We start from the raw sequence: 57,671 nt of genomic DNA, 5'->3' as shown, positions 1-57,671 counted from the left end.
GTGAAAATCCTTTTGAAAATAATGCGTATTTTTCTTGTTGTTGCAGAACGACCAACGGAAGTTCCTGCAATAAGGTAGAAAAAAAGCAATTATTGAAAAAGATTTGAAACGAATAGCTGGAAAAAGCTCCTTATACCCAAATTCCGCATTAGAAATCTACGACACCCAAATTTTTCTTCAAAACCAAGTATTTACTCCTTTTTTTAAAATTGAAATACAATGTATTCCTTCTTTAACAAAAGTCCTTGCGCACTTGTTTTTATTGAATAATTCAGTTTCATAACGAAGTCTAATGCGGAATCTGGGTTAAAAACGTTGTAGATTTGCAAAACAGAAAATCATCTCATGTTAAAAACCGCGCTTCATCGCTATGTCAATAATTTCAGGGGTTTTAGACGTGAAATATGGATTCTTGCTCTAATCACATTTATCAATAGAGCGGGCACGATGGTTTTGCCTTTTTTATCAAAATATTTAAAAGAAAATTTGCATTTCTCCTATAGTCAAGTGGGCTGGATTATGGTTGCTTTTGGCATTGGATCGATGCTTGGTTCTTGGCTAGGAGGAAAATTATCCGATAAAATTGGGTTTTATAAAATAATGGTTTTCAGTCTTTTTACCAGTGGAATGTTATTTTTTATATTGCAATACATTACATCATTTTGGGGATTGTGTTTTGGAATATTTACCATTATGGCGGTTTCGGATATGTTTCGACCAGCTATATATGTTTCGCTGGGTGTTTATGCAAAACCCGAAAATAGGGTTCGAGCATTGTCACTTATTCGCTTGTCGGTGAATTTGGGATTTGCTACTGGACCAGTGCTTGGAGGTTTAATTATTCTGGGAGTTGGTTACCAAGGATTGTTTTGGATTGACGGCAGCACCTGCATATTGGCCATTATAATTTTTGCTTTGTCTGTGAAAGAAAAGAAAAAAGTAGCAGAAATCTCTAGGCTTTCCGAATTAGAAATCCAAACAAAATCGGTTTTCACAGACAAAACCTTTTGGGTTTTTCTATTTATAAGTTTCACTACGGCGATGTTGTTTTTTCAAATTTTCACCACTTTACCCCTATATCATAACGAAAAATTTGGCTTATCTGAATTTGAAACTGGACTGCTGATTTCCATAAACGGAATTTTAATTTTTATGTTCGAAATGCCAATTGTGAGTGCATTGGAACGCAAAAAAACGAATAGGGTTAAAATCATCTTTTGGGGAATTGTTCTTATGGCTAGCAGTTTTTTTATTTTATTGTTAAATACTTGGGTTGGTATATTAGTAATTGGAATGCTATTCATCACTTTTGGCGAAATATTTGCCTTTCCATTTTCGAATGCTTTTGCGATAGGAAGAGCACCAAAAGGACAAGAAGGGCGCTATATGGCTTTGTATGCTATGAGTTTTAGTTTGGCACATATCGTGAGTTCCAAGCTAGGACTTGAAATTATTGGCCATTTTGGTTATACCGCAAACTGGCTTTTAATGGGAACCTTAGGATGTGTCGCCTTATTATTTTGCGTTTGGTTGCAACGATTACTACAAGCAGAAATCAAATAAATTCCTATAAAAAACTTTCATTATTCTTCTGAAAACTTAATTTTAGTTAAATAACTACAAATATAGTTGTATAACTAGAATTATAGTTATAAGTTTGTTTATCGATTAAAACAGTATTACTAAACAAATTTGATATGCAAAAGCTGACTAACAAAGAAGAGGAAATTATGCAAATTATATGGAAGCTAAAAAAGGCTTTTGTAAAAGAAGTCATGGCAGAAATAACTGAAGATCAACCGCATTACAACACCCTATCAACAATTATTAGAAATCTGGAAGAGAAAGGTTTTGTATCTTACAATGCTTTTGGTAAAACCCACCAATACTTCCCCATTGTAAAAAAGGAGGAGTATCGAAAGCGGTTTATGAACTCTGCAATTGACACCTATTTTGATAGTTCCTATAAAAATATGGTTTCGTTTTTTGCTAAAGAAGAAAAAATTTCAGCCGAAGAATTACGTGAGATTTTAGCGATGATCGAAAAAAAATAATAGTATGGAAACACTACTTATTTATAGCCTCAAATCCAATGGATTAATTGGCATGTTTTTTTTAGCGTATTATATTTTATTGCGAAAAGAAACTTTTTTCAATAGCAATCGTTGGTTTTTATTATTGGGATTAATCACCTCGGTAGTATTGCCTTTGGTCGTTTTCACAAAAACGGTCTGGGTAAAGCCGATCCCAAATAATTTTGATTGGTCAAAAATTCCAGTGGCAACTCCAGTTGTAAATGAAACTTTAGAAATCAATTGGTATTTAATTTTAGCTATTCTTTATTTGATCGGAATTGTGCTTTTGACTCTAAAATTCGTTTTTGATTTTCGTAGTTTACATCAAGTTTTAAAAGGTAAAACAATCCAACATCAGGCCGACTATAAATTGCTTGACGTTACTAAAAACGTGGCTCCTTTCACTTATTTTAATTATATCGTGTATAATTCTTCACTGTACAGTGCAGCAGAATTAGCCAATATATTAGAACACGAAAAAGTACATAGCACACAAAATCATACTGTTGATGTTCTTATTTCTAGACTGTTTTGTATTGCATTTTGGTTCAATCCATTTATGTGGTTGTATAAAAAAGCGATAATTCAAAATCTGGAATTCATTGCAGACAGTGAAGCATCTAAAAACATTGCCGACAAAAAAGCGTACCAATTGACGCTTTTAAAAATAACAACGCAACAAAATTGTGTTGCCATTACCAATCATTTTTTTCAATCATTAATCAAAAAACGAATCGTTATGTTAAACAAAAATCAATCAAAAAAGAGGAATTATTGGAAGTACGTCGCAGTTTTACCTGCATTAATTGCCTTTGTTTTTTTATATCAAATTAGAATTGTGGCTCAAGAGAAAGAATCAACACCAATTGAAAAAAAACAACCAAACGATAAAATATCAGAAATTCTTATCACTAAAAACACAACGGATGAAGAATTAAAAAATTATTGTGAAAAACTAAAAAAATCATACAACATTGATTTATCATTTTTTAATATTAAAAGAAATACTAACGGTGAAATCATCAATATCGAAAGTAAAAACAAAAATAAAAACGGTAAAGGAAGTTGTATTCAATCTGGAAATCCAATAAAACCATTTAAATTCTTTTACGATATAGACAATCAAGTAATTGGATATGTTTCAATGGATGATGTTGCTAACTTATCAAAAGGAAAAGAAATTTATATTAATGGTAAAAAGTCTACTGAAGAAGAATTAGCAAAAATTAACCCCAATGCTATTAAATCTATAGCTGTCAATAAAGAGAAGAACAAGCCATCCATTGAAATCGATACAGAAAACAGCTTAAAACGTGTAAAAATTACTGACAAAGACATTTATATTGATGGTGTAAAATCGACTAATGATGAATTTTCGAAATTGGATAAAAATACCATTGACAAAGTGGATGTCAATACTTTTAAAAATACAGTCAGAATTACAACAAAAGACGAAAAACCAATTATTATTCTCAATGGCACTCAAACTGTTTCTAATTTTAAAATAGATGATATTCCTATAGATCAAATAGTAAGTGTAAATGTACTGAAAGATAAATTTGCTGAAGACAAATATGGAGATAAAGGAAAAAATGGTGTCATTGAAATTACAACAAAAGAAACAAATGATGATAACTCAAAAGAATTACAAGAAATCAAAGTTGTAGGATACGGAGCAAAACAAGGTAAGGAAGTAAATGGATGGAAAATTAGCGCAATGCCAAATAACAATCGAAATACGATTGAAATGATTAAAGAAGATAAAAATATTGACTATAAAAAGGCAATTATCATTATAGATGGAAAACTGAGCAATTTTACGGAAATTGATAAATTAAATCCAAAGGAAATAACTCGTGTACTTAATCATAAAATATCAGAAGGTTCGCAAAAAGAAAAAGATGCAGCTGTACAAAAATTTGGTAATAAGGCACTAAATGGAATCATTGAGATTGAAACAAAAGGTTTTTCAAAAAATTAAATTTAGATTGAAAACATCACAAAAGACGGTTCCTCATCAAGACCGTCTTTTTTTATATCTTTGAAAAAAACAGCTATGTTTAAAATTATTGCCCAAATAAACAAAGTATTCCTGCCAAGTTTCACCAAAAAAAGGTTGGATTTAGCCAAAGCCACAAAATGGCAATTGGCAATTATTGGCTATCGTTATTATATAACTACAAGAGCATTAGATTCTTAATTTCAGATTTGAGATTTGAGATTTGAGATTTGAAAAAAAATCGATATAATTTCGCGTTTAGGTTTGCACGATTGCAAAAATTACCTATATTTGCACCCGCAAACGCGTTCACTGAAAACCTATGAAAATAGAAATTAAGTGAAGTATAAAGGCCTTGTGGCGCAACTGAATAGCGCACTTGATTACGGCTCAAGAGGTTACTGGTTTGAATCCAGTCAAGGTCACAAAATAAAACCCTAAACACTTAAAAATGTTTAGGGTTTTGCTTTTTTATAGTTCTTCTGAAATAGATTATCTTTTGACATTAAATCGGATAATGTTTATAGTAGGCTTTCTTTTGGCTCGTCAATAGCTAATTCCCTTTGGGATCTTCCAATCAAAAAAATATTTCAAATTCTGGTTGTAATTCTTGTGATTGTTTGGCTAATAAAAGTGATTGGTCTTTTCGGTAATTTGATGAATGTACATCTTTAAAAAATCATGATAAAGTATTTAGATAAACTTTGTAAGTACTCAGTCTTTAAAAAACAATAATCCCATATTAAAATTGGTTTTTATATCAAAAAATCATACAGGAGAATCACTAATATTTGATTTATCATCAGTCAATAAAACGGCCCTGATTCTGTCAATATGCACCTGTGACATTTTAGCCCTTTCGTTGGCAGACGCAGCAACAGCTCCTTTTTGTTCCTTAGCGATAGTAGTCAGAAGATTTTTCCTTTCTTCAAACATTCGTAAGGCAGTCCACATAGTTTCTTCTATCTTCTTGGTTTGCTCCGCCAATAATACCTCCGCCGTATAGGCATGGCCCGTATGGCATCGATATCGCAAACCAGGCCCTTTGTTCATTTTCCATAAAACTCCACCACAGCCCGGGCAGTTGAACGGCACTTGCTCTCCGAGTGAGTTGACCGAAGGCAGATCGCTCAATACACGCTCGGCTATCTTAACCTCTTTTAATATATCCACAGGAATTGCCGGTTGCTTTTTCGGTTTTCTAGTCATCAGAGTTGAAAGAACACCTCCTATTTCTACTATCGGTATACAAAAATCAGGCTTCATTTGGTTCAATGCATTTTTAGGCATGTCGGGATAATCTGCATCTGATGGATCCTGAATTATGCTAGTACCGCCGCACTTTTGGATGGCAATCAGTCCTGCAGTTCCGTCATCAAGATTTCCGGATAAAAGTATTCCTACGGTCCTGTTCCCAAAACAAGCTGCTGCCGACCTGAATAAAGGGTCAATTGCAGGACGTGAACGGTTTTCCTGCGCACCCTTGGAGACAACCAAACGACCTTTCTTTTCAATCATCAGGTGATGATCGGAAGGTGCTAGATAAATATGACCGGCCTGAATAATTCCCCCCTGTTTGGCATGAATACATTTTAATTTCCCAATTTTATTTAATTTTTTCAGCAAAACTTCTCCTGTAGCATCGGCAGAGATATGTTGAACAATCAATAAAGGAGCAGGAAAATCTTCAGGAAGCTGCTCAACCAGCGCTACAAGCGATTTCATTCCGCCTGCGGACGTACCAACAACGACTATATACATATTTTTTTCGGAATTGATTTCATATTTTAAAATTACGCAAAAAAACCCAATTGCGATTAAAAACGAAATCTATATATTTAGATTTCCCAATCTTAATTTTATTGACAACAAGATCATTCATTATTTAATTGCTAAATTTAGTGTTAAATCCTCATAAAATGGTTTGTATGTGTCCTATAAAAGTAACGACAAATGCAGTTTTTTTTTACTTTTCATGCCTCTTATATCATAAATTGACTTTCGCCACTAAATGTGTGAATAATACAACTCCTTTTTAAAATTATGTAATGCTTTTTGAAATGAATGAAATACATTTGTTTAACTTCTAGATCATTTTTTAGGCGAGTGCTCAACGTTCAAAAAATATTTAAAGTAGAAAAATCATGAGTCGAAAAAATCACGAAATGCTATTGAAAAGCAAACTTCAAGCGCGGTATTAATTGCAGATTTCCACTCAAGACACAATAAATAAAATATTTGCGCATTTGTAACATATCAGCTTTTCTATTTTTTTTTTAAATTAACATCTGGAATCATATATCTATACTTCAGCAAAAAATGGGAAATGGCTTTTCAAATGGCTACTTTAATAAGTTTCTTTCTGATTTGACAGGTTGGCGAAATGGCATCAAGAACATAGAGGTTTTCCAACTTTCCGTCTATGACCAACGAAAAGGTACACGAGCTCGATACCCATTAATCAGAAGAAGCTATTTAAGGTTTACCAAAAAACAGGTCAAACTCATAAAAAACCATTTTTTTTTAGGGATTGCATAGAAAACATGTCGTCCTGAGAAGGTAACAAACCCAAACTCATGAATTGCTACAAACAATAGTAGTCCTATAGAGCATTATTTAGGTCCCAAAGGGACATTCTGTTAATAGAGAATTAAATATGCCAATTAATAAGCTCCAGCGGGACGACCTATTTGTAAAATTAACGTTATTAATTATTAGGCTTTTAATGCATTTGACTTGGGAAATGTATCAAAAGTGTTTAGTTTTGAACTAAATTTGTGACCAATATATTCTATGTTAACAAATTCAATCCACTTACTATGGTTACATCTATTAAAAATTTAAAAAGTACATCGCAGATTTGAATGTGCAAATCTAAAAAATAAAAAATGCCAGATTATTTCCTTCAAGTCGAATACAACAACCTCACTTACAGTGAACAGGAACTCAATTTACAAGAATTTGAAGGCTGTAATTTCAACCATTGTGATTTTTCGGAATGCAATTTTATTGGCGTAGTTTTTATTGATTGTACTTTTAATGATTGTATTTTTAGTGGCGCAAAAATCAATCATGTCGCTTTAAGAACTGTATTTTTTAATCATTGCAAAATAGAAGACGTCAATTTTTCGATGTGCGACAAGCTCATTTTTGAAATTCATTTCAAAGAATGCATCTTGGATTTCTCCAAATTTTACACCCTGAAAATTAAAGGAACAAGCTTTGTGGATTGTAGCATCATTGCTGTTGACTTTATGAGCACCGATTTAACTGAAGTGGTTTTCGATAATTGCGATTTGTACCGTTCTGAATTTGGCAAAGCCAATGCCAATAAAGCCAATTTTAAAACCAGTTACAACTACACCATCGACCCTACGAAAACCAAAATCAAAAAAGCTGTTTTCTCTCTTGGTGAAGTAAAAGGATTGTTATTCAAACATGATCTTGTTATTTCATAATTATATTTTCTTTTCCATCTTATAATCTTCCATTAAAAATCCGTTACCGATTTCTATATCTTCTTCTGCGATAATCTCAAATCCATTTTTTTTATAAAAAATAACTGCTTTGTTATATCTGTTTACATTTAACGAAAGTGAAGTGGATTTTTTTTCTTGCGCAAAATTCACAACAGCATCAACTAAGAGTTTTCCAACGCCTCTCCCTTGAATAGAAGGCAAAATGTATAACTTATGAATCCGAGTTGTCTCTTTATTTAAATAATGATGTTCGAATGACGCAAAGCCAAGACAAATATCATTTTCTTTGGCTAGTATAAAATGATGCTCTTTGTTAATTATACTTTCTTTCAATACAGAATCGGAATACATTTGGTTCAACATATAATCCAATTGTGTTTTGGATAAAATATCACGATAAGCAACAGGCCATGTTTCTTTTGCAATTGCCTGAATAGTTTCAATATCAACGACAGTAGCTTTATAAATTACTATCATACTTATTTTGTATATACCGTATTTTCCTGTTCTGAAACTCTAATAAAAGTAGTTCTTTTGGTCAATTCTTTTAATCGCGATGCACCTACATACGTACATGCACTGCGCAAACCGCCAAGAATATCTTTTAATGTAGCTGCAACTGAACCTCTATAAGGTACTTGCACAGTTTTACCTTCACTTGCTCTGTATTCAGCAACGCCACCCACGTGTTTATCCATTGCTGTTGTAGAACTCATTCCATAAAACTGTTTAAATTGCTTTCCTTGTATTTCGATTAATTCACCACCACTTTCAGTATGCCCAGCTAACATTCCACCTAACATCACAAAATCGGCTCCTGCACCAAAGGCTTTTGCTACATCGCCAGGAGTCGAACAGCCTCCATCACTAATAATATGTCCACCCAATCCATGAGCAGCATCAGCACATTCAATTATAGCAGACAGTTGAGGATAACCCACACCTGTTTTTATTCTAGTAGTACAAACAGAACCAGGTCCAATCCCTACCTTAATAATATCAGCTCCAGCTAATAATAATTCTTCGACCATTTCACCAGTAACCACATTGCCCGCTATTATGACTTTATCGGGATATTGCTTACGGGTTTCTTGTACAAAATTCACAAAATGCTCCGAATATCCGTTAGCGACATCAATACAAATGAATTTTAACAAAGGATTATTTTTGAATATTTCAGCTAATTTAATCGAATCGTTTTTTCCCGTTCCTGTACTAATCGCAATATAATCATACACTTCTGGGGAAATAGTAGCTAAAAAATCATTCCATTCTTGAACGGAATAATGTTTATGAATTGCTGTAAAAAGTTTCTCTTTAGCTAAAACTTCTGCCATAGAAAATGTTCCAACCGTATCCATGTTTGCCGCTATTATTGGCACTCCTTCCCAGACGGTATTGCTATGCAAAAATTTGAATTCTCTTTCTAATGACACCTGAGAACGACTTTTTAATATTGATCTTTTGGGCCGAATCATCACATCCTTGAACCCTAATTTCATTTCTGTTTCTATTCTCATCTTTAACTGATTTATAGTACATATGTACTATTCCAAAATTACGAAATAAAGCGGAATTATTATTTGAATTGAATAGGTATAAACAAAAATTTCACTAATCTGTATCATTTTATGATACAAACTAGTGAAATATAAATTTGAAATATTGTTTATTTTAGAAAACGAAAATAGCTCTTTCGCCCATCATTTCGTTAACTTCAGCAGCTACAGCTTCGATAACAGCTTCATTAGTATGATCTACCAATACTCTATCGATTAAAGCAACAATAGTTTCCATGTCTTCTTCAACAAGCCCACGTGTGGTTATTGCTGCAGTTCCAACACGAATTCCAGAAGTTACAAATGGTGATTTATCATCAAAAGGCACCATGTTTTTATTCACTGTAATTTCAGCTTTTACTAATGCATTTTCAGCTTCTTTACCAGAAATTCCTTTGTTTCGCAAATCAATCAACATCATGTGATTGTCTGTTCCTCCAGAAATGATATTGTATCCTCTTTTTACAAAAGCATCTGCCATAGCATTTGCATTTTTTTGCAATTGCATTGCATATGTGAAAAATTCATCTTGCAATGCTTCACCAAAAGCTACTGCTTTAGCAGCGATAATATGCATTAATGGACCTCCTTGATTACCAGGAAACACCGCTAAATCTAATAATGAAGACATCATTCTGATTTCACCTTTTGGAGTAGTTAATCCCATTGTGTTTGGGAAATCTTTACCCATCAAAATCAAACCACCGCGTGGTCCACGTAAAGTTTTGTGAGTTGTTGTAGTTACAATATGACAATGAGGAATTGGATCATTCATCAAACCTTTGGCGATAAGCCCAGCAGGATGAGAAATATCAGCTAATAAAATAGCTCCAACACTATCAGCAATTACTCTAAAACGCTCAAAATCCATATCACGAGAATAGGCCGAAGCTCCTGCAATGATTAGTTTAGGTTGTTCTTTTGTTGCAATTTCTTGAATTTTATCATAATTCAATCGTCCTGTTTCTTTATCAACTCCGTAAAAAGTTGGATTATAGATTCGTCCTGAAAAGTTCACTGGAGAACCGTGAGTCAAGTGACCACCATGCGATAAATCGAATCCTAAGATTTTATCTCCTGGTTTCAAACATGCATGAAAAACGGATGAGTTTGCTTGTGAACCAGAGTGTGGTTGCACATTAGCATAAGCAGCACCAAATAATTCTTTAGCTCTATCGATAGCAATTTGTTCCACAATATCAACTACTTCGCAACCGCCGTAGTATCTCTTGCCAGGGTAACCCTCGGCATATTTATTGGTTAAAACAGAACCAGCTGCTTCCATTACTTCATCACTTACAAAATTCTCAGAAGCTATAAGCTCTAATCCATGAATTTGTCTGTCTTGTTCCTCTATAATAAGGTCAAAAATTTGTTCGTCGCGTTGCATTTCTTTGATTTAAGTTAATTTGTGGCAAAAATACAAAAAAACGTTTGGTAAACAGTTAGATTATAATATATTTGATATATAATTTTCAACAAAAAAATTAACAGATTATGCTAATATCAGCAAACAATATAGACAGAAAATCCTGGATTAATGTCCCCGAAAACAGTGACTTCCCCATTCAGAATATACCATTTGGTGTTTTTATAACAAAAGATGATGTGATCACTATAGGGACCCGAATAGGTGATTGCGCTATAGATATGGGAGCTTTACAACAGTTAAATTACTTTGAAGGCATCGATTTGACTGATGATATTTTCATGCAAGACACCTTGAATGATTTTATTTCAGATGGAAAAAAAACTTGGAGATTAGTCAGAAATAGATTGGCTGAATTGTTTGATGAAACTAATGCAAAACTTAGAGATAATAAAATACACCGTGATCGAATTATATATGAACTAGAACATATTGAAATGCAATTACCTGTATTAATTGGTGATTACACTGATTTTTATTCCAGTAAAGAACATGCCACCAACCTAGGTAAAATATTTAATTTACCAGAAAATGTTATTCCGATTAATTGGTGTCACATGCCTGTAGGTTATCATGGAAGAAGTTCCTCTATAATTCCTTCCGGCATTGCCATTCACAGACCTATGGGACAAACTTTACCAGAGGATGAAATACCTCCTGTTTTTGGACCTTCAAGAATGGTTGATTTTGAATTAGAAACTGCATTTATTACAACTGATGTAAATGTTAGGGGAGAAAACATTCCTGTAAATGAAGCCGAAGACTATATTTTCGGTATGGTTTTATTGAATGATTGGAGCGCTCGCGATATTCAAAAATGGGAATCCTGGCCACTCGGTCCCTTTTTGGCTAAAAACTTTGCCTCCTCAATCTCGCCATGGATTGTAACCATGGATGCGTTGGAACCTTTTAGAACTAAAGGTCCAAATCAAAATCCTGCTCCACTTCCTTATTTACAATCCAAAGGAAAAAATAATTTTGACATTCACTTAGAAGTTGCCATACAACCTGAAAAAGGAGAAGCAACTATTGTATCTAAATCCAATTTTAAGCACATCTATTGGTCGATGAGCCAACAATTAGCACATCACACTTCAAATGGATGTCGCGTAAATTCAGGAGATATGATGGGTTCTGGGACGATTTCAGGCCCAACACCTGATAGTTATGGTTCCATGTTAGAATTAACCTGGGGAGGAAAAAAACCAATAAAATTACTAGATGGTTCCGAACGTAAATTTATTAACGATGGAGATATTGTAACCATCAAAGGCTTTTGTAAAAACAACGGTGTTAGAATTGGATTCGGCGAAGTCTCCACTAAATTGCTACCGCCTTTTGTAAGAAAATAATTATTTTACAACTATTAATGATCCGACATTTGATAAAAGTGTCGGATTTTTCTTTTGAAGAATAAATAGTGTAGTTTAATGATGAAAAATAGTTAATAAAAAAGCTATTTAAAAGCACTTCCAGTGTGTTTTTTTCAATAGCTGTTTTCCATAAAAATCCAACATTACTTTTTAATTTTGTTACAAAATAAAAACAATAAAAACATCATTATTTAATAAAAAAGTGTAATTTTGCACCAATGAATAACATAAGTTTACATATAACTTCTTTCTCACGGATAATCGGACCTGCTACTTCTCCCGAAGTACGGATGCTATAATTATAGTTTCCAAAAAATGTCTTTTTATTTTTATTCATTTTTCATTTTTCTCATTTTGAAATCATTAACATTTAACTTTGGATTTTTCAATCCTAAAAATAATAGTATTTTTAGCGGTTTCTTGTTTACTGCTTTTTGTGGAAAATTTAAAAATAAAAATGCCTTTTCAAATAGTAATAAAAGTATAATTAACAACAAAAATAGCAACTTTTAATATGAATATTTCTATCGTTGTAACTCAAGAAGAACACTATAAATACGCGCAAGAAATTTGCGATACCATAGAATCATCTGCCCTTTTGAGAGGTACAGGAATTGCCAAAAGAACTCCTGAATACATTCAAAAAAAGATGGAAAAAAAAGATGCAGTTATTGCATTAGACAAAGGAAAATTTGCTGGTTTTTGCTATATCGAAAGTTGGCAAGACAGCAACTATGTCGCACATTCAGGACTCATAGTACATCCCGATTATAGAAACTTAGGATTAGCAAAAAAAATAAAGTCCTTTGTTTTTGATTACTCTCTCAAAAAATACCCAAATGCAAAAGTATTTGGAATCACAACCGGTTTAGCGGTCATGAAAATAAATTCTGATTTAGGATATAAACCAGTCCCTTTTTCTGAATTAACCACCGACCCTAGTTTTTGGAATGGTTGTAAAACTTGCACTAATTACGAAATTCTAAAAAGCAAAGACAATAAAATGTGTTTGTGCACAGGAATGCTTTACGACCCTAAAGAAAAACCAAAAGACCCTCCAAAACACCCATTCAACGTGCGTATTTGGAACCGTCTAAAAGAAATTAAAGCAGCACTTTTCTTAGAAAAGAAATAATCCCCTCCCCAACCCTCCCAGAAGGGAAGGGTGTAAAGAGGAGAACAAATAATAAATTAATAAAAAACACAATAATTAAAAATCCCCTTTGCCTGTAACGGCTTCCCCTCTTTGGAGGGGTTGGGGGAGGAAAAAAAAACAATGATTATGAAAAAAGTTGTATTAGCTTATAGTGGAGGTTTAGACACCTCATATTGCCTTAAATATCTAAAAAATGAAAAAGGGTATGAAGTTCACACCGTTTTAATTAATACAGGAGGTTTTGACGACGAAGAATTAAAAGCCATCGAAGACAGAGCCTACGATTTAGGAAGCGCACAACACGCTAGCCTAACTATTCTTGATAAATATTACGACAAAGCCATCAAATATTTAATTTATGGTAACGTATTAAAAAATAACACTTACCCACTTTCTGTAAGTGCAGAAAGAGTTTTTCAAGCGATTGAAGCTATAAAATATGCTAAATCGGTTGGCGCAACAGCTATCGCACACGGAAGTACTGGTGCTGGAAACGATCAAATCCGTTTTGACTTAATTTTCCAAACTATCGCTCCTGAAATCGAAATCATCACTCCTATTCGTGACTTGAAATTATCTCGTCAAGAAGAAGTAGATTATTTGGCTAAAAATGGAGTGCATTATTCATGGGAAAAAGCGCAATATTCCATCAACAAAGGACTTTGGGGAACAAGTGTTGGAGGAAAAGAAACCTTAACATCAAGCAAACCATTGCCAAGTGAAGCGTACCCTTCGCAATTGACAAAAGAAGGTACGGAAAAAGTAACCTTAGAATTTAAAAAAGGGGAATTGATTGCTGTAAATGGAGCGGCCGACAAACCTTCCAACAATATTGTAGTTCTTGAAAAATTAGCCAGCGCATATGCAATTGGTAGAGACATTCACGTTGGGGATACCATTATCGGAATTAAAGGAAGAGTTGGATTTGAAGCTGCTGCTCCGCTAATTATTATCAAAGCACACCATTTATTAGAGAAACACACACTTGGTAAATGGCAACAATATTGGAAAGAACAACTAGGAAACTGGTACGGAATGTTGTTTCATGAAGGACAATTTTTGGATCCTGTAATGAGAAATATCGAAACGTTCTTGGAAGACACTCAAAAAACAGTAAACGGAACGGTAACAGTTTCTTTGAAACCATACCACTTTTCATTAGACGGAATCGAATCTCCAAATGATTTAATGAACACTGGTTTTGGACAATATGGCGAAATGAACAATGCTTGGACCTCAGATGATGCCAAAGGGTTTATCAAGATTTTGGGTAATGCCCAAAACATATTTTCATCTGTAAATAATGAAACGTACGAGTAACATATTAGTTATCCGTTGAATTAATTGTATTAGGGCGTGTCCCTCCGTAAAAACTACGGGTCGGGCTATTCGCTGTATCTTTTGTTCCGCTATCGCTTCACAAAAGGATGCCGCTACTATCCCTCATGCAAAATAGTATGTAAGACAGATTTGACAACTTTCTAAAAGTTGTCAAATCTAACAACATCACATAAAAATTAAAAAAAATAAATTATGATTTCAATAGGTATAATAGGCGGTTCAGGTTACACGGCAGGAGAATTAATTAGAATTCTAATGTTTCATCCTAATGCACAATTGGATTTTATATACAGCACCACCAACGCCGGAAAACCACTTTCGATTGCGCACCACGATTTGATGGGCGACATCGAAATGAATTTTACCGACACTATTAATCCAAATGTTGATGTGCTTTTCTTGTGTTTAGGTCACGGAAAATCGATTTCGTTTTTAGAAAATAACAAATTTTCCGATGCTACAAAAATCATCGATTTAGGAAATGATTTCAGATTGATCAAAGACAAGGAGTTTAACGGAAAATCCTTCGTTTACGGTTTGCCAGAAATCAACAAAACTGCGATAAAAAGCGCCAATTATATCGCTAATCCTGGTTGTTTTGCTACCGCAATACAATTGGCATTATTGCCTTTGGCTTCACATGGATTATTGAATGATGATGTACACATTAATGCCACAACAGGAAGTACAGGAGCAGGAGTAAGTCTATCCCCTACCTCTCATTTTAGCTGGAGAAACAACAATATGTCGCATTACAAAGCTTTCAATCACCAACATTTGGGCGAAATCAACCAAAGCGTGAATCAGCTGCAAGCAGATTTTAACGACGAATTGATTTTTGTTCCCAACAGAGGCAATTTTACTAGAGGGATTTTTGCTACTTTATATACAACTACAGAAGAAAGCCTAGAAGATTTGGTCGTCAAATACGAAGCTTTTTATGCAGACCAACCATTTGTAACCGTTACCACTACCGACATTAATATGAAACAAGTAGTACAAACGAACAAATGTATTATTAGTTTAATGAAAAAAGGACGGCGGGTTTTGATTACATCTGTAATTGACAATTTAGTCAAAGGAGCCTCTGGTCAAGCCGTTCAAAACATGAACTTAATGTTTGGATTGGAAGAAACGACAGGCTTGCATCTGAAACCATCTGGATTTTAAAAAAGTTTAATCGGTGAATCGGTGAATCGGTGAATCGATTAACCGAATAAGCGTTTAAACAATTAAACAAAAAAACAAAATGAACTTATTTGACGTTTACCCATTATACCCTATTACACCTGTAAAAGCATTAGATTGCACCATTACAGACGATAAAGGAATCGAATATTTAGATTTGTACTCTGGTCACGGAGTAATTTCTATCGGACACACTCAACCAGATTATGTGGCCAAAGTGAAAGCACAATTGGACAATTTGAGTTTTTACTCGAATGCAATTCAGAACCCATTACAAGTAGAATTAGCCCAAAAATTAGGAAAAGCTTCTGGCTTGACTGATTTCAACTTATTTCTATGTAGTTCTGGAGCCGAAGCCAATGAAAACGCTTTGAAAGTAGCGTCTTTTCATACCAATAAATCAAGAGTAATTGCTTTTGATAATTCGTTTCACGGTAGAACTTCGGCGGCAGTTGCTGCTACTGATAATAAAAAAATTGTAGCACCAATCAACGCCCAACAAGTAGTTACCTTCTTACCATTGAACCAAATTGATTTGGTAGAAGCGGAATTGAAAAAAGGAGACGTTTGTGCTGTAATCATCGAGCCTATTCAAGGAGTTGGTGGTTTGGACCAAGGAACAACTGATTTTTTTCAAGCCTTAGAAAAAGTATGTGCTGAGAATGAAGTAGTATTAATTTTAGACGAAGTACAATCGGGTTATGGAAGAAGCGGAAAGTTTTTTGCACATCAACACCATGGAATCAATCCTGATATTGTAACCACTGCAAAAGGAATGGGGAATGGCTTCCCAATTGGAGGCGTTTTGATTTCGCCTAAATTCAAAGCGAGTTATGGCCTATTAGGTACAACTTTTGGCGGAAGCCATTTGGCTTGTGCTGCGGGTATTGCCGTTTTAGACGTGATGGAAGCTAAAAACCTAATTGAAAATACAAACAAAGTATCGGAATACTTTTTTGAAGCAATCAAAGTTATTCCTGAAATCATTAAGGTAAAAGGAAAAGGACTGATGCTCGGCGTTGAATTTGATTTTGACGTAAGTGCTTTGAGAAAGAAAATGATTATCGAAAAACATATTTTCACAGGTGGAGCCAACAATAAAAATTTATTGAGAATTTTACCTCCATTGACTATTACAACTGCTGCAATTGATACTTTTGTAGTGGCATTGCAAGAAAGCTTAGCAGAATTAAAATAATGATTAAAACATTTATAATATAGTTTTTTAACCATTTAAGGCATTTAAGGACACATAAGTTCTTCTTTCAACTAGCTTAAATAAACTTATATGCCTTATATGGTTGAAATTTTAAATTTATATTTTGTTACCAAATAATTAAAAAATAAAGATGAACACCTTATTATCCATAGAAAAAAGAAATGCCGTTTTAACTCGAATGGCTGTACTTCTTGAACAAGAAAGAGCGATCATCAAATCGGTAAATCAACAGGATATGACCAATTATTCTGGTGATGATTTGGCTATGGAAAAACGATTATTGGTCGATGATGCTAAAATTGACGGTATGATTTTGTCGATGCAACAATTAGCGAGTCAGGAAGATCCTGTTGGTGTAGAGAGATTCCATTTCACTCACGAAAACGGAATGAAAATCACCAACAAAACAGCTGCTTTTGGAACAATAATGATCATTTATGAATCGCGTCCGGATGTGACTGTTGAAGCGGGTGGAATCGCTTTTAAATCGGGAAATAAGATTTTACTAAAAGGTGGAAAAGAATCTTTATTGTCGAATTTAAAAATTGTTTCCCTTTGGCATCAGGCTTTAGAAGAAAATAATATTTCGACCAATTGGGTGGAATATTTGAATTATAATCGTGTTGAAACTCAAGCGTTTTTAGAAAACCCAACCCAAAGAGTCGATTTGATAGTACCTCGTGGCGGCGAACAATTGATAGCTTTTACTAAAAAGCATGCCACTTGTCCTGTGATTGTTAGCGGTCGTGGCAATAACTTTGTATATGTAAATGCTGAAGCCGATGTAGAAAAAGCAATAGCGATTATCATCAATGGAAAAACGACTAATATTGGAGTATGCAATGCATTAGACAAGGTTTTAATTGACACGAACTTACCTAATTGGGAAGTTTTAGCAAAACAACTAACCACCGAATTACAGAAATTCAACGTGGAAGTTTTAGGAGATAAAGCTGTAGCAAAAGCTACTGGGGTAAAAGCAATAGAAAACGAGGAAATTTGGTACGAAGAATTTTTGAATTATAAAATTGTTATTGGAACTGTAAATTCAAACGAAGAGGCGATTGCAAAAATTAACAAATATTGCGGTGGTCATTCGGCTTCAATAATAACAAAAAATGATGCTCTTGCCCAAGAATTTATGGAACAAGTAGATTGTGCCGCAGTATATCAAAATGCTTCAACACGGTTTACCGATGGTGGACAATTTGGATTAGGTGGCGAATTAGCTATTAGCACTGATAAATTACACCAACGAGGACCAATTGGTTTGCAACATTTGGTTACAAATAAGTGGTATATTTACGGAGAAGGACAAATAAGGTAGTGATCAGTTTTTAGTGATCAGTTCGAGCGCAGTTGAGAACATTTTTAAGTAATTTATGATTGTTGATAAACGATTTTAGATTGCTGATTTAAAACACGAAACAGTAAAATATATAAATAATACTTTGTGACCTTTGTGGTTAAAACTATGACAAAAAAAAGAATATTATTAAAAATAGGTAGCAATACATTAACCAAAGAAACCGATCATATTTCGAGAGGAAAGATTGAAGATATTGGCATTCAAATAGCTGCTTTACAAGACGAATACGAGTTTATAATTGTCAGTTCAGGTGCGATTGCTGCTGCCAAACAATTTGTAAAACTAGACAACCATGATAAAGATGTTTTTGTAAAACAAGCCTTAGCTTCCATTGGTCAACCTCATTTAATGCGGATTTACCACGAAAACTTCAGAGATTTAGGTTTGCATACGTCACAATGTTTGCTTTCCTATTCTGATTTCGAAAAAGAGAAAACCAAAGACAATATTGTCAATACGATAAATGTATTGGTCAAAAATAGCTATATCCCAATCATCAACGAAAATGATACTGTAGCAACTGATGAAATCCAGTTTGGAGACAATGATAAATTAGCTGCTTTAACAGCAGTTTTATTGAAAGTTGATATTCTAATCATCGCCACAAATACGAATGGAATATACACCAAAGCTTCTATAAATAATGAAAATCCCGAAACTATTGCTTTAGTTACTGATTTAGAATTATTAAAAAAAGAAATTGGAGACTCAAAGTCATCGCACGGAACTGGTGGAATGCAATCCAAAATTGAAGCCGCAGCAATTGCCAAAGCATCAAATATTGAGACTTGGGTAGTAAACGGAATGAAAGATAATTTTATATTGAAAGCATTAAATAACAAAATCCCATTTACCAAGATTGTATAGTATGTTACTTTGGTTAATTTGAGAACAATTAATCAATTAAACAAATAACCGAATAAACTCTAAAACAATGAATTACATTTCTATAAAAAACATCGACAACTTATCCCAATGGGTGCAAGATGCATTAAAAATCAAAAAAAATCCACTTAAAAACAAAAAACTTGGAAAGAATAAAACCTTAGGTATGTTGTTTTTTAATCCAAGTTTAAGAACCCGTTTGAGTACACAAAAAGCGGCTTTGAATTTAGGAATGAACGTGATGGTTATGAATTTTACCAACGAAGGTTGGACACTCGAATTTGAAGATGGAGTCATTATGAACCAAGGGGCTTCAGAACACATTAAAGAAGCTGCAGAAGTAATTTCTCAATATTGTGATATAATTGCTATCAGAGCATTTGCAGGTTTAATAGACAAAGAAAAGGACAATGCCGAAACCGTAATGGCTGGTTTTTTAAAACACGCCACAGTGCCGATTGTAAATATGGAAGGAGCCACTGGTCACCCACTACAATCCCTTGCTGATGCAATTACAATGGAAGAACACAAAACGCCTCACAGACCTAAAGTAGTTTTAACATGGGCACCTCATCCTAAAGCATTACCTCAGGCGGTAGCTAATTCATTTGTAGAAATGATGCAAAAGCAAGAAAACATGGACTTTGTGATTACACATCCTCAAGGTTACGAACTAAATCCTGAAATTACCAAAGATTCTAAAATTGAGTACGATCAAGATAAAGCTTTTGAAAATGCTGATTTTATTTATGCCAAAAACTGGAGTAATTATAACGAATATGGTCAAATCACAAATGCTGATTCAAACTGGACCGTTACAGCCGAAAAAATGGCATTGACAAACAATGCCAAATTCATGCACTGTTTACCAGTTCGTCGCAATATGATTGTGACTGACGAGGTGATTGACAGCGAAAATTCGATTGTAATCGAACAAGCTAATAACAGAACTTATTCCGCCCAATTAGTATTGCAAAAAATATTGAACAATGTCAAATAAAAAACCATTATCTATTATAAAAATTGGTGGAAACATCATTGATGATGCTACAGAATTGGCTAATTTTTTAGCTGACTTTTCCAAGATTGACGGCAATAAAATCCTTGTTCATGGTGGTGGGAAATCAGCAACCAAAATGGCAAAAAGTATTGGTCTAGTTCCTCAAATGATAGAAGGACGAAGAATCACTGACCAACCCATGCTGGATGTCGTTGTGATGATATATGCCGGAGAAATCAACAAAAACATCGTGGCTCAATTGCAAGCCAATAACACTAATGCTATGGGGTTTTCAGGAGCCGATGGAAACTTAATTCAATCGACCAAAAGAAATCATCCTACTATTGATTATGGTTTTGTTGGAGATGTCAAAAAAATCAATACGCCTTTGTTACAAACTTTAATTTCGAACGGAATTGTTCCTGTATTTTGTGCGATCACACATGATAAGAACGGACAATTATTAAATACCAATGCAGATACTATTGCCAGTGAATTGGCTATTGCTGCTTCAGAAGTATTTGAAGTAACTTTGAATTATTGTTTCGAAAAAGCAGGTGTTCTTACTGATGTAGAGGATGAAAATTCGGTAATACAACAAATCAATTCTGAACTTTATGCGCAATTAAAAAAAGAAGGTGCTATTCATTCCGGAATGATTCCAAAATTGGATAACTGTTTCAATAGCTTGTCCAAAGGGGTTCAAAAAATACGAATAGGTCATCATAAAATGTTAAAAGACAACAATGCAATTTGCACAAGCATAGAGTTATAAATACGTACTACCCTGACAGGGTTATATAGAATTATAAAAGCTTATGAATAAAGTAATTGACAAAGAAACAGCAAAACATTACTTTTGGGGAGAAAATTGTAAAAGTTGGATTCTTGCAGATTCTGAAGGACTATCTGTAAAGCAAGAAAATATGCCAAGCGGAACAAAAGAAAAATTACATTTTCACTCAAAAGCGCAACAATTTTTTTACATTTTAAAAGGAACGGCAACTTTTTATTTAAATGATACCATTGAAATTGTTAAAGAACAAAAAGGCATTTTGGTTGATGCCAAAACCAAACATTATATTGCCAATGAAACTGATGATATACTTGATTTTCTAGTCATTTCTCAACCAACAACAAATAATGATCGGACAATAATTTAAAAACTTTGCGACTTTGTGCCTAGCGGAAAAAACATTGTGGTAAAACTAAAAATATATGAAAAACCAAGAAATACTTACAAAAGAAGCAATCCAATTATTAAAAAATCTGATTGAAACCCCTTCCTTTTCAAGCGAAGAAGATCAAACAGCCCTTTTAATCGAAAATTGGTTTACACAAAATAACATTACATTCGAAAGAGAAAACAATAACATTTGGGCTTTCAATAAATATTTTGACAAATCCAAACCAACACTTTTATTGAATTCTCATCACGATACGGTTCGTCCTAATCAGGCTTATACAAATGATCCTTTCAAAGCGATTGTCCAAGACGGCAAATTACATGGTTTAGGAAGCAATGATGCTGGAGGTTGCTTGGTTTCACTAATCGCAACATTTACTCATTTTTATGCTTTTAAAAATTTGCCTTATAATATCGTAATCGTAGCATCCGCAGAGGAAGAAAGCAGTGGTAAAAATGGATTGAATAGTGTTTTAAAACATTTACCAAAACTAGAATGTGCAATCATTGGCGAACCCACTTTAATGCAACTCGCAGTAGCCGAAAAAGGACTTTTGGTACTAGATGTTAAAGTAAAAGGAACGGCAAGTCACGCCGCTCATCAAAACGAAGACAATGCTATTTATAAAACAATTCCAGTGATGGAATGGTTTAAAAATTATTCGTTTGAAAAAATATCAGAACAATTAGGTCCAGTTAAAATGACCGTAACCCAAATAAACGCTGGAAAACAACACAATGTAGTTCCATCTGAATGTGATTTAGTCGTTGACATTCGAGTTAATGATTGTTACAATAATATCGAAATTTTAGAAACAGTAAAAGCAAATGTTGTTGCCGAAGTAACTCCTCGTTCCATGCATTTGAATGCTTCATCTATTCCAATTTCTCACGGATTAGTGCAAGCTGGTATCGCATTAGGTAGAACCACTTATGGTTCCCCCACGCTATCAGATCAATCCGTATTATACTGTAAATCATTAAAATTAGGACCTGGTGAAAGCTTGCGTTCGCACTCGGCAAACGAATTTATTTACCTCAACGAAATCGAAGAAGGCGTTGATTTATACATAAAAATATTGACTGACTTTTTGAAATAAAATTCCAATTTAGGACTTGCGGAATTTAAAAAATAATAAACAAATTGTAGAAATAGTAGGTTTCAAATTCATTCATTTGAAATCTAAAATTTAAAATTTAAAATCTAAAATTGATTATGAAACTTTGGGAAAAAGGAATACCAACTGATAAACAAATCGAACATTTCACTGTTGGAAACGACCGCGAATTAGATTTAGTTCTGGCAAAATACGATGCTTTAGGATCTATTGCTCATGCTAAAATGTTGGGACAAATTGGGCTTTTAACAGAAGTAGAAACAGATTCTTTAGTTTTAGCTTTAGAAGCTATTATTATTGATGTCGAAAAAGGCGATTTTGAAATCGAGGATAGTTTTGAAGACGTTCATTCTAAAATAGAATACCTGCTAACCATAAAATTGGGCGATGCTGGAAAGAAAATCCATACCGCTCGTTCTCGTAACGACCAAGTTTTGGTTGATGTAAACTTATACCTTAAAGATGTCGTAACCGAATTTAAATCTCAGGTACGAACTCTTTTTGACTTGTTGATGGAATCAGCGGAGCAACACCAAAACGTATTATTACCCGGTTACACCCATTTGCAAATCGCCATGCCCTCTTCATTCGGAATGTGGTTTTCCGCTTATGCCGAAACCTTGATTGATGATATCACGATGTTGAATGCAGCTTTAAAAATAGTCGATCAAAATCCATTAGGTTCCGCTGCGGGTTACGGAAGCTCCTTCCCTATCAACAGAACATTTACAACGGAAGAATTAGGATTTGAAACTTTAAAATACAATTCGGTTGCAGCACAAATGAGCCGTGGAAAATCAGAAAAAACAGTCGCTTTTGCCATGAGTAGCGTGGCTGCAACTTTGGCTAAGTTTTCTATGGACGTGTGTTTGTATATGAGTCAGAATTTTGATTTCATTACTTTACCAGCGCATTTGACTACCGGTTCAAGTATTATGCCGCACAAGAAAAACCCAGATGTTTTTGAATTGATTCGTGGAAAATGCAACAAAATTCAAGCCCTACCATACGAAATTACTTTAATCACGAACAACTTGCCAAGTGGCTATCACCGTGATTTGCAATTATTGAAAGAAGGGTTGTTTCCTGCTATTCAAAACCTAAGAGCGTGTTTGGATATTGCCATTTTTTCTATTAAAGACATTAAAGTAAAAGACAATATCTTAAACGACCCAAAATACAATTACCTGTTTACAGTTGATACCTTAAACGAAATGGTAGTTGCTGGAATGCCATTTAGAGATGCTTATAAAGCCGTAGCCGAACAATTGGAAAACGGAACCTATACTTCTCCAAAAGAAACCAAACATACACACGAAGGAAGTATCAACAACCTTTGTTTAGAGGAGATAAAAGAGAAAATGAATCAGGCTTATTAGTAGCTTTATTATAATTTTAAAGCCAATAATTTAGGAATTATATTAGTTTAATTCCTGAATTCTTGGCTTATCTTTTTCCTATGTTAGAACAAAAGTAGTACCCGTCTATCTAAATCCTCCCACTCTTATCGTATTTTGTTGCATCATCATTTGCTGTTGTTGCATCATCATATTATTTAGGAACCAAAAGTTGTAATAATTATTCCTGTAAATAGAAGTGGTTATAATAGAGAAATCGATTGGAAATATAATTTCTTGTTTCACTTCTTTTCCATCAACTTTCGCAGGTTTCCAATAGGCTTCCGTTTTAAAAAAACTGAGAAAATCTAAAGTCTCTTTATCAACTGCTTCGTCTAATCCTTTTATGATTTTAATTTCAGATACCAATCCAGTTGGTTCCACTATACATTTAACCAAAACAAAACCATGAACATTATTATGTAAAGATTCTAGCGGATACCTTAAATCTTCTTTAGCCGATTTTTGCAAACTATTAAATTTTCTTATTTCAGCATTATTTTCGCAAAGCTGATACATTTTTTCACCATTTGAATCTATAAAATAAGCAGTTTTAAGTTTTTTATTTTCGTATTCATAGGTGATTTTTTTACCCGAAACAGGATCTGTAAACTGTTCACTTCCGGTCCATTTATTATCTAATAAATTAACATTGGCGTCGTCATATACTTCTCTATAAACTAGTGATCCATACTCTAAAATTTCATAAACTCTATGGATTTTACCATTTTCAAAGTATTCGATTCCCGCCTTTGGTTTATTATTTTTAAAACTAATCTTTTTTCTAACTTCACCATTTGGATAATAAAACATGAAATCTCCTTGCTTATTATGTGGATAAAATGAAGTAAAATCACCTTCGCTAATTTTCACATTGTTTTTAAAAAAAGTGATTAAATGAAAAACAGAATCATGAACTGATTCAATTTTGGAATAATACTCACTTTCGTTTTGGTTATTCGTTTCGTCTCTAGAGGAATTATAGTAAATATGCTGTCCTCTGTAGAATAATTTTCTGTACTTATAAATCTTCAACATTGATGGTATTTTCCCTTCAATGTATTTTCCTTGATCAATATACTCTTTAAGAATAGCATCGTCTCCAAAAATTTCAGTGGCTAAACTTTTGAACTTATTACTACCTGATGGAAAAGTAACAAAATCAGATGACTCTGATTTTTTAACTATATAACTATTATATGTATTTCCATTAGGGCCATTAGCCGTAAACTTATAAAACTTCATTCCACCAATATTCTCAATATTAGCAGCAAACTCTCCTTTTTTGGAAATTTTAGCTCCAAAAAGACCAATTATTTCTACGTTTTTTACAACCGAAAAAGTGTCGATTCCAATAATATATCCTTTTGTTTCATCTGCTTGAATAGACTTCTCAATATCATCTTCACGCAATTTAAACTTCAAATCACGATCATTTTGAGAATATTTCAGTAGTCCATTTACTTTCCTACCATTTTCATCAAAATAATAACCTTGGGCAAAATTCTGACTTGCTTCATAGCTTACTTTTAGAGAAATTTTGGGTTCATAATCAAAATCATAATACCCATTAATGATTTTTTTATTGTAATCAATATAACTCCCAATTTGATAATTAGGGATTAAATTCTGTCCGAAAGAGTTAATAGAAAGGGAAATAATTAAAAAACAAAAAAGACTTTTCATAAGTGAAATTATAGCTTAATAATACATTCAAAAAATTACAGCTTTCCTTTCAATTCTTCGGCATTTATAGCATCGTGCGAAACATCATACGCTGCTTTTCCTTCTTTAATTAAGACTAATTGCGGTGATTGATGGTACACATTGAAACGACTTGCAATTGCATTTGAAATATCACGATACTCTAATAAATCCAAAAAATAAGCATCGACATTATTTGTGGTATCAAATTCATTTTCGAATTGCTTTAATGCAAATCGACTAATGCTACATCTCGTACTGTGTTTGAAAATAAAAACTGGTTTGTCCTTTGAAAAGGCGATAATTTCATCCAGTTGTCCCATAAAAGTTAAAGGAATCCAATTGATTTTTGATGTTGAAACATTTAGGTCTTCAGAAGATCCAAATATAGATGAAAATAAGCTCATTTTGTCATTTTTTAAGTCATTTTGTCTCTATAAACACCAAGTTTTCAGACATTTTGTCGTAACTTTAGTGATGGAATACCTTTTGACGATTATTAGCCAAAGGTAGTGATTAGACCTTAGTCAATAGCCATTAGTATCCATTTTTTAGAAAAAAAATATCGGGTTTAATTAACGTTTATATATTTTATTCTTTAAAATTTAAAACTAGGACATTACAAATGGTTATCGTCAAATGGGCCAATCACTAGTAACCAATCACTAATTACCTAAAATAAAAAACAATGAACATCAATAAATTCACTATCAAATCACAGGAAGCCATTCAACATTCGCAACAAGTAGCGCAAAGTAACGGCCAACAACAAATAGAAAATGAACATGTTTTTAAAGCGATTTTTGAGGTGGATGAAAATGTAGCGCCTTTTATTTTGAAAAAACTAAATGTAAATGTTCCCTTGTTCCAACAAATTTTAGACAGTACTATTCAGAGTTTTCCCAAAGTTTCTGGAGGTGAAATAATGCTTTCCAGAACAGCAAATACCACTTTGAATGAAGCAGAAATTATCGCTAAAAAAATGAACGATGAATTCGTTTCCATCGAACATTTAATCCTAGCTATTTTTGGTTCAAAAAGTAAAGTAGCCCAAATATTAAAAGATCAAGGAGTAACCGAGAAAGGATTGAAAGCAGCAATCGACGAATTACGAAAAGGGGAACGAGTAACTTCTGCCTCTGCTGAAGAAACATATAATTCTTTAAATAAATACGCCAGAAACCTCAACGAATTAGCAAAAAGCGGAAAACTAGATCCTGTAATTGGTCGTGATGAGGAAATTCGAAGGGTTCTGCAAATATTGACACGTCGTACCAAAAATAACCCTATGCTCGTTGGTGAACCTGGTGTTGGTAAAACTGCCATTGCTGAAGGTCTCGCCCATCGTATTATCGACGGCGATGTTCCTGATAATCTGAAAGACAAAATCATATTCTCACTCGACATGGGAGCCTTAATTGCGGGAGCCAAATACAAAGGAGAATTCGAAGAACGTCTAAAAGCAGTTATTAAAGAAGTGACTTCTGCGGAAGGTGATATTGTACTATTCATTGACGAAATTCACACCCTTGTAGGTGCTGGAGGTGGCGAAGGCGCCATGGATGCGGCCAATATCTTGAAACCGGCTTTGGCTCGTGGCGAATTGCGCGCAATTGGAGCAACCACATTGGACGAATACCAAAAATATTTCGAAAAAGACAAAGCACTCGAAAGACGTTTCCAAAAGATAGTTGTCGAAGAACCCGATACCGAAAGTGCCATTTCTATCCTTCGTGGAATCAAAGAGAAATATGAAACCCATCATAAAGTCCAAATTAAGGACGAAGCCATTATTGCTGCTGTTGAATTATCGCAACGCTATATCAGCAACCGTTTCCTTCCGGACAAAGCCATCGATTTAATGGATGAAGCGGCTTCGAAACTGCGAATGGAAATCAATTCCAAACCCGAAGAACTGGATGTTTTGGATCGAAAAGTAATGCAACTCGAAATTGAAATCGAAGCCATTAAAAGAGAAAAAGACGAGAGCAAACTTAAAATCTTGGGAATGGATTTGGCCAATCTCAAAGACGAACGCAATACCATTTATACCAAATGGAAATTAGAAAAAGATGTCGTTGATAACATTCAGGCTGTAAAAACAGAAATCGAAGATTTTAAATACGAAGCCGAACGTGCCGAACGCGAAGGTGATTACGGAAAAGTAGCCGAAATTCGTTACGGAAAAATCAAAGAAGCACAAGAACGATTGGATGTGTTTCAAAAAACGTTGGCCGAAGATCAAACAGATGGAAAATCCTTGATAAAAGAAGAAGTCACTCGCGAAGATATCGCCGAAGTGGTAGCCAAATGGACTGGAATTCCAGTAATGAAAATGCTACAAGGCGAAAGAGAAAAACTCTTGCATTTAGAAGCTGAACTACACCACCGAGTGGTAGGTCAGGAAGAAGCCATTGAAGCGGTGAGTGATGCCGTTCGCCGCAGTCGTGCAGGATTACAAGATATGCGAAAACCAGTGGGAACCTTCCTTTTCCTTGGAACAACAGGAGTTGGAAAAACCGAATTGGCCAAAGCCTTGGCCGAATACCTATTTGACGATGAAAATGCCATGACCCGAATCGATATGAGCGAATACCAAGAACGCCACAGTGTAAGCCGATTGGTAGGTGCGCCTCCAGGATATGTAGGTTATGACGAAGGAGGACAATTGACCGAAGCCGTGCGCAGAAAACCTTATTCTGTGATACTATTAGACGAGATCGAAAAGGCACATCCCGACACTTTTAATATTTTGTTGCAAGTTTTAGACGAAGGACGATTGACGGACAACAAAGGACGATTAGCCGATTTCAAAAACACTATAATTATCATGACTTCGAATATGGGAAGCCAGATTATTCAAGAGAAATTTGATAATCTAAAAGGAAGTATCGAAGCCACCATCGAAGCTGCAAAAGTCGAAGTGCTGGCGTTATTGAAACAAACCGTACGTCCCGAGTTCATCAACCGTATTGACGAAATCGTGATGTTTACCCCTTTGTCTACCGAAAACATCACCAGAATTGTAGGATTGCAACTGAAATCAGTAACCAAAATGCTGGCACAACAAGGCATCACACTTGACGCTACACCAGAAGCCATTGCTCATTTGGCCGAAAAGGGTTACGACCCACAATTTGGTGCTAGACCTGTAAAAAGAGTGATTCAAAGAGAAGTTTTGAATCAGTTATCCAAAGAAATTTTGGCAGGAAAAATAAAAGCCGATAGCATCATTTTACTCGATTCCTTTGACGGGGAATTGGTTTTCAGAAATCAGAGTGAGTTGGTACATTAAACAATTCTTACTAAGAAACCCTGTCAGAGTTTTGAACTCTGACAGGGTTATTAAACAACACCAGTCGAAAGATTGGCGTTTTTTTTTTGCAAATATATTCTCTCTATCTTAAAAAATAGATTTTACCATTAATTTTAAAAATGTTTTTGTACATTTATAAAATATTGATTTACATCTGTTTATATCTAAACCTATTCTTCTCCTCCCCAATTTCAATAATCAATATCTGCTACTAATTGCTTGCTTTTGAATTATTTTGATTGATTAGCAAAAAGCATAAATACCTAAATAGACCAATTTATTTTATGTTTTTTGAGCCATTTTTTTTATATAACATTTGAAAGTACCTAAAACGATTATTAACTATAATTTAAAATTAAATCAAAATGGAAAATAAAGAAAAACAACAAAGTCTTTTTGAGCGTCTGGGTGCTGTAGATGGAATAACTGCAATAGTTGATGACGTTGTAGAAGCTCATTTTTCGAATCCAGACATAAAAGCTCGATTTCTACCTTTAAAAAGCGATCCAACACATTTTGCAGAAGTTAGGCAGCATTTGATTAATTTTTTTATCATGGGAAGCGGCGGACCACAAAACTATTCTGGTAAGGACATGCACACCGCCCATGTAGGAATGAACATTAGTCAAGGAGAATACATGAGCACTATCGACGACATAATGGGAGCACTTGACAAAAACAATATTGATGAACAATCCAAAAAAGATGTTCTTGCCATCCTTTATTCCTTAAAAAGCCAAATGGTTGGTGTATAAAACCGGGATAGTATAGTAAGATAGTACATAAATTATAAGGTACCCCTTTGCCAAAGTTCAAAAATGGGGCAAGTTGACAATTACACCAGTCGAGAGATTGCTGTTATTTTTTGGAGCAGAAGGATGGGTTTTTCAGGAGAACTTCCCTCCCGCTCTACAGCATCTTGTATGCCGAACACCGGCACAAAAGGATACTTGTTTCCATCGGGGTTTATTTTATCATTTCACTTTCGCTCAGGTATGACCAACAATCGCTAGGACTTATAAACTGACACAATTAAAAAGTCAAATACTTATTTATTGCTGTAATTTTATAATTTGTAGTATCTTCCATAAAACAGTAACATAACAATAAATGAACTCTAAATCGAGAATAGCATCCATTCTAAATGCGAAAAGTCTAGGCAGTTCAGTAACCGGCTTTCCAACTTTTGAATTATCTGATTTACACATTCAAAAAGAATTGGATTTTATCTTGCCTACAAACATTCGTTTGGGGCATTTGGCTGAAAAAATAGTTTCTCGGTTGATTCAATCATCCTTAAATTACACCCTAGTTTATGAAAACGTTCAGATACTCGAGCATCAAAAAACCATTGGTGAAATCGACTTTATCATTGAAGACATCAAGAAAAAACAAATCCTTCATTTAGAATTGGCCTATAAATTTTACTTATTTGATCCCAATATTTCTTCAGAAGGGATTCACAACTGGATTGGTCCTAATAGAAATGATTCTTTAATTGAAAAATTAGACAAATTAAACACCAAACAATTTCCTTTACTATATCATCCTTGCACTGCTTTACAACTTGAAAACATTGATGTAAAAACTATTTCTCAAGCTTTGTGTTTATTAGTTTCCTTGTTTGTTCCTTATGATTTTAAAACGAAACTAGATTCTGATTATCAGAAAGCCATTAAAGGATATTATTTCAATTTTGAGACTTTCAACAACCTTGATACTTCCGATAAATTATACTTTTTACCCCCAAAAACAGCATGGGGAATTGATCCTTCAGAAAATAAAATTTGGAGCGATTACAATAATATCAAGGAGCAGCTAAAGAAAAGTATTCATGAAAAACAAGCACCATTATGTTGGCAGCAGCATCAAGGAACTTACATGGAGTTTTTTATTGTTTGGTGGTAGTAAGTTTAGGTGAAACCGATCGATCAGATATGAAATAGATATTCTCGATTTCTGTTAGCGCAGAATTGAGTTTTGTGCCCAAAAACGAGAGCAAATAATTAGAATTTAAAAAAAACCAATTGGAATAGGAACTAGTGATGTTACTCAACATAATGGAGATTCCTACGGAATGACAAACTAGAACGCATATTAAAATGTAAATCTAAAGTCTAACGCGAGCGTCACGCTCGTGACCACAAACATAAGCAAAGAGCATTTAAATTAAATATGGCATACCCTAAATTAAAAAAAAGTTAAATATCCTTTTTAGAATTTAGAAATGCGATTGCTTTTTGAAATTTTGTGGTGTCAATCCGGTGTACTTTTTAAAAACTTTGGTGTAATATGAATAATTCGCAAAACCCAATTCATTGGCAACCTCGTTAATTGGTTTTCCTTCGACAGAAATCAGTCTTTTACTTTCTAAAATAATCTTACCATAAATAAAATCAGTCAAAGTGATGTTTAAAACATCTTTACAAATTCTATTAAGATGTTTTAAACTCACATTCATTTTATCGGCGTAAAAAGAAGCTGCTTTCTCTTGCTTAAAGTGATTGTCCAATAAATTTTCAAGTGCATTAATCTTAAGGTTGTATGGATGAACGGTATGCGCATTTAGAGAAATATAGATTCTTGCCAACTCTATTAAGATACTATCTATAGTATTCAACAATTTATCTAGCTTCTTGTACTCGTTTTTTATGTTCTCATCAATCAAGATATCAAAGTATTTTTTGAGTTCCCTTGCTTGTGTTTCATTTAAGAGTATTTCAGGCGAATTTTTTGAACTTCTAAAAAAAGGATACTCTTTAATTCTCTTGTTACCAAAGTATAAATTGTAAATTTCTTGCGAATAAAAAGCAATATAACCATCAATTTCTTCTGAGAGTTGCCAACTATGAACTTGACCTGGCTTTAATATATAAAAACTCCCAGGCTTAATTTCAAATTGGTCAAAATCAACAATGTGAAGTCCCGTTCCTAATGTAAAAAACACCAACAAATAGAAATTATGGCTATGCGTATTTTCAATAAAATCATGATGTATCAAGTGGGATTTAAAATCATTGATGTACAAATCATTTTCATTTGGCTTGCAATTGAATTTCTTTATTTCATAAACAGGATGCTTTTCCATAAATCAAAATGTCTTTATAGTACCATTATAGGCGAATATAAGAAAATTTTATAAAAAACATAAATTATACATTTGCTGGATAAAAATAACATTATGATGAATACAATAAAACAAATAGCAAAAAACAAATGTCCAAATTGCAACAATGGAAAAGTATTTAAAGAAGGAAGTTTTTTTCTCAGTTTTAGTTTTATAAAAATGCACGAATATTGCAGTCATTGTAAGTTTAAATTTGAAAAAGAACCAGGATATTTTTTTGGAGCCATGTTTGTCAATTATGCATTAACTGTTGGCGAAGGAATAGTAACTTATTTGGTAGCACATCAATTTTTTGATAAAACTTTCGATTTAAGAATAATTCCTATCATTTCCTTTGTCATTATGGTATTGTGTTTTGTAAATATTCGCTTGTCAAGAATGATTTGGATCTATATGTTTAAAAACTATTCTCTGTAAAATAAACAACTACCTAACTCAAAATTTTCTTTATAAAAAAAAGGTATAATCTAGTTTTATAATTTGTTTCGCCTTTTCGACTCGATAAATTTCGAGACTCGTGTTTACTTTAATCGAAATAACACAAAAACCCACTCAGCAGCTTTTGTTTTTTATCTTACCACATAACCAATACCATTCCCAATGTTACCCCAAAAAAAATGCAGGATCAACTTATCCTTTAAAAATCAGCAGTGATAGTACAAAAAAAGGCAAAGCAAACATGAAAAAAATATTAAAATTAGATTTTCCCCATTTTAAAGGTGACTTATTCGGAGGCATTACTGCAGGCATTGTAGCATTAGCTTTTGGTGCAAGCTCAGGTTTAGGACCTAGTGCTGGTTTGTACGGTGCAATATTTGTCAGTTTTTTTGCCGCCTTATTCGGAGGTACAAATACTCAAATTTCAGGACCTACAGCTCCCATGACAGCCATAAGTATGGTGGTTATTGCTGCACTAATAGCAACTAACGAAGGAGATGTAATCAAATCATTACCTATCATTCTTACCGTTTTTTTATTAGCAGGTATGATTCAGATAGCATTAGGCTTATTTGGTATTAGGTAAATATATAAAGTACATTCCTTTTCCTGTTGTTTCAAGGTTTATGACCGCGATTGGAGTAATAATCTTAGTTACACAAATTTTGCCTTCTTTAGGTTATTACCCAAAAGAAGATAAAAGATATGTTGATCAATATAAACCGTTTGCAGAGGAAGTAATCTTAAAAAATATTCTAAAAGAGGGGGCCAATGACAAAGTATTGGTATTAGAAGATTTCAAAGAAACAGTTTCACGAGCTGGACAAATAAGCCAAGAGCAAATAGTAATAGAATCTCAAACCTTAGCTGGAAACGATTCGTCTGGAGTTATAGGAACACTTAAGGTTTTACCAAGAGACTTACAAAACATCAAATGGCAAAGTCTCCATACATAAAAACCATCACACCTTAGTATAGCATTTTTTTTAAAGCGAGTATTTGTTGCCTTTTAGAACAACCACGTAAAAGAGAGACCTCTCCACTTCAGTTGAATTGTTATTTAGAAACCAAAGTGATTTGATCAACTCGCTTAATTGCCCTATAAATATCTTTCCGAATTTAGACCATTGATACTATTTTAAAAAGTAAATTTTGTAACTTTATTCAAATAATATATAATAATTACGCAATTTAAAATCCCGAAATTCACATGATTAAATTCTCGTGATAAATAATTAAATTTAAAAAACTTAATATTATGAATAACTTATTTAGAGGACTTTTAGCCGGTTACGGTGCGAAAAAATTAGGTGGCGGATGTTTTGGAACTATTATAGTCTTTATTATTCTTTGGATGTTGCTAGGTCAATGCAGCAACTAGCCTAATTCCAAGAAAAATTTCAGACGTCCAATAAAAATACTAACTTTTTTGGAATCGTTAGCGCAGTTTTATAAAAGAGCGATAAAAACTGACAAAGTAAACTTTGACCAGATACGAGAGCAAACAATTAGATATTAAATACTACAGCAATTTTTATTAGATTTAATATAATATCCAATTGACTCAAGCACTTTTCACAAAACTGCACTACTATTTTTATGCATCGACCTAATATACCTTTTTCGCTGAATCTGCTATACCCAGAGAGAAAACATTTAATTGACAAAAATACTTCTTTAGTATAGTCAAACTCTTCAAATTGACACATAAAAAGTTGGTGTATCGTTTCGATGAGGGGTTTTACTATTATTTTTCTTTTTTAAGTAAAAAAAGACTATAAAAACTGTTTACTTATTGATTATAAGGACATTAACACAGTTTAGCTTCGAATTAAATGTGTGAATATTGATACTTTAATACAACATTATATAACAAGTAAACAGTTAAATTATTAGAAATTTGTGTTAAAACTATGTCAAATAATAATTTAAAACCAAAATTAGATCCTTCGAAAAAAACCACATAGAAATTAATTTTAATAGTTGGTCACAATCCTTAATTCTACTATTTTGTTGTTTTTAAAACAAATAGTTAAATGTAGTTCAAAATGAATAAAGGATTCCCTAAAAGCTAGTTTTCAAAACTATTTCTAACAGAAGATAGCATAGAATTTAAATAGTATGGCAAAATAAAAAATACTAGAAAAAGATTACCATAAATCTTAAATTACAATAAAATGAAAAATAAAGAAAATTTTCCCAAAGCAGCAAACGAGCAATTAGAAAACAAAGATGGCTATCCAAAATATCCTGAAAATGAAGCTATTTATAACAAATTTGACAAAGAATTTGACATCAATCCAGAAAATATATCTAAAAAAAAGCCAACCAAAATCATTGATGAAGATCCAGAATGGAACGAAATAGATATTGATCTGGAACATCCAGGTGCAGATTTAGACGTATTAGGTTCTGAATTTGATGATGAACAAGAAGTCATAAAAAGACGAGGAAAATAATTATTGTAAAATCGGAGGAATCGGTCATAATAAGATAGAAGGTGATAACCAAAAACGAAATCATTAAAAATACACATTTGGATAGATCTGTATAATGCAGATAGTATGGGGACCTGGACAAAGAAATACACTTATCAATCTAATATAACAACAATTATTTTAAATACTTTACATATATCCACTAATAATAAAATTCATATTTTCAAAAAATTCTTTCAAAATTTACTTAATAATGAATATATTTAAAAAAATAGCTATAAAATGTAGTTTATCGATAAAATACGCATTACATCGGTTTTATATTCAAAAAAACATTATATTTGTAATATTAAAATGAATCTGTTTTTTATGAGGAATTTAATATTTAGAGTATTGAATATTAACGAAATAATATCAATATTTTTTTTATAAAAAATGTATTAATACATTGCGTAAAAGTTATTATATATTAATAGAAATGAAAATGTGCTTTTTAGCTGAAATTGAACTCAAAATTAAACTTCTTATAGTAAAATCAATTAACTATAAGAAATCAGTTCGTAAAACATATTAACAAGTTTTGATTCAAGTTATTAATCTATTGATAAAGTAGCTAATTATTCGTTTTCTCCTATTTAGTAAAAAGTAAATTTGAGAAATTTAAAATAGATTTCCATACAAATATGTTGTGGATTCCAATTAAAGACATGAAATACAACGATTTAATCATTAAATTATGTTAATACCAAATCAATAATTAACTCATATTAAGCATACCAAAATAAAAAATTTCCCTAATTTTTACATCAAAATGAAGAATCAATCACAAAATCTAAATAGGACTCCATTTGATTCGTTTTCTAATGAAATTGAAAACACCATACACACAACAAATTCACAATTAGAAATATGGACGGATTGTATGATTGGGAGTAGTGATGCAAACAAAGCTTATAATCTGTCTTTTACCATTAAACTCAAAGGAAAACTAATTTTTAATGCATTCGAATATGCCTTAAACACTTTAGTGTTTCGTCATGAATGTTTGAGAGCTAATTTTAGTACAGATGGAAAATATATGAATATATATAAGAATCTTAAAATCGAAATCTCACATAATAACATTTCTCAACTTTCAGCGATTGAAAAAGAAAAAAGTAAAGAAATAATTATTGACGAAGAAGTTAATTCCCTTTTCGACCTTGTTAAAGGCCCCTTATTTAAAGTCAAATTTATTAAAATAGATGAGTTAGAAAACCTATTGATACTGACATATCATCATATTATTGGTGATGGTTTAAGTATAAATATAATATTAGAAGAACTTAGTTTACTTTATTCATCATTTATCAATAAGACAGAACCAAAACTAACAACTCCAGAACGCTTCAGTGAATATGCAGAAAAAGTAAATTCGTTAAAAGTCAGTAATGAATATAAACAAATCGAAGACTTTTGGATTTCAATTTATAAAGAATCAGTTCCTATAATTCAATTACCTATAGATTATTCAAGACCTCCATTACGCACTTATAACAGCCAACGACTTGATTTACCTATAGATCCAATCCTTATAAATTCATTAAAACAACTTGGCAATAGCACAGATTCAAGTTTAACTACAACTTTACTAGCCGCATTTGAGGTGTTTTTATCTAAACTTACAGGACAAAAAGAATTAGTTATTGGATCTCCTATATCTGGAAATAGAAGATATGATATGAGATATTTAATAGGCGATTGTGCAAACCTTCTTCCTTTACGAAGTACAATAAACACAAACATTAGCTTCATAGAATATTTAAAACAACGAAACCCCCAGCTAATAGAAGCCTATTTACATCATCAAGTTAGTTTTGGTCATCTCCTTCAGAAATTAGATGTGGTTCGAGACCCATCTAGAGTTCCAATGGTGCCAATAACATTAACCGTTGATCTAAATCATGGTTTAAAAAGTGAATATTCATTTTTTGGACTCACACATGAATTTAAAATAAACCCTAGAAAATACTCATCGTTTGAACTACAACTACACGTTTTTAGATCAGAAAAAAGCCCTGTTTTTCAATGTTCCTATAATTCTACATTATTCAAGGAAGAAACTATAAAACAAATATTGATTTCCTTTGAAGAAACTTTAAACAAATTAATAGCCATTCCTAACACCCCTCTAAAAGATCTTTTTAAAGGGGATTATTTAGCGAATTATATTTCGCTAAATAATACAGATACCCCTTATCCAAATATTTCATTATCTGAATTACTAAGTCAACAAGCTGAAATTTCACCTCAAAGTATTGCTATTGAATATAATGGCACCAAAATATCTTACCAAGATTTACACATTAAAGTAAATCAATTTGCACATTACTTAGTTGCTCAAGGTGTTCAATCTGGTGATTATATAGCAGTTTCATATCCACGGAGTCCTGAATTGGTTTATTCTATATTGGCAATTATTCAATGTGGAGCTGCTTACCTTCCATTAGATCATGAATATCCAATTAAACGTGTAGAATTTATGATGGAAGACTCACAAGCAAAATTTTTGCTAACAAGCAAAGCTTTGTCTTTATCATTACCGAAATGTTCTAATACTATATTAATAGATGATGCAATGGCATCATTACATCAATACCCCGCAACAAAACTTCAAAGATTTGTAAATCCAGAAAACATATTATATCTTTTGTATACTTCTGGTTCTACAGGCAAACCAAAAGGAGCTAAAATATCCAATAAAAATGTAGTCAATCTTCTTAGTTCTTTTGTTCATGAGCCTGGAATAAATGAATCAGACAGAATTCCATTTATCTCTACAATTTCTTTTGATATCGCTAGTTTTGAATTATTTTTCCCATTAATAAAAGGCGCAACATTAGTATTACCTGACCATGAAACATCAAGTGATGGTAGACTGTTATATGAAATGCTAGAAAAGGAAAAAATCACATTAGTTGTCGGCACGCCTACTACTTATCAAATGCTTATAGATGCGGGATGGTCTAAAAAATTACCTTTAAAGATATTATGTTGTGGTGAACCTCTACCTACTAATCTTGCAAAAGAACTTATTAATAGGTGTGATGAACTTTGGAATTTGTATGGACCAACCGAAGTAACCATCTTTTCTTCTTGTAAACATATTAAGAACGAAGAAACATTAATTTCCGTTGGAGGTCCCATTGCTAACATGCAATATTATATAGTTGATGAACACATGAATCTTCTACCTCCAAACGCCATTGGCGAAATTGCAATTGGAGGATTTGGCGTGGGAAAAGGGTATTTGGGAAGACCAGAATTAACAGCCGCAAAATTTATTCCGAATAAGTTTTCTAATAAAAAAGATGACATTATGTATCTTTCAGGAGATATAGGAAAACTACTCCCAACCAATGAAGTAGTTTGCCTTGGTCGAATAGATCATCAGGTGAAAATAAGAGGGCATCGTATCGAAATTGGGGAAATAGAAAATGCTCTAATGTCTCTTGATGGTATAAAATCAGCAGTTGTGTTAGCTAAATCTGACCTACTTATTGCTTTTATTATAGCAGATTCTGACGTTTTTGATGATCGCAATCAAATTAGTATATGGCGTAATGAATTAGCATCACAATTACCAATATATATGGTACCGCATAATTTTCATATAATCGATAAAATGCCTACTACATTAAACGATAAAATAGATCGTAAGGTATTATTAGAATATAAATCCGATACTAAAAATAAACAAGAATATACTGCCCCACGCACAAATGAAGAAAAGCTAGTAGCTACAATTTGGCAAGAATGCTTCAATCTAGAAAATATTGATATTTTTAGTACCTTTTTTGAGATGGGCGGACATTCGATCCTGGCGGTAAATATTATGATTAAAATTGAGAATGAAACTGGTAAAAGAATTCCTCTTTCTGCATTATTTGAACATTCAACGGTCGAAAAATTCGCCAAATTATTAAATATCGAAAACGACATTCCTTCAGATTATTTAGTACCTATTAAACCAAACGGTAGTAAAATACCTCTTTTTATAATTCATGGGGGGGGGCTTAATATAATAAATTTTGCACATGCAATAAACCATTTGGATGATGATCAACCAGTATATGGTTTTCAAGGAATTGGACCTAATGGTTTTGATAATTGGTTTGAATCCATCGAATCCATGGCGGCTTGTTATTTAGAATCAATTATAAAAATAAATCCAAAAGGTCCATACGCATTAGCTGGATTCTCCTTTGGAGGTATCGTTGCTTTTGAAATAGCTCGCCAATTGAAAGATCAAGGTAAGACAGTAAGTATTATTGCTGCATTAGACACTTATGTAGATTCTTCTTATTATAGTGCAACTCCTATTCAAAAAGGACTAGCAAGATACTATGATCGTACTTATAGACGATTAGTTTTTTTAAAGGAAATACTCACGAGTTGGGAATCCTTAAAATTGCGTTTTAGCTCGAAAAAAGAGTATCTATTAAAAAAGTATTTTGGGCAAAACAATAATATGACAAAACAAGAATTGATAGCACTTGAAAAATTTATTGAAGCTGATGGTATGGTTAATAAAATTGTTAATCGCTACCAACTAATTCCTCAGGATTTTGAAGTGGATTTATTTCGAGCAAAAGATGATAAGGAATATAAATTAGATCCAGGACATTTGGGATGGAAAAAAGCAGCATTAAAAGGAGTTAATATTCATAATATAACTGGTAATCACCTTAGTATTGTTGAACCACCAAACGATAAAATTTTAGCGGGTATGCTTCAAAATCTTTTGGATAAAAGACATATTAACTTCTAATATTTATAATTATACTAGTAAACTTGCTTGAAGCAGACCCCAGAGGTATTGGTAACCAAAGATTTTATACATTTTTATGTCCGAATTTGTGAATTAAGTCTTAGAATAATTGAAGCACAAAATTAAGGAATTACACCCAAAGATTTTAAATTTAATTATTCTACTTACAAACAGATCTATTATCCGTGACTATTTCGCCGTATTAACTCTACTGGCTTAGTATCCTTTGCAAAATAATGTTCGTTAAAAACAACAATCAAATTGTAAAATCCATGGATTACCTTAACTTTGTATCTATAATTGATCCTTTAAAAAGAAAAAAAAATAAATCTATGAATATTTTAGAATTAATAAAAAAAAGATATACAGCAAAGACATACAATTCTGTCAAAGAAATACCACTAGATAAAATTGAAGATTTGAAAGAGATTTTACGACTCACTCCTTCTTCTATAAATATTCAACCCTGGAAATTCACATTTGTACAAAATCAAGAAATTAAAGCAAAATTAGCTTCAGTTTCAATGCACAATGAAGAAAAAATAAACCAAGCTAAACTATTAGTTATTTTTAGTGTAGTAGATGACTTTGATGCTTTTCAAAAAGTGGTTGATCACGAATTTTCAAATACAAGCAGGAATTGGTACAACCAAATTAAAGCCAGTATGCCAGAAAACGATTTGAAAATATGGTTGTCCAAACAAGTGTATATCGCCTTAGGAGTTGGCTTGACTGCCAGTATTGCATTAGGATTAGATTCAACAGCAATGGAAGGAATTGAATCCGATAAATACATGGATATTCTTAACATGTCAGCATACAAACCTCTATTTGCAATGGCAATAGGGTACGGTTCGGAAGACGATTTTAACCGAATTGAAATTACACCAAAATCTAGAAGGTTACAAGAGAATGTAATTGAAACTATATAATATATACCCAAACTGTATTATCCCGATAGGAACTTACGGAAAAGAACATCGCAATTATCATTTAGATAAAATAATTTACTTCACCCATTTCATCAATATTTTTTCTAATTCCTCCTTAATAATTGGTTTAGATAGATAATCATTCATCCCAAATTCTATACATTTCTCTTTTTCTCCAGTCACTATCCCAGCGGTTAAAGCAATAATAGGTACTAAATTAGAGTTGTTAATTTTTCTAATGTCAACAGTAGCTTCATATCCATTTTTTTCTGGCATTTGAATATCCATTAATATTAGATTGGGGTTTTCTGAAATAAATTTAAGGATAGCTTCATTACCATTTGTAGCTTCTATTAAGGTACAATTGGGCATCATTTTTTTTAATAGTGTTCTAATGAGCAACATATTAATATTATTATCTTCAACAATTAAAATTTTAAAATCTTTAATTTGAAAATACGAAGAAATAATCCTTTTATCATCAATTAAGTTTAACGGTAAGTTATTTATTAAGTCTAAATTATTTGATTTTAAAACTTCTATTGTAAAGAAAAAATCACTTCCTTCTCCATATTTACTTATCAATTCAAGTTTGCTATTCATTAATCCCAAAATTTGATTTGAAATTGCTAAACCTAATCCAGTACCTCCATATTTTCGTGAAGTTGAACTATCTTCCTGAACAAAAGAATTGAATATTTTTGTTTGATTTATATCTTGAATTCCAATACCAGTGTCCTTTACTGAAAATTGTATTGTTGACAAGTTATCTGTATTTTCTGATATTTGAATTATGTCTAATTGTATTTTACCAAAATAAGTAAACTTAAAAGCATTACTAATTAAGTTTACTAAGACTTGTTTTATTCGTATTTCATCTATAAAAATAAATTGAGGAACATTTTTGTCAATATTTACAATTAATTCAATATTTTTTTGAACGCCAATGAGTTTGAAAACATCAATAATTTGATAAATTGATTCAAATAAATTTATTTCTTCAATGTGTAATTCCAATTTCCCCGATTCAATTTTAGCAAAATCTAAAATATCATTAATTAGTTCCATTAATAGCTCTCCAGATTTATTGATGCTTGACATATAGTCCAATTGATTTTTATCTAAGTCTGTTTGCAACAATAATTCCGTAAATCCTATTATTCCATTGAGAGGAGTTCTAATTTCATGGCTCATATTAGCAAGAAAATCTGATTTGGCTTTATTGGCACTTTGAGCTAAATCTTTGGCTTTAATTGTTTCCTCAATTTGTTTTTTTTGAGTTATATCTTTGGCTATTCCCCTTAAAGAAACCACATTTTTATTTTCGTCTAAAACAGGAATTCCAGTACCTAAAACCCATTTTATTGTATTATTGGGTAACAGTAATTGATGCTCAATTTCATAAGGTTCTTTACTAATAATAGCTTGATTGATGTTAGCATTAAGTTTTTCTAAATCTTCCTTAGTAAACCGAAATAAATATTCAGAATACAAGTTAGGGTTGGGTTTGTTTTCAATTTCAAAAATTGAATATAATTCATCAGACCATATTAGTTCGTTTGTTGTCAAATTAAACTCCCACACCCCTAATTTAGCGATTTTTTGAGCCTCATTAAGCAGCCTTTCGCTTGCAATTAATTTGTCATGAGTGATCTTTATATCTGTTATTTCGCGCGCAATTGCATAAACAATATTATTTGAAAAATTCAAAATTGCCTTCCACTGCAAATGAACAGTTTCTCCATTCTTTTTAACATATCGATTTTCAAAATTTACAGTAGGATTCCCTTTAAATATTTTATTAAATTCATATTTAGTCTTCTCTAAATCTTCATAATAAACAAAATCAATAAAAGGTGCGGATATTAATTCATGTTCGGTATATCCTAAAACTTCTATAAAAATAGGATTAACTTCAATAAAATATCCATCGGTTCCACATACACACATAAAATCTAATGCCTCTTTAAAAAGCATTTCATATTGTATTAAAGAAGTATTATTGCTTTTTATTTGTTCAATCAATAATTCTTGATCATTAACTTTAGTAAGCAAATCATTGTAAGATGGTGTACCTTTAATCATCCTTATATAAATTAATGAAATATTTTACACAAATTATGACAAATTTTCAAGTAATAAAAATAATTCATATAATATTTATCTATTTATATTGATTAACCAACTCGTTGTTTGACATGTTTTTACAAATATTTAAGTCGAAATTTGACCTTTTAGGCCAATAGATTACGTTGATTTATATACCTCAACTATTCTTTCAAAACGAATTGATAATTCAGGCTTATATTTAAATTTTAATGAGCCCCGCCCGATTGAACGAAAACTATCTACAACTTATAATATATATATATATTTTTACAAGCAATTGGGTAAAATTATTGAAAACAAGATTTTTAATAATAAGCAAATGTATAGATACACTGAAAAAAGAGTGAAATCGTCCAAAACTTGGAAACACATGGCTAGGATTTGCTATGTCGAAGTGAAACATCTTAATTATAATAGTGAAATCTATGAATTTTTGTGATTAAAAAATACAAATAGAAATTCACCCAATGAGTTAACTATAAAATTTAGTATGTAATGAAAAAGAGTTTCAACTTTATAATCAAAACCGTGCCCCGATAAAGCTATCGGGGCACGATTTTGCAACTATTTACAACCTAGTATTCTAACTTATAAATGTGAAATCTAAATTTAGCTGTAATGTAGTTACGAAGTACTGGGATAAATTTTTCCCTATTCTACTTTAACATTTACTTTTTTCGCATCGACTTCTAATCCGTTTTTATCCAATTTAATGGTTGTCGAGTTATCAGGAACTGCTTTTTCTATGATCACAGGGTGTGCTGGTGCTGGCACAACGATAACTTCCTTATTCGCAGGTTGTTCTTTAGCTTGTTCTTTGCATCCCATTACCAGTAAAACGGTTAGCATAGCAAAGAATCCTATGATTTTTTTTGTTTTATTATTTTTCATTTTATGGATCTGTTAAATTAAATTTTAAAGAGTACTTCCCTTTAATAATTGATAATTGATAATTGATAATTACAAAGTTGACTTTTATTAAACTAATAAGTGTTACACAACTAATTCAATAGTTTGCATAATTCACACATTCACAAAATTACGATAGAGTGGTTTTAGACTAAATGTGCCATATCGATTGTTATATGATTCGCAAAGTCACGGAAAAAGAAGTGCTTCTAGGATTTCTATTCGCTTAGTCATTATGAAAATAAAAACGTGAATTATAGCCCTGATGGGAGCGACATCCCACGCTTTTTGGCGTGGATATAGCGGACAGCAGGAGTGGTTTTCATTATAAAAAAAATGGTGCTGCTCCCAAAAAAAAAGGATAATTGATGTTTATTACAAAGGTGTCGAATTATCAAAAGACAAATTGAAAAATTCTAAGTGTTAGTAGCTACTACTTCACAGATTGGAAAATGTTCAATTGGGAAATTACATGAATTCGCAATAAAACAGAGCTTGTTTGCTTGTTTATGCAGGTTTAGCGCCTCAACCAATTTTTCTTTGTTCCTAATTATTACTATTGGATTCAATTGAATACTAACAAAACGTCCGCTGCCATTAGCTAAAACCTCGAGAGTTGCCTCCGCTGAGTCTGAATATGAAATTATTTCGATTCCATTTTGCTCGCAAACATATAAATAAGACATCATATGACAAGAAACAACACTACTTAGCAACAAATCTTCTGGATTATACAAAGTTGGATCACCCTTGAAAACCTTGGCTGCAGAAACATGTAATAGCGTTTTACCTTCAATAGCAATAGTATGACTTTTACTAAAGATCTTAAGGGTCACTCCCTCTTCTTTTTCAGTAATTAACCAGTCTAATTTTGCTTTAAAAAGATGTTTGAAACCCATGATACTTTTTATTTCAAAAGTAATCAAAAACAGTAGTTATAAATAACCCGAAAAGTTAGATCAGTATTAAATGTAAAAAATTAGTGTTTTTATAAATAGAGTATACCAAAAAATAGTAGTTTAGCAGCACTATACAATAAGAATACCTAAATTTATACTTGCTATACAAAATAAACCGAGTTAATAAAAAAAAAAAACATGGCATCAGGTTTTTTCGCACTATTCGATGATATTGCAACTATAATGGATGATGTTGCAGCAATGAGTAAAATTGCCACAAAAAAAACGGCGGGAATTTTAGGAGATGATTTGGCCGTTAATGCCGAAAAAGCTTCTGGATTTATATCCTCAAGAGAACTGCCTGTATTATGGGCCATTGGAAAAGGTTCCTTGTTAAATAAATTAATCATTTTGCCAATCGCCTTTTTATTAAGTGCCTATTTACCATTTGCTATCATCATAATATTGGTGTTAGGTGGTGTTTTTTTAGCCTTTGAAGGGACAGAAAAAATATATGAATATTTATTTCCACATCAACAATCAAAAACAACTATCACAATACAACCCTTAACAAAAGTAGAAATTTTAGCTCTTGAAAAGGAAAAAATAAAATCCGCCATAGTTACTGATTTTATATTATCCGTAGAAATCGTAATTATTGCTCTGGGGAGCGTAATTGGAAAACCTATTCTTTCACAAATAATTGTAGTTTCTATAGTCGCCATTATAGCAACAATAGGTGTTTACGGTATAGTCGCAATTATTGTAAGAATGGATGAAGCAGGTCTTATGCTTATTCAGCGAAGTACAAATGAAAATAGTCTGTCAAAAAAAATAGGAAACATTCTTGTAACAGCATTGCCAAAAGTCATTAAAAGCTTGTCAGTAATAGGTACGATTGCTTTGCTACTAGTTGCAGGTGGGATATTTGTACATAATATTGATTTTTTACATCATTTAATGCCACAATTACCCTCAATTATAAAAGAATTTCTCGTCGGGCTTACTGTGGGAATTATAGTTTTGACAATCGTATCCCTTTTTAAAAAGATGATTGACAGAAAATAAAAAACACATTTATTGCTGGCAGGTGCGAAAAACTCGTAGTAAAATAAGTTGCAATAAATTAAAAGGAACATATTATTAAATTGAATAATACACTAGCTCTAGCAAATTCTCAGTTCCAATAGGAATTTGTATCAAAAAAAAAAGTAAATTATACTTCTTTTTAACTTTTATGGGAATAGAGGTTATCTTTAAAGCTATCGATTAAACACTATTTTTTTCGTAAATTTGCGCCATTATTTTTTTAGAAAAACATGGTAAACAATAAGGTTTTGTTCTCTTTTTTACTTTTCAAAGTGTAACAAAATACAATCATTAATAAACACAATTTACATGCAGAAACAACTCTCTTTTTGGACTACAACCCTAGAACCTTGGATACTAACACACGGTCTAAGAATTATACTTATTATAATCGGATTTTACCTTATCAATAAAGTTATTCATAAATTTATTGAAAAAACAGTTCGTCTACTTGTTCTTCCTGATCTTAATTCAAACGATGAAAGTGAAAAAAAACGTGAGAACACCTTGATTAGTATCTTTAGTGCTACTTTTTTTATAGCATTACTTTCAATTTCAAGTTTGATGGTGCTTCAAGAAATTGGAATGGAAATTGGACCATTATTAGCTGGAGCAGGAATTATTGGATTAGCTTTTGGTTTTGGCGGGCAATACTTAATTCGTGATATAATCACAGGATTGTTTATTATTATTGAAAACCAATACCGAATTGGTGATGTTGTAAAATTTGATTCCCTCGGAGGAACGGTGGAACGCATTACTTTACGAATGACAACTCTGCGTGATTTAGATGGTGTTGTACATCATATTCCGCATGGTGAAGTAAAACAAGTTTCAAATTGGTCCAAACAATTTGCAAGAATAAACCTTAACATTGGGGTTGCCTATAACACTAATTTAGATCATGCTATTGCAATTATCAACACAACAGGAAACCAAATGTTTGAGGATCCTTTTTGGAAATTAGCTCTAATAACTCCACCGCAATTTCTTAGAGTTAACGATTTAGGAGATTCAGCCATTTCTTTGAAAGTTTTAGGTGAAACCATTCCCAATAGACAATGGGAAGTCACTGGTGAATTTAGAAAACGAATAAAAGAAGCATTTGATAAAGAAGGCATTGAAATTCCATTCCCGCAAGTAGTTATGCATCATAAAAGTACAAAACCTGACTGAATTGAATTAAAAACCTCTTATAATCTCCTTCAATTGTTCATCCAATTCTAGATTTGAAATCTTTCCTTTTTCAATATTAAAATTGTCGTTAAAATTGGGTAAGGAAAACGATTCTTTGATTTCAGTTCCAAAACGAGGGAATGCATTTTTCGCTATTTCCAGTACACTTGCTCCACCTCTCGCTCCTGGCGAAGTTGCCATTAATAACATTGGTTTTTTCTGAAAAACTTCTTTCTGAATTCGGGTACACCAATCAAAAATATTTTTGAAAGCAGCGGAATAATTCCCGTTGTTTTCGGCTAATGAAATTACTAGAAAATCAGCAGTGGCTATTTTAGCGAGAAATGCTTTTGCATTATCGTGTTGACCAATTTCTGCTTCGATATCAACACTAAATAGTGGCATTTGAAAATCATTTAAATCCAACACTTCTACTTGGGAATTTTTAAAAAGTGAAGCTGCATAAGTGGCTAATTTTTTATTGATAGAATTTTTACTAGGACTGGCTCCAAACGCGATGATTTTCATGTTTTTTTATTTAAAGTTGGATCAATTTCTATTATTTGTTTTTTAATTTCTACTGAATAATTATTGGGATGGATACCACCTCCAAAATTTTCAGCATATACTTTGGTGAATTCTGCTCCAAAATACAGAATTATAGCCGAATAATAAACCCAAACCAGAATTATTATTACGGAACCTGCTGCTCCGTATACAGAAGATATAGATGAGCTGCCTAAATAAAAACCAATTACAAATTTACCTATTAGAAAAAGTAAGGAAGTAAATGACGCACCAATTATGGCATCTTCCCTTTTTATATTTCCGTCGGGAAGTGTTCTGAAAATGATGCTGAACAATATCATAATGATAACAAATACAATTATAATATTAATCACATAAAAAAAATAGAAAAAACTATCTGGAAAATAGATTTTAATACGTACACTCACAACATCCAAAAATGTATTCACCATCAAACTAACTAACATTAAAAATCCCACAGAAGCAATCATGGAAAAGGACATTAATCTGTTTTTGATGTATTTTTTTATTCCTTTATTAGGTTTAGCACTTATTCCCCATATATAATTTATAGAACTTTGAATTTCAGCAAAGACCCCAGATGCCCCAATAAGCAACATGACCACTCCAAAAATAGTTACAAAAACATTACTATCGGAAAGTGCTACATTTTTAATAGCTTCTTGAATTTGAAATGAAGCCTCAATTCCAACCATTGAATCAATCTGACTGTATAATTGTCCTGAAACAGCTTCCTCTCCAAAGAAAAAACCACAAATTGTAATAATTATTATCAGTAATGGCGGCAGTGCAAAAATGGTATAATACGATAATGCAGCACTTAATTTAATGGCATTGTCATCTAAGAAAGCAAGACCACTCTCTTTTATTATAAATCCTGTTTTAGATAAAAAGTTTATAACTTTCACTGTTGTTGCTGTATTAGAATAGGTTCAAAGTTATGAAATTTTAAAACAAATTAATTTCATTATTATCACTAATAGTTATATAATTACTGGGAATAAATAGTCACTAATCTACTATAATTCACATAAAAAGTAACGGATAAAAGTCTTCAGAAATTGCTATTTGCTATTTCTGAAAAATAAAATTAGCAAAGTTAAAACAGATTGAACCTATGATTTACACTGCCTCTTTTTTGCCTTACAAAAATAATTAACCTGGAAAATGGTTTATTGCAAAGCTGGAAAGAGGTCCAAAAAAAAAACTGCTCAATTACTTGAACAGTTTTGTGTTTTATATAAAAGCCTTTTGACTAGGCTACACGTTGAAACGGAAGTGCATTACATCACCATCTTTCACGATATACTCTTTTCCTTCGACTTTGAATTTCCCAGCTTCTTTGCATTTGGATTCAGAACCGTATTGAACAAAGTCTTCATATGCAATTACTTCAGCGCGGATAAATCCTTTTTCGAAATCGGTATGAATCACTCCAGCTGCCTGTGGCGCTGTAGATCCAATATTGATGGTCCAAGCACGAACTTCCTTTACACCTGCCGTAAAATAGGTTTGTTGTTTCAGTAATTTATAAGCTGCACGAATCAATACTGCTGAACCTGGCTCTGTTAATCCCATATCTTCTAAGAAAACCTGACGCTCTTCGTAACTTTCTAGCTCAGTTATATCTGCCTCTGCTCCTACTGAAAGAATGATTACCTCTGCATCTTCGTCTTTTACCAATTCACGAATTTGGTCCACGTACTTATTTCCACTTACCGCTGAATTTTCATCTACATTACACACATACAAAACGGGTTTTGCAGTGATTAACTGAAAACTTTCCAATAAAACTTCTTCGTCATTGTTTTGAGGAGTTATCGTTCTGGCCGATTTTGCTTGTAATAAATTTTCTCTAATTCGGTCTAAAAGTGCTTTTTCGGTTTGCGCTTCTTTATTACCCGTTTTGGCAGCACGATTTACTTTTTCGAGACGTTTTTCTACATTTTCTAAATCTTTTAACTGCAACTCGATATCGATAGTTTCTTTGTCACGAATTGGGTTTACATTACCGTCAACGTGAACAATATTATCATTATCAAAACAACGCAAAACGTGAATAATAGCATTACACTCTCTAATGTTTCCAAGGAATTGATTTCCTAAACCCTCTCCTTTACTCGCTCCTTTAACCAATCCTGCAATATCTACAATATCTACAGTCGCCATTTGAACGCGTTCTGGTTTTACTAGTTCTTCTAATTTATTGATTCGAGGATCTGGCACATTGACCACACCTATGTTTGGTTCGATAGTACAAAACGGAAAATTAGCACTTTGTGCTTTGGCATTAGATAAACAATTGAATAATGTTGATTTTCCAACATTAGGTAATCCTACAATTCCTGCTTTCATGATGTTTTTATTTTACAGACTCTATTTAACTGTGATTTTTGATATCTCCTTTAAAAGTTTGCAAATATAAGATTTAATAAATGTTAGTTCCTAAAAACTACAGATTTATCTAAAAGACCTATTTTTTTTATTATTCTTAAAAAGAACAGGCCTTTATCCAAATTGAGTAAATCTACTATTGATTTTTTACTTTATTAGAAAAACTGAGTCAAAAAATTAAAAAAAACAACAATTATCCCTTTTTTTGTTACCATTAATCTTAAATTGCGTTTTAATTCAAACCATAAAAAAACAACTCATTATGAAAAAAATTACTTTACTTTTTTTTCTGAATGTCACATTTCTTTTTGCACAAAAAGAGATTTCAGGCACAGTGACAGACAATACTGGCACTGTATTACCCGGAGTGAACATTATCGAAAAAGGAACTAACAACGGTGCTTCGACCGACATAAATGGAATATATAAGATAAATGTAAAAGAAAATTCGACTTTAATTTTTAGTTATATCGGATTTGAAAATATCGAAAAAAAGGTGGCGCTTTCAAACAACATTGATTGTGTTTTAAAATCTAGTGGACAAGAATTACAAGAAGTGCAGATTGTCGGTTCCAGAAACTCCAAAAGAACTGTTGTGAACTCAGCGGTTCCCATTGATGTAATTAACATGAAAGATCTAACGACACAAAGTGGAAAAATTGAAATTAATCAATTGCTACAATACATCGCACCGTCGTTTAACGCCAACAAACAATCTGGATCTGATGGAGCGGATCATGTTGATCCCGCCTCTTTAAGAGGAATGGGACCCGATCAAACACTAGTGTTAATCAATGGTAAAAGAAGACACCAATCTTCACTCGTGACACTTTATGGAACTCGTGGTAGAGGAAATACTGGAACCGATTTGAATGCCATCCCGGCTTCATCTATAAAAAGAATTGAAATATTAAGAGATGGTGCAGCGGCGCAATATGGTTCAGATGCGATTGCTGGTGTGATAAATATCGTCTTGAATGACAATGTAGATGAATTAACGGGTTCTGTAACTTATGGAACTTTTAATACTAAAGCAAAAGGGGACTTTTTACCTGGGACGGCTAATACAAAAGATTATCGATTGGATGAAAATGGCAATGGTAATTCGTATGGTAAAAACAAATCTTTAGATGGAAACACTATCAAAGTTGGTGCAAATTATGGTGTTGAAATTGGTGACAAAGGGGGGTTTGCAAACTTTACTACTGAGTATTTTAGTAAAGAAAAAGTATTTAGACCTGGTTATGATTTTAGAAAAGGTTTTGGAGAAGCTTCAATGGATAGTTACAATTTTACTGTTAACATGGCTGTTCCAATTACGGATAAGACTAAATTTTATGCTTTTGGAGGAAGAAATTATCGAGATACCGATGCCTATGCCTTTACAAGAAATAGCGGTGCTGCCAATGTGGTAGAATCTGTTTACCCTGGTGGTTATACTCCTAGAATTACTTCTATAATTCTTGATAACTCACTTACTGCAGGAATTACTACCGAAACTTCCGGAGGTTGGAAAGTAGACATCAGCAATACCTACGGGATCAATAAATTTCATTATGCTATTAAAGGGACCATGAATCCTTCCTTATTAGAAGCGTCCCCATTAGAGTTTGATGCAGGTGGACATAGTTTAGCACAAAACACCACCAATTTTGATTTTTCCAAAAATTATGATACAGTTTTGGAAGGAATGAATATCGCTTTTGGAGCTGAATATCGCACTGAAGAATTCAAAATTTTCGCAGGTGAAGAAGGGTCATATACCACTTACGATACTAATCGACAGCCAATCACCAATCCAGCAACACAATCTCCTCCTATTGATCCGATTTCAGGAGACCCAAGACCTGGAAGCTCTCAAGGATTCCCAGGATATAGTCCTAGTAATGTAGTTGACAAAAATCGTAGCAACTTATCGCTATATGCCGATTCTGAATTTGACATTACACGAAGTTTTTTATTGAGTGCAGCGGTACGTTTCGAAAAATACAGTGATTTTGGAAATACCATTAACGGAAAATTAGCTTCAAGACTCAAAATAACTGATAAAATAAATTTAAGAGGTTCGGTAAGTACTGGATTTCGAGCTCCGTCATTAGTACAATCGTATTATGGTTTACACTTTACCAATATTGATTCTAATGGTGCTACAGAAATTTTACTTTCACCAAACAATAGTCCAGTAACAAAATCTTTTGGAATTAAAGATCTAAATGAAGAAACTGCAGTAAATGGATCGTTAGGTTTGACTTCTTCATTTGGTGATTTTACAGCTACTGTAGACGGATACATGATAAAAGTAAAAGACAGGATTGTATTGACTAGCTATTTTGATGCCTCTGGAAAAGGATTAGGAGTAGATAAAGCACAATTTTTTGCCAATGCTGCCGATACGAAAACATTCGGTTTAGACATTGTTCTAGCTTGGAAGAAAAGATTTGGTTATTCAAATTTAAGTGCAACACTTGTTGGCAACATAAATGACATGAAAATAACAATAGTTAACAATGGCAATCTTGATGCCGAAACATTTTTTGGAGCCCGTGAACAAGCCTTTTTATTAGCTTCGGCACCTAAAAATAAATTTGGTTTAAATCTTAATTATTCCAATAAAAAATTCGATTCAGGATTGGCTTTTACTCGTTTCAGCAAAGTAGTATTAGTTGATTATGGAGACGAAAATGATGTTTACAATCCAAAGATATCAACTGATTTGACTTTTGGATACCAAATGACCAAACAATTAAAACTAACACTTGGCAGCAATAACTTGTTTAATATTTATCCTGACAAACAAGATGAACAAGGAAACACAGAAGCTGGCGGATATTGGGATGCTGTGCAAATGGGATTCAACGGAGCCTATTATTATGCTCGACTTGGATTTAATTTCTAATTCATTACCCTATAAATTTAAAAAGAGCTGTCGAAAGATGGCTCTTTTTAATTAAATCAAATATTATTTTAAAAATTAAATTTCGTTTATCTAGCAACTATCCCTTTTTTCAACATGTGAATTATAAAACTATTACTCATAATTCTACAAAAACTAAGCTTCAATTTGTCTTAAATTTGTAATACGTTAATCTTTAAATAAATATATCATGAAAAATTTAGTTTTTGGAATCATCGCAATTTTATTTTCAATAAATAGTCAAGCACAGAATAAAAATGTAAAATCAGAAGTACAAACTACAGTTACAACAGTTAATGATTCTGATGGAGAAAAAAAAACGGTGACAACCCAAGAAGTTCATGAACTTCAAAACATTGAATTAATGGATGCTAATACTACTGTTTTAAATAAAGAAACAAAAGAAACACCTGTACAAGTTACAAAAACAACAAAAATTGCTGAAAATGGAGTAACAAAAGTGATCGATGTTGACCGATCTGCTTATTATGATCTAAATGGTGTGAAATATCAAGTTGTTGCCGATAAAAAAGGATATACAATGTATTTTCCTAAAGGAATAGAAGCTGCAATTTTACGAAAAACATCGAATAATAATTATATTTATAAAACTAAAAACAACACATCATTTGGTTATTTTGATGCCGATGGAAATCTGATTTTAGAAACTTATAACGATAAAACCGATAAGGTAACGGTTACAAAATATGATATTATTCAAAAGTAAAAATCAAAAAAAATCCTGTTCAGTTTAATTAAATTGAACAGGATTTTTTTTTGAAGTAAAATATACTTTATTCTTTATGCAAAAACGCTTGTCTTTCTAACAAGACCTCTTCACTTTCTACGTGATTTTCATCAGGAATACAACAATCTACTGGACAAACAGCAGCACATTGAGGTTCATCGTGAAAACCTTTACACTCTGTACATTTTCCAGGAACGATATAATATAAATCATCAGATATTGGAGTTTGAGCAGCATCTGCATCTACTTCTTCACCTGAAGGTAAAATTATTTTTCCTTTAATCTTTGTTCCGTCTTTATATCTCCAGTCATCTGCTCCTTCGTAAATTGCAGTATTTGGGCATTCTGGTTCGCAAGCTCCACAGTTAATGCATTCGTCTGTTATAATAATTGCCATAATGATTTGGTTTTAAAGTCGTAAAACTTACATTCTAAAGCTTAAATCTTTTAAGACTTTATGATGTTTGCCTTTTGACATAATTATCCTTATTTTTGTACAAAATTACAATCAAAACTTTTCATATACAAGCTACTCATGATAGAAAACAATAAAAAAAAGCATTTTATTGAATTAGGGAAATTTTTAAACCAGTTTAAAAGGGATAATAACAACTTAGATCAGTCTGTTAAGGGCAATGATTTGTTTTTTGAAGATTTTGTGAATTTAATTTTATTGTCACAATCCCATAATGGCTGGTACACTCCAGAAAATGTATATTTTTCTATTGAATCTTGGGCAAATGCTTTAACTGAATCCAATTTAGATCAATGGATTAAAAACTATCAGTTGCAAAACGATAAACCAAAATCAGTAGGTCTCATTCTAGCTGGTAACATCCCGCTGGTAGGTTTTCATGATTTTCTATCGGTTTTAATTACTGGAAATTCAGTATTAATTAAAACATCCTCTAACGATCAATTTTTGCTGCCTTTTTTAGCTAAATATTTAATTGCATTAGACCTTGAATTTGCAAAAAACATCACATTTGTTGAAGGGAAAATGGAGAATTTTGATGCCGTAATTGCCACTGGAAGTAATAATACAGCGCGTTATTTTGAATATTATTTCAAAAACAAACCCAGTATTATTAGAAAAAACAGGAATTCTATAGCTGTACTAGATGGTTCTGAAAGTGCTGCACAATTAACTGCTTTAGGTGAAGATATTTTTAGGTATTTTGGTTTAGGATGTCGTAATGTATCTAAACTTTTTGTGCCAAAAGGCTATTCCTTTGTCCCTTTTTTCGAAGCTATTTTTGAATACCAAGATGTGATTCATTATGAAAAATATGCTAATAATTACGATTACAACAAGGCGGTGTTCTTAATGAGCAACTTTAAACTTTTAGACAATGGTTTTTTGACTCTAAAAGAAGACCAAAGTTATTCGTCTCCTATTTCGAGTGTTTTTTATGAATATTATGACGATCTAGAGGAGTTGCAATTAAAATTAAAATTAGAAAGCGATCAAATTCAATGCATTGTAAGTAATCAATTAATAGAAAACAGTATTGATTTTGGTGAAACCCAAAAACCCAATTTATGGGATTATGCAGATAACATAGATACTATTTCGTTTTTGTTAACAACATAGTGAAAAAAAGTTTAATTATTACGAATTATTTAACGCTTATTCAACTCCTATTCCCGAAATTTGCATCTTTAATTTTTTGGACACAATCTATATCATGAAAAAACACAACTACAGCGCAGGACCATCTATTTTACCACAAGAAGTTTTTGAAAAATCAGCTCAAGCTATTTTAAATTTTAATAATTCTGGTTTGTCTATTTTAGAAATTTCGCACCGAAGCAAAGATTTCGTTGCCGTTATGGACGAAGCGCGTTCGTTAGCAATTGAACTTTTAGGTCTTGAAGGCAAAGGGTATCAAGCGCTATTTCTTGCTGGTGGAGCAAGTACAGAATTCTTGAGAGCTCCTTTTAACCTAATGAAAGAAAACGGAAAATCAGCCTATTTAGATTCTGGAACTTGGGCAACTGCAGCAATAAAAGAAGCTAAGTTTTTTGGAGAAACAGTTATAGTTGCTTCATCAAAAGAAGATAATTACACATATATCCCAAAAGGATATACTATCCCTAGTGACGCTGATTATTTTCACTGTACTAGTAACAATACTATTTTTGGTACTCAAATGAAATCCTTTCCAGAAACAACCGTACCAGTTGTTTGCGATATGAGTTCCGATATATTTTCTAGAGTTTTAGATTTTTCTAAATTCGACATCATTTATGCTGGTGCTCAAAAAAACATGGGACCTGCAGGTACAACATTGGTAGTAATCAAAGAGGATATTCTAGGTAAAAACGGTAGAGCAATACCTAGTATTCTTGACTATACAAAACATATCAAAGCAGAAAGCATGTACAATACCCCACCTGTTTTCTCAGTTTATGTAGCATTATTAACTTTGAGATGGATCAAAGAAAAAGGTGGAATTGCAGCCGTTGAAAAACTTAACGAAGCAAAAGCAGCTTTACTTTATGGTGAAATTGACAGAAACCCTTTATTCAAAGGAGCCTCAGTAGTTGAAGATCGTTCAAATATGAATGTTACTTTCCTATTAACGAATCCTGATAACGCTGCTACTTTTGATGCTATGTGGAAGGAAGCAGGAATTTCTGGTTTACCTGGACACCGTTCAGTAGGAGGATATAGAGCTTCTATCTACAACGCTATGCCTATTGAAAGCATACAAATATTAGTTGATGTAATGCAAGCTTTGGAAGCAAAAGTTTAGTCTTAAGAGACGACTGCCCTAGCCCCGATAGTAGTGGAAATCCTTTTCTTGTTTTTCTTTAAAACAAGAAAAGATTGTAACGGATAGCGGGATTAAGCTCCAAATTAAAAAATAATTTAAACTTGAGGATGCGAATATAAAATTCCTCGCAATGATATAAAAAATGAAAGTATTAGCAAATGACGGAATTTCAGAAAGTGGAATTCTAGCTTTAGAAAAAGGCGGATATGAAGTGATTACTACCAATGTGGCTCAAGAACAAGTAGCTAATTTTGTAAACGAAAACAATGTAAGTGTTGTTTTAGTACGTAGTGCTACAAAGGTTCGTAAAGACATTATTGATGCTTGCCCAGGATTAAAAATTATTGGTCGTGGTGGTGTAGGAATGGACAATATTGACGTGGATTATGCAAAAAGTAAAGGGATTCACGTTATCAATACACCCGCTTCTTCATCTGAATCTGTAGCAGAATTAGTTTTCGCACACTTACTTTCTGGCGTTCGTTTCTTGCACGATTCTAATAGAAACATGCCGCTTGAAGGAGATTCGAACTTTAATGGTTTGAAAAAAGCGTACGCTGACGGTGTAGAATTAAGAGGAAAAACTCTTGGAGTTGTTGGAATTGGTCGTATTGGTCAAGCTACAGCAAAAATGGCTCTTGGTTTAGGTATGAAAGTAATAGCTGCCGATATGTTTATCCCGCAAGTTGATATTAAAGTTGAATTCTTTGACGGACAATCTATCACTACAACTATAGTTTCTCAATCATTAGAATCTTTATTTAAAGAAGCTGATTTCATTACATTGCACGTTCCTGCTCAAGATGGCTATATTGTCGACGAAGCTGCATTAGCAACTATGAAAGACGGTGTAGGTATTGTAAACTGCGCTCGTGGTGGTGTTATTGACGAAATTGCATTGATAAAAGCATTGGATTCTGGAAAAGTAGCATTTGCAGGATTAGACGTTTTTGAAAGCGAACCAAAACCAGAAATTACCATTTTGATGCATCCAAAAATTTCTTTGACTCCACACATTGGAGCTGCAACAGGAGAAGCACAAGATAGAATTGGAACCGAATTAGCACAACAAATCATCAGCATTTTAGGCTAAGTTATTCTGATTTATTTCATTATATAAAATCTCATTATTAAACTATTTTAATAATGAGATTTTTTTGTTAAAACTAAGTCAAACAAAATTTCAAAAATAGGTTTGATCAAATATCACAACTGGTACAACTGTTTTGATATAAAGATAAAGACCCCGAAAGATAATAGTTTTGAAATTTCAGAATTAACAAAACTTATTTCTGCTGGCAAGGAAAACTCTAGCTTAATGAATACTGTTTCAATATATTTTGAGCAATTGGGTCTAGATCAAAATGGAGATGAAAATGTAAACATAGAAAAAGTAATGGCAGCCATAACTAAAAGCAGTGACAATTAACGAGGCGTTCTCGATAAAAAATTTGAAAAACAATCGGGTTTCATTTAAACAAAAAAAGTTATCTACTTACAGTGAACGACTTTTTTTTGTTAAAAGACTATTTTTCATCTATTTAATTATGTAGCTTTATATATAAA

The 57,671-nt window shown here is 32.6% G+C and carries 46 protein-coding genes, 1 tRNA gene and 1 pseudogene; 34 read left to right on the top strand and 14 right to left on the bottom strand.

Going from position 1 to position 57,671, the window contains the following annotated elements:
• Window positions 1–345 precede the first annotated feature (345 nt).
• From E0F76_RS09265 to E0F76_RS09245, 5 genes are all read left to right on the top strand, one after another.
• Complete coding sequence (locus tag E0F76_RS09265) at window positions 346–1,563, top strand: MDR family MFS transporter (RefSeq protein ID WP_132004632.1); 1,218 nt, start codon at window positions 346–348, stop codon at window positions 1,561–1,563.
• 134 nt (window positions 1,564–1,697) lie between these two features.
• The gene (locus E0F76_RS09260; protein WP_132004629.1) at window positions 1,698–2,054 is read left to right on the top strand and encodes a BlaI/MecI/CopY family transcriptional regulator; all 357 of its coding nucleotides are present in this window, start codon (window positions 1,698–1,700) and stop codon (window positions 2,052–2,054) included.
• A gap of 4 nt (window positions 2,055–2,058) precedes the next feature.
• On the top strand, window positions 2,059–4,056 hold the full coding sequence (locus tag E0F76_RS09255; protein WP_132004626.1) for a M56 family metallopeptidase: 1,998 nt from the start codon (window positions 2,059–2,061) through the stop codon (window positions 4,054–4,056).
• 75 nt (window positions 4,057–4,131) lie between these two features.
• Window positions 4,132–4,275, top strand: coding sequence for an SsrA-binding protein (locus tag E0F76_RS09250; RefSeq protein ID WP_132004623.1), 144 nt, complete (start codon window positions 4,132–4,134; stop codon window positions 4,273–4,275).
• Between the two features lie 150 nt (window positions 4,276–4,425).
• Window positions 4,426–4,499, top strand: a tRNA-Arg gene (locus E0F76_RS09245).
• A 343-nt stretch (window positions 4,500–4,842) separates the two neighbouring features.
• Here E0F76_RS09245 and E0F76_RS09240 read toward each other — a convergent pair.
• The gene (locus E0F76_RS09240) at window positions 4,843–5,835 is read right to left on the bottom strand and encodes a chemotaxis protein CheB (RefSeq protein ID WP_132004620.1); all 993 of its coding nucleotides are present in this window, start codon (window positions 5,833–5,835) and stop codon (window positions 4,843–4,845) included.
• 1,127 nt (window positions 5,836–6,962) lie between these two features.
• Between E0F76_RS09240 and E0F76_RS09235 the strand changes: the two genes are divergently transcribed.
• A complete protein-coding gene (locus E0F76_RS09235) occupies window positions 6,963–7,532 on the top strand; it encodes a pentapeptide repeat-containing protein (protein WP_132004617.1) in 570 nt (189 codons plus the stop codon).
• Here E0F76_RS09235 and E0F76_RS09230 read toward each other — a convergent pair whose 3' ends face one another.
• The 3 genes from E0F76_RS09230 to glyA form a co-directional block, all read right to left on the bottom strand.
• Window positions 7,533–8,030 (bottom strand): GNAT family N-acetyltransferase, encoded by a 498-nt coding sequence (locus E0F76_RS09230; protein WP_132004614.1) that lies wholly within the window; start codon window positions 8,028–8,030, stop codon window positions 7,533–7,535.
• Window positions 8,031–8,032: 2 nt separating this feature from the next.
• Window positions 8,033–9,073, bottom strand: coding sequence for a GMP reductase (locus tag E0F76_RS09225; protein WP_132004611.1), 1,041 nt, complete (start codon window positions 9,071–9,073; stop codon window positions 8,033–8,035).
• Window positions 9,074–9,227: 154 nt separating this feature from the next.
• The gene (glyA, locus tag E0F76_RS09220; RefSeq protein WP_132004608.1) at window positions 9,228–10,502 is read right to left on the bottom strand and encodes a serine hydroxymethyltransferase; all 1,275 of its coding nucleotides are present in this window, start codon (window positions 10,500–10,502) and stop codon (window positions 9,228–9,230) included.
• 107 nt (window positions 10,503–10,609) lie between these two features.
• Here glyA and fahA point away from each other — a divergent pair, with 107 nt between their 5' ends.
• From fahA to argH, 12 genes are all read left to right on the top strand, one after another.
• Window positions 10,610–11,893 (top strand): fumarylacetoacetase, encoded by a 1,284-nt coding sequence (gene fahA, locus E0F76_RS09215; RefSeq protein WP_132004605.1) that lies wholly within the window; start codon window positions 10,610–10,612, stop codon window positions 11,891–11,893.
• A gap of 535 nt (window positions 11,894–12,428) precedes the next feature.
• Window positions 12,429–13,049 carry a GNAT family N-acetyltransferase gene (locus tag E0F76_RS09210; protein WP_132004602.1) on the top strand — a complete coding sequence of 207 codons (621 nt, stop codon included), beginning with the start codon at window positions 12,429–12,431 and terminating at the stop codon, window positions 13,047–13,049.
• Window positions 13,050–13,196: 147 nt separating this feature from the next.
• On the top strand, window positions 13,197–14,390 hold the full coding sequence (locus E0F76_RS09205) for an argininosuccinate synthase (RefSeq protein WP_132004599.1): 1,194 nt from the start codon (window positions 13,197–13,199) through the stop codon (window positions 14,388–14,390).
• Between the two features lie 213 nt (window positions 14,391–14,603).
• Window positions 14,604–15,581: an N-acetyl-gamma-glutamyl-phosphate reductase gene (argC, locus tag E0F76_RS09200; protein ID WP_132004596.1), complete on the top strand. Its 978-nt coding sequence runs from the start codon at window positions 14,604–14,606 to the stop codon at window positions 15,579–15,581.
• A 79-nt stretch (window positions 15,582–15,660) separates the two neighbouring features.
• Window positions 15,661–16,797, top strand: a complete 1,137-nt coding sequence (locus E0F76_RS09195) for an aspartate aminotransferase family protein (RefSeq protein ID WP_132004594.1) — start codon at window positions 15,661–15,663, stop codon at window positions 16,795–16,797.
• Window positions 16,798–16,948: 151 nt separating this feature from the next.
• Window positions 16,949–18,145 (top strand): glutamate-5-semialdehyde dehydrogenase, encoded by a 1,197-nt coding sequence (locus E0F76_RS09190; RefSeq protein WP_132004591.1) that lies wholly within the window; start codon window positions 16,949–16,951, stop codon window positions 18,143–18,145.
• 147 nt (window positions 18,146–18,292) lie between these two features.
• Complete coding sequence (gene proB, locus E0F76_RS09185; RefSeq protein ID WP_132004588.1) at window positions 18,293–19,054, top strand: glutamate 5-kinase; 762 nt, start codon at window positions 18,293–18,295, stop codon at window positions 19,052–19,054.
• Between the two features lie 67 nt (window positions 19,055–19,121).
• Window positions 19,122–20,072, top strand: coding sequence for an N-acetylornithine carbamoyltransferase (locus tag E0F76_RS09180; RefSeq protein ID WP_132004585.1), 951 nt, complete (start codon window positions 19,122–19,124; stop codon window positions 20,070–20,072).
• Entirely contained in the window at window positions 20,062–20,847 is a 786-nt protein-coding gene (gene argB, locus E0F76_RS09175) for an acetylglutamate kinase (protein WP_132004582.1), read from the top strand. Before E0F76_RS09180 ends, argB begins: the two co-directional genes overlap by 11 nt.
• 43 nt (window positions 20,848–20,890) lie before the next feature.
• Window positions 20,891–21,235 carry a cupin domain-containing protein gene (locus E0F76_RS09170; RefSeq protein WP_132004579.1) on the top strand — a complete coding sequence of 115 codons (345 nt, stop codon included), beginning with the start codon at window positions 20,891–20,893 and terminating at the stop codon, window positions 21,233–21,235.
• Between the two features lie 55 nt (window positions 21,236–21,290).
• Window positions 21,291–22,358: a M20 family metallo-hydrolase gene (locus tag E0F76_RS09165; RefSeq protein WP_132004576.1), complete on the top strand. Its 1,068-nt coding sequence runs from the start codon at window positions 21,291–21,293 to the stop codon at window positions 22,356–22,358.
• 116 nt (window positions 22,359–22,474) lie between these two features.
• On the top strand, window positions 22,475–23,755 hold the full coding sequence (argH, locus tag E0F76_RS09160; RefSeq protein WP_132004573.1) for an argininosuccinate lyase: 1,281 nt from the start codon (window positions 22,475–22,477) through the stop codon (window positions 23,753–23,755).
• A gap of 105 nt (window positions 23,756–23,860) precedes the next feature.
• Here argH and E0F76_RS09155 read toward each other — a convergent pair whose 3' ends face one another.
• Both E0F76_RS09155 and ytxJ read right to left on the bottom strand, forming a co-directional pair.
• Window positions 23,861–25,459 carry an energy transducer TonB gene (locus tag E0F76_RS09155; RefSeq protein WP_132004570.1) on the bottom strand — a complete coding sequence of 533 codons (1,599 nt, stop codon included), beginning with the start codon at window positions 25,457–25,459 and terminating at the stop codon, window positions 23,861–23,863.
• Between the two features lie 35 nt (window positions 25,460–25,494).
• Window positions 25,495–25,884, bottom strand: coding sequence for a bacillithiol system redox-active protein YtxJ (ytxJ, locus tag E0F76_RS09150; RefSeq protein WP_132004567.1), 390 nt, complete (start codon window positions 25,882–25,884; stop codon window positions 25,495–25,497).
• A 281-nt stretch (window positions 25,885–26,165) separates the two neighbouring features.
• Between ytxJ and clpB the strand changes: the two genes are divergently transcribed.
• From clpB to E0F76_RS09135, 3 genes are all read left to right on the top strand, one after another.
• On the top strand, window positions 26,166–28,772 hold the full coding sequence (gene clpB, locus E0F76_RS09145) for an ATP-dependent chaperone ClpB (RefSeq protein WP_132004564.1): 2,607 nt from the start codon (window positions 26,166–26,168) through the stop codon (window positions 28,770–28,772).
• 386 nt (window positions 28,773–29,158) lie between these two features.
• Window positions 29,159–29,548 (top strand): group I truncated hemoglobin, encoded by a 390-nt coding sequence (locus E0F76_RS09140; protein ID WP_132004561.1) that lies wholly within the window; start codon window positions 29,159–29,161, stop codon window positions 29,546–29,548.
• Window positions 29,549–29,903: 355 nt separating this feature from the next.
• Complete coding sequence (locus tag E0F76_RS09135; RefSeq protein WP_132004558.1) at window positions 29,904–30,701, top strand: DUF1853 family protein; 798 nt, start codon at window positions 29,904–29,906, stop codon at window positions 30,699–30,701.
• Window positions 30,702–31,014: 313 nt separating this feature from the next.
• Here the strand turns inward: E0F76_RS09135 and E0F76_RS09130 are convergent, their stop codons facing one another.
• Entirely contained in the window at window positions 31,015–31,881 is an 867-nt protein-coding gene (locus tag E0F76_RS09130) for a helix-turn-helix domain-containing protein (protein WP_132004555.1), read from the bottom strand.
• Window positions 31,882–31,974: 93 nt separating this feature from the next.
• Here E0F76_RS09130 and E0F76_RS09125 point away from each other — a divergent pair, with 93 nt between their 5' ends.
• From E0F76_RS09125 to E0F76_RS09105, 6 genes and pseudogenes are all read left to right on the top strand, one after another.
• On the top strand, window positions 31,975–32,337 hold the full coding sequence (locus E0F76_RS09125) for a DUF983 domain-containing protein (RefSeq protein WP_132004552.1): 363 nt from the start codon (window positions 31,975–31,977) through the stop codon (window positions 32,335–32,337).
• 262 nt (window positions 32,338–32,599) lie between these two features.
• Window positions 32,600–33,305: pseudogene (locus E0F76_RS09120) on the top strand (SulP family inorganic anion transporter); the annotation flags it as partial.
• Window positions 33,306–33,616: 311 nt separating this feature from the next.
• On the top strand, window positions 33,617–33,739 hold the full coding sequence (locus tag E0F76_RS19850) for a hypothetical protein (RefSeq protein WP_281275275.1): 123 nt from the start codon (window positions 33,617–33,619) through the stop codon (window positions 33,737–33,739).
• A 796-nt stretch (window positions 33,740–34,535) separates the two neighbouring features.
• Complete coding sequence (locus E0F76_RS09115; protein ID WP_132004549.1) at window positions 34,536–34,817, top strand: hypothetical protein; 282 nt, start codon at window positions 34,536–34,538, stop codon at window positions 34,815–34,817.
• Between the two features lie 790 nt (window positions 34,818–35,607).
• Window positions 35,608–39,606, top strand: a complete 3,999-nt coding sequence (locus E0F76_RS09110) for a non-ribosomal peptide synthetase (protein WP_132004546.1) — start codon at window positions 35,608–35,610, stop codon at window positions 39,604–39,606.
• Window positions 39,607–39,938: 332 nt separating this feature from the next.
• Entirely contained in the window at window positions 39,939–40,538 is a 600-nt protein-coding gene (locus E0F76_RS09105; protein WP_132004543.1) for a nitroreductase family protein, read from the top strand.
• A gap of 75 nt (window positions 40,539–40,613) precedes the next feature.
• On the opposite strand, the gene E0F76_RS09100 is transcribed toward E0F76_RS09105, so the two are convergent.
• The 3 genes from E0F76_RS09100 to E0F76_RS09090 form a co-directional block, all read right to left on the bottom strand.
• Window positions 40,614–42,623 carry a histidine kinase dimerization/phospho-acceptor domain-containing protein gene (locus tag E0F76_RS09100; protein ID WP_132004540.1) on the bottom strand — a complete coding sequence of 670 codons (2,010 nt, stop codon included), beginning with the start codon at window positions 42,621–42,623 and terminating at the stop codon, window positions 40,614–40,616.
• A gap of 675 nt (window positions 42,624–43,298) precedes the next feature.
• Window positions 43,299–43,538 carry a hypothetical protein gene (locus E0F76_RS09095; protein ID WP_132004538.1) on the bottom strand — a complete coding sequence of 80 codons (240 nt, stop codon included), beginning with the start codon at window positions 43,536–43,538 and terminating at the stop codon, window positions 43,299–43,301.
• A 434-nt stretch (window positions 43,539–43,972) separates the two neighbouring features.
• Window positions 43,973–44,455, bottom strand: coding sequence for an OsmC family protein (locus tag E0F76_RS09090; protein WP_132004536.1), 483 nt, complete (start codon window positions 44,453–44,455; stop codon window positions 43,973–43,975).
• Between the two features lie 198 nt (window positions 44,456–44,653).
• Between E0F76_RS09090 and E0F76_RS09085 the strand changes: the two genes are divergently transcribed.
• Both E0F76_RS09085 and E0F76_RS09080 read left to right on the top strand, forming a co-directional pair.
• Window positions 44,654–45,523: a DUF808 domain-containing protein gene (locus E0F76_RS09085; protein WP_132004533.1), complete on the top strand. Its 870-nt coding sequence runs from the start codon at window positions 44,654–44,656 to the stop codon at window positions 45,521–45,523.
• A gap of 330 nt (window positions 45,524–45,853) precedes the next feature.
• Entirely contained in the window at window positions 45,854–46,720 is an 867-nt protein-coding gene (locus E0F76_RS09080) for a mechanosensitive ion channel family protein (RefSeq protein ID WP_132004530.1), read from the top strand.
• Window positions 46,721–46,726: 6 nt separating this feature from the next.
• Here the strand turns inward: E0F76_RS09080 and E0F76_RS09075 are convergent, their stop codons facing one another.
• The 3 genes from E0F76_RS09075 to ychF all read right to left on the bottom strand — a co-directional run bounded on the left by E0F76_RS09075 (window position 46,727) and on the right by ychF (window position 49,624).
• Window positions 46,727–47,248: an NADPH-dependent FMN reductase gene (locus E0F76_RS09075; RefSeq protein ID WP_132004527.1), complete on the bottom strand. Its 522-nt coding sequence runs from the start codon at window positions 47,246–47,248 to the stop codon at window positions 46,727–46,729.
• Complete coding sequence (locus tag E0F76_RS09070; protein WP_132004524.1) at window positions 47,245–48,177, bottom strand: YihY/virulence factor BrkB family protein; 933 nt, start codon at window positions 48,175–48,177, stop codon at window positions 47,245–47,247. The genes E0F76_RS09075 and E0F76_RS09070 overlap by 4 nt, the downstream gene beginning before the upstream one ends.
• Window positions 48,178–48,529: 352 nt before the next feature.
• The gene (gene ychF, locus E0F76_RS09065; RefSeq protein ID WP_132004521.1) at window positions 48,530–49,624 is read right to left on the bottom strand and encodes a redox-regulated ATPase YchF; all 1,095 of its coding nucleotides are present in this window, start codon (window positions 49,622–49,624) and stop codon (window positions 48,530–48,532) included.
• 301 nt (window positions 49,625–49,925) lie between these two features.
• Here ychF and E0F76_RS09060 point away from each other — a divergent pair, with 301 nt between their 5' ends.
• Both E0F76_RS09060 and E0F76_RS09055 read left to right on the top strand, forming a co-directional pair.
• Entirely contained in the window at window positions 49,926–52,559 is a 2,634-nt protein-coding gene (locus E0F76_RS09060; RefSeq protein ID WP_132004518.1) for a TonB-dependent receptor, read from the top strand.
• A 208-nt stretch (window positions 52,560–52,767) separates the two neighbouring features.
• Window positions 52,768–53,304, top strand: a complete 537-nt coding sequence (locus E0F76_RS09055; protein WP_132004515.1) for a hypothetical protein — start codon at window positions 52,768–52,770, stop codon at window positions 53,302–53,304.
• A gap of 67 nt (window positions 53,305–53,371) precedes the next feature.
• On the opposite strand, the gene E0F76_RS09050 is transcribed toward E0F76_RS09055, so the two are convergent.
• The gene (locus E0F76_RS09050) at window positions 53,372–53,722 is read right to left on the bottom strand and encodes a 4Fe-4S dicluster domain-containing protein (RefSeq protein WP_132004512.1); all 351 of its coding nucleotides are present in this window, start codon (window positions 53,720–53,722) and stop codon (window positions 53,372–53,374) included.
• A gap of 138 nt (window positions 53,723–53,860) precedes the next feature.
• Between E0F76_RS09050 and E0F76_RS09045 the strand changes: the two genes are divergently transcribed.
• The 3 genes from E0F76_RS09045 (at window position 53,861) to E0F76_RS09035 (ending at window position 57,198) form a co-directional block, all read left to right on the top strand.
• On the top strand, window positions 53,861–54,919 hold the full coding sequence (locus tag E0F76_RS09045; RefSeq protein ID WP_132004509.1) for an acyl-CoA reductase: 1,059 nt from the start codon (window positions 53,861–53,863) through the stop codon (window positions 54,917–54,919).
• A 94-nt stretch (window positions 54,920–55,013) separates the two neighbouring features.
• Complete coding sequence (serC, locus tag E0F76_RS09040) at window positions 55,014–56,084, top strand: 3-phosphoserine/phosphohydroxythreonine transaminase (RefSeq protein ID WP_132004506.1); 1,071 nt, start codon at window positions 55,014–55,016, stop codon at window positions 56,082–56,084.
• Window positions 56,085–56,247: 163 nt separating this feature from the next.
• On the top strand, window positions 56,248–57,198 hold the full coding sequence (locus tag E0F76_RS09035) for a D-2-hydroxyacid dehydrogenase (protein WP_132004503.1): 951 nt from the start codon (window positions 56,248–56,250) through the stop codon (window positions 57,196–57,198).
• Window positions 57,199–57,671: the final 473 nt, after the last annotated feature.

The organism is Flavobacterium cellulosilyticum (assembly GCF_004349355.1).
Classification (GTDB): Bacteria; Bacteroidota; Bacteroidia; order Flavobacteriales; family Flavobacteriaceae; genus Flavobacterium; species Flavobacterium cellulosilyticum.
This window is presented reverse-complemented; position numbering and strand designations above follow the sequence as displayed.

What these genes read in the sequence shown, in the direction of transcription:
- E0F76_RS09265 (WP_132004632.1), top strand. Translation starts at nt 346, where the DNA reads ATGTTAAAAACCGCGCTTCATCGCTATGTCAATAATTTCAGGGGTTTT.
- E0F76_RS09260 (WP_132004629.1), top strand. Translation starts at nt 1,698, where the DNA reads ATGCAAAAGCTGACTAACAAAGAAGAGGAAATTATGCAAATTATATGG.
- E0F76_RS09255 (WP_132004626.1), top strand. Translation starts at nt 2,059, where the DNA reads ATGGAAACACTACTTATTTATAGCCTCAAATCCAATGGATTAATTGGC.
- E0F76_RS09250 (WP_132004623.1), top strand. Translation starts at nt 4,132, where the DNA reads ATGTTTAAAATTATTGCCCAAATAAACAAAGTATTCCTGCCAAGTTTC.
- E0F76_RS09240 (WP_132004620.1), bottom strand. Translation starts at nt 5,835, where the DNA reads ATGTATATAGTCGTTGTTGGTACGTCCGCAGGCGGAATGAAATCGCTT.
- E0F76_RS09235 (WP_132004617.1), top strand. Translation starts at nt 6,963, where the DNA reads ATGCCAGATTATTTCCTTCAAGTCGAATACAACAACCTCACTTACAGT.
- E0F76_RS09230 (WP_132004614.1), bottom strand. Translation starts at nt 8,030, where the DNA reads ATGATAGTAATTTATAAAGCTACTGTCGTTGATATTGAAACTATTCAG.
- E0F76_RS09225 (WP_132004611.1), bottom strand. Translation starts at nt 9,073, where the DNA reads ATGAGAATAGAAACAGAAATGAAATTAGGGTTCAAGGATGTGATGATT.
- glyA (WP_132004608.1), bottom strand. Translation starts at nt 10,502, where the DNA reads ATGCAACGCGACGAACAAATTTTTGACCTTATTATAGAGGAACAAGAC.
- fahA (WP_132004605.1), top strand. Translation starts at nt 10,610, where the DNA reads ATGCTAATATCAGCAAACAATATAGACAGAAAATCCTGGATTAATGTC.
- E0F76_RS09210 (WP_132004602.1), top strand. Translation starts at nt 12,429, where the DNA reads ATGAATATTTCTATCGTTGTAACTCAAGAAGAACACTATAAATACGCG.
- E0F76_RS09205 (WP_132004599.1), top strand. Translation starts at nt 13,197, where the DNA reads ATGAAAAAAGTTGTATTAGCTTATAGTGGAGGTTTAGACACCTCATAT.
- argC (WP_132004596.1), top strand. Translation starts at nt 14,604, where the DNA reads ATGATTTCAATAGGTATAATAGGCGGTTCAGGTTACACGGCAGGAGAA.
- E0F76_RS09195 (WP_132004594.1), top strand. Translation starts at nt 15,661, where the DNA reads ATGAACTTATTTGACGTTTACCCATTATACCCTATTACACCTGTAAAA.
- E0F76_RS09190 (WP_132004591.1), top strand. Translation starts at nt 16,949, where the DNA reads ATGAACACCTTATTATCCATAGAAAAAAGAAATGCCGTTTTAACTCGA.
- proB (WP_132004588.1), top strand. Translation starts at nt 18,293, where the DNA reads ATGACAAAAAAAAGAATATTATTAAAAATAGGTAGCAATACATTAACC.
- E0F76_RS09180 (WP_132004585.1), top strand. Translation starts at nt 19,122, where the DNA reads ATGAATTACATTTCTATAAAAAACATCGACAACTTATCCCAATGGGTG.
- argB (WP_132004582.1), top strand. Translation starts at nt 20,062, where the DNA reads ATGTCAAATAAAAAACCATTATCTATTATAAAAATTGGTGGAAACATC.
- E0F76_RS09170 (WP_132004579.1), top strand. Translation starts at nt 20,891, where the DNA reads ATGAATAAAGTAATTGACAAAGAAACAGCAAAACATTACTTTTGGGGA.
- E0F76_RS09165 (WP_132004576.1), top strand. Translation starts at nt 21,291, where the DNA reads ATGAAAAACCAAGAAATACTTACAAAAGAAGCAATCCAATTATTAAAA.
- argH (WP_132004573.1), top strand. Translation starts at nt 22,475, where the DNA reads ATGAAACTTTGGGAAAAAGGAATACCAACTGATAAACAAATCGAACAT.
- E0F76_RS09155 (WP_132004570.1), bottom strand. Translation starts at nt 25,459, where the DNA reads ATGAAAAGTCTTTTTTGTTTTTTAATTATTTCCCTTTCTATTAACTCT.
- ytxJ (WP_132004567.1), bottom strand. Translation starts at nt 25,884, where the DNA reads ATGAGCTTATTTTCATCTATATTTGGATCTTCTGAAGACCTAAATGTT.
- clpB (WP_132004564.1), top strand. Translation starts at nt 26,166, where the DNA reads ATGAACATCAATAAATTCACTATCAAATCACAGGAAGCCATTCAACAT.
- E0F76_RS09140 (WP_132004561.1), top strand. Translation starts at nt 29,159, where the DNA reads ATGGAAAATAAAGAAAAACAACAAAGTCTTTTTGAGCGTCTGGGTGCT.
- E0F76_RS09135 (WP_132004558.1), top strand. Translation starts at nt 29,904, where the DNA reads ATGAACTCTAAATCGAGAATAGCATCCATTCTAAATGCGAAAAGTCTA.
- E0F76_RS09130 (WP_132004555.1), bottom strand. Translation starts at nt 31,881, where the DNA reads ATGGAAAAGCATCCTGTTTATGAAATAAAGAAATTCAATTGCAAGCCA.
- E0F76_RS09125 (WP_132004552.1), top strand. Translation starts at nt 31,975, where the DNA reads ATGATGAATACAATAAAACAAATAGCAAAAAACAAATGTCCAAATTGC.
- E0F76_RS19850 (WP_281275275.1), top strand. Translation starts at nt 33,617, where the DNA reads ATGAATAACTTATTTAGAGGACTTTTAGCCGGTTACGGTGCGAAAAAA.
- E0F76_RS09115 (WP_132004549.1), top strand. Translation starts at nt 34,536, where the DNA reads ATGAAAAATAAAGAAAATTTTCCCAAAGCAGCAAACGAGCAATTAGAA.
- E0F76_RS09110 (WP_132004546.1), top strand. Translation starts at nt 35,608, where the DNA reads ATGAAGAATCAATCACAAAATCTAAATAGGACTCCATTTGATTCGTTT.
- E0F76_RS09105 (WP_132004543.1), top strand. Translation starts at nt 39,939, where the DNA reads ATGAATATTTTAGAATTAATAAAAAAAAGATATACAGCAAAGACATAC.
- E0F76_RS09100 (WP_132004540.1), bottom strand. Translation starts at nt 42,623, where the DNA reads ATGATTAAAGGTACACCATCTTACAATGATTTGCTTACTAAAGTTAAT.
- E0F76_RS09095 (WP_132004538.1), bottom strand. Translation starts at nt 43,538, where the DNA reads ATGAAAAATAATAAAACAAAAAAAATCATAGGATTCTTTGCTATGCTA.
- E0F76_RS09090 (WP_132004536.1), bottom strand. Translation starts at nt 44,455, where the DNA reads ATGGGTTTCAAACATCTTTTTAAAGCAAAATTAGACTGGTTAATTACT.
- E0F76_RS09085 (WP_132004533.1), top strand. Translation starts at nt 44,654, where the DNA reads ATGGCATCAGGTTTTTTCGCACTATTCGATGATATTGCAACTATAATG.
- E0F76_RS09080 (WP_132004530.1), top strand. Translation starts at nt 45,854, where the DNA reads ATGCAGAAACAACTCTCTTTTTGGACTACAACCCTAGAACCTTGGATA.
- E0F76_RS09075 (WP_132004527.1), bottom strand. Translation starts at nt 47,248, where the DNA reads ATGAAAATCATCGCGTTTGGAGCCAGTCCTAGTAAAAATTCTATCAAT.
- ychF (WP_132004521.1), bottom strand. Translation starts at nt 49,624, where the DNA reads ATGAAAGCAGGAATTGTAGGATTACCTAATGTTGGAAAATCAACATTA.
- E0F76_RS09060 (WP_132004518.1), top strand. Translation starts at nt 49,926, where the DNA reads ATGAAAAAAATTACTTTACTTTTTTTTCTGAATGTCACATTTCTTTTT.
- E0F76_RS09055 (WP_132004515.1), top strand. Translation starts at nt 52,768, where the DNA reads ATGAAAAATTTAGTTTTTGGAATCATCGCAATTTTATTTTCAATAAAT.
- E0F76_RS09050 (WP_132004512.1), bottom strand. Translation starts at nt 53,722, where the DNA reads ATGGCAATTATTATAACAGACGAATGCATTAACTGTGGAGCTTGCGAA.
- E0F76_RS09045 (WP_132004509.1), top strand. Translation starts at nt 53,861, where the DNA reads ATGATAGAAAACAATAAAAAAAAGCATTTTATTGAATTAGGGAAATTT.
- serC (WP_132004506.1), top strand. Translation starts at nt 55,014, where the DNA reads ATGAAAAAACACAACTACAGCGCAGGACCATCTATTTTACCACAAGAA.
- E0F76_RS09035 (WP_132004503.1), top strand. Translation starts at nt 56,248, where the DNA reads ATGAAAGTATTAGCAAATGACGGAATTTCAGAAAGTGGAATTCTAGCT.